The organism is Streptococcus sp. sy010 (assembly GCF_007859175.1).
Lineage (GTDB): Bacteria > Bacillota > Bacilli > Lactobacillales > Streptococcaceae > Streptococcus.
In genome coordinates this window covers 1-56,942 of the sequence record NZ_VOHO01000006.1, presented here as the reverse complement: position 1 = coordinate 56,942, position 56,942 = coordinate 1, and the positions used below count along the sequence as shown (strand labels likewise).

Annotated in this window: 65 protein-coding genes (1 of these 65 running past the window's edge); 63 read left to right on the top strand and 2 right to left on the bottom strand. The window is 39.4% G+C overall.

Features of this window, described 5'->3' with window-relative positions:
- The 14 genes from ruvA to FRX51_RS05640 all read left to right on the top strand — a co-directional run.
- Window positions 1-539 carry the 3' portion of a Holliday junction branch migration protein RuvA gene (gene ruvA, locus FRX51_RS05695; protein ID WP_146462109.1) on the top strand. It extends 46 nt beyond the left edge of the window, so only the last 539 of its 585 coding nucleotides appear in the window; its start codon lies off the left edge, out of view; the stop codon is at window positions 537-539.
- A 9-nt stretch (window positions 540-548) separates the two neighbouring features.
- Window positions 549-1,121, top strand: coding sequence for a DNA-3-methyladenine glycosylase I (locus tag FRX51_RS05690; protein WP_146496625.1), 573 nt, complete (start codon window positions 549-551; stop codon window positions 1,119-1,121).
- A 13-nt stretch (window positions 1,122-1,134) separates the two neighbouring features.
- The gene (locus FRX51_RS05685) at window positions 1,135-2,376 is read left to right on the top strand and encodes a competence/damage-inducible protein A (protein WP_146496623.1); all 1,242 of its coding nucleotides are present in this window, start codon (window positions 1,135-1,137) and stop codon (window positions 2,374-2,376) included.
- Between the two features lie 43 nt (window positions 2,377-2,419).
- Window positions 2,420-3,628 (top strand): recombinase RecA, encoded by a 1,209-nt coding sequence (gene recA, locus FRX51_RS05680; protein ID WP_146496621.1) that lies wholly within the window; start codon window positions 2,420-2,422, stop codon window positions 3,626-3,628.
- 84 nt (window positions 3,629-3,712) lie between these two features.
- Window positions 3,713-4,111 (top strand): transcriptional regulator Spx, encoded by a 399-nt coding sequence (gene spx / locus FRX51_RS05675; RefSeq protein ID WP_146462101.1) that lies wholly within the window; start codon window positions 3,713-3,715, stop codon window positions 4,109-4,111.
- A gap of 67 nt (window positions 4,112-4,178) precedes the next feature.
- On the top strand, window positions 4,179-4,736 hold the full coding sequence (locus FRX51_RS05670; RefSeq protein ID WP_146496619.1) for an SP0191 family lipoprotein: 558 nt from the start codon (window positions 4,179-4,181) through the stop codon (window positions 4,734-4,736).
- 99 nt (window positions 4,737-4,835) lie between these two features.
- Window positions 4,836-5,105 carry an IreB family regulatory phosphoprotein gene (locus FRX51_RS05665; protein ID WP_146462097.1) on the top strand — a complete coding sequence of 90 codons (270 nt, stop codon included), beginning with the start codon at window positions 4,836-4,838 and terminating at the stop codon, window positions 5,103-5,105.
- Window positions 5,102-5,521: a Holliday junction resolvase RuvX gene (gene ruvX, locus FRX51_RS05660; protein WP_146496617.1), complete on the top strand. Its 420-nt coding sequence runs from the start codon at window positions 5,102-5,104 to the stop codon at window positions 5,519-5,521. The genes FRX51_RS05665 and ruvX overlap by 4 nt, the downstream gene beginning before the upstream one ends.
- Window positions 5,522-5,532: 11 nt before the next feature.
- Entirely contained in the window at window positions 5,533-5,844 is a 312-nt protein-coding gene (locus FRX51_RS05655; protein WP_146496615.1) for a DUF1292 domain-containing protein, read from the top strand.
- A gap of 52 nt (window positions 5,845-5,896) precedes the next feature.
- Entirely contained in the window at window positions 5,897-6,019 is a 123-nt protein-coding gene (locus FRX51_RS05900) for a hypothetical protein (protein WP_261379754.1), read from the top strand.
- 42 nt (window positions 6,020-6,061) lie between these two features.
- Window positions 6,062-7,666, top strand: a complete 1,605-nt coding sequence (locus tag FRX51_RS05650; protein ID WP_146496613.1) for a DUF2079 domain-containing protein — start codon at window positions 6,062-6,064, stop codon at window positions 7,664-7,666.
- A 176-nt stretch (window positions 7,667-7,842) separates the two neighbouring features.
- Complete coding sequence (locus tag FRX51_RS05830) at window positions 7,843-7,989, top strand: hypothetical protein (RefSeq protein WP_186627140.1); 147 nt, start codon at window positions 7,843-7,845, stop codon at window positions 7,987-7,989.
- Window positions 7,990-7,998: 9 nt separating this feature from the next.
- The gene (locus tag FRX51_RS05645; RefSeq protein ID WP_146496611.1) at window positions 7,999-8,943 is read left to right on the top strand and encodes a Gfo/Idh/MocA family protein; all 945 of its coding nucleotides are present in this window, start codon (window positions 7,999-8,001) and stop codon (window positions 8,941-8,943) included.
- Window positions 8,944-8,957: 14 nt separating this feature from the next.
- A complete protein-coding gene (locus FRX51_RS05640; RefSeq protein ID WP_146496609.1) occupies window positions 8,958-9,461 on the top strand; it encodes a GNAT family N-acetyltransferase in 504 nt (167 codons plus the stop codon).
- Between the two features lie 15 nt (window positions 9,462-9,476).
- Here FRX51_RS05640 and yaaA read toward each other — a convergent pair whose 3' ends face one another.
- Entirely contained in the window at window positions 9,477-10,205 is a 729-nt protein-coding gene (gene yaaA / locus FRX51_RS05635; protein ID WP_146496608.1) for a peroxide stress protein YaaA, read from the bottom strand.
- Between the two features lie 120 nt (window positions 10,206-10,325).
- On the opposite strand from yaaA, the gene FRX51_RS05630 reads away from it, so the two are divergent.
- Together FRX51_RS05630 and FRX51_RS05625 are read left to right on the top strand one after the other, a co-directional pair.
- Window positions 10,326-14,723: a PolC-type DNA polymerase III gene (locus tag FRX51_RS05630; RefSeq protein ID WP_146496606.1), complete on the top strand. Its 4,398-nt coding sequence runs from the start codon at window positions 10,326-10,328 to the stop codon at window positions 14,721-14,723.
- 118 nt (window positions 14,724-14,841) lie between these two features.
- Entirely contained in the window at window positions 14,842-16,188 is a 1,347-nt protein-coding gene (locus FRX51_RS05625) for a glucose-6-phosphate isomerase (RefSeq protein ID WP_146496604.1), read from the top strand.
- Between the two features lie 32 nt (window positions 16,189-16,220).
- On the opposite strand, the gene tyrS is transcribed toward FRX51_RS05625, so the two are convergent.
- Window positions 16,221-17,477 carry a tyrosine--tRNA ligase gene (gene tyrS / locus FRX51_RS05620; RefSeq protein WP_146496602.1) on the bottom strand — a complete coding sequence of 419 codons (1,257 nt, stop codon included), beginning with the start codon at window positions 17,475-17,477 and terminating at the stop codon, window positions 16,221-16,223.
- A gap of 109 nt (window positions 17,478-17,586) precedes the next feature.
- Between tyrS and pbp1b the strand changes: the two genes are divergently transcribed.
- From pbp1b to FRX51_RS05385, 47 genes are all read left to right on the top strand, one after another.
- Window positions 17,587-19,890, top strand: coding sequence for a penicillin-binding protein PBP1B (gene pbp1b, locus FRX51_RS05615; protein WP_146496600.1), 2,304 nt, complete (start codon window positions 17,587-17,589; stop codon window positions 19,888-19,890).
- Window positions 19,891-20,170: 280 nt separating this feature from the next.
- Window positions 20,171-23,743 carry a DNA-directed RNA polymerase subunit beta gene (gene rpoB / locus FRX51_RS05610; protein ID WP_146496598.1) on the top strand — a complete coding sequence of 1,191 codons (3,573 nt, stop codon included), beginning with the start codon at window positions 20,171-20,173 and terminating at the stop codon, window positions 23,741-23,743.
- An 85-nt stretch (window positions 23,744-23,828) separates the two neighbouring features.
- Entirely contained in the window at window positions 23,829-27,458 is a 3,630-nt protein-coding gene (rpoC, locus tag FRX51_RS05605) for a DNA-directed RNA polymerase subunit beta' (protein WP_146496595.1), read from the top strand.
- A gap of 102 nt (window positions 27,459-27,560) precedes the next feature.
- Window positions 27,561-27,923 (top strand): DUF1033 family protein, encoded by a 363-nt coding sequence (locus FRX51_RS05600; protein WP_146462069.1) that lies wholly within the window; start codon window positions 27,561-27,563, stop codon window positions 27,921-27,923.
- A gap of 76 nt (window positions 27,924-27,999) precedes the next feature.
- Complete coding sequence (gene comGA, locus FRX51_RS05595; RefSeq protein WP_146496593.1) at window positions 28,000-28,953, top strand: competence type IV pilus ATPase ComGA; 954 nt, start codon at window positions 28,000-28,002, stop codon at window positions 28,951-28,953.
- On the top strand, window positions 28,865-29,914 hold the full coding sequence (gene comGB / locus FRX51_RS05590) for a competence type IV pilus assembly protein ComGB (RefSeq protein ID WP_146496591.1): 1,050 nt from the start codon (window positions 28,865-28,867) through the stop codon (window positions 29,912-29,914). Before comGA ends, comGB begins: the two co-directional genes overlap by 89 nt.
- 23 nt (window positions 29,915-29,937) lie before the next feature.
- Window positions 29,938-30,252 carry a competence type IV pilus major pilin ComGC gene (gene comGC, locus FRX51_RS05585; RefSeq protein WP_315897492.1) on the top strand — a complete coding sequence of 105 codons (315 nt, stop codon included), beginning with the start codon at window positions 29,938-29,940 and terminating at the stop codon, window positions 30,250-30,252.
- Entirely contained in the window at window positions 30,203-30,640 is a 438-nt protein-coding gene (gene comGD / locus FRX51_RS05580; protein ID WP_146496587.1) for a competence type IV pilus minor pilin ComGD, read from the top strand. Before comGC ends, comGD begins: the two co-directional genes overlap by 50 nt.
- Window positions 30,612-30,905: a competence type IV pilus minor pilin ComGE gene (gene comGE, locus FRX51_RS05575; RefSeq protein ID WP_146496585.1), complete on the top strand. Its 294-nt coding sequence runs from the start codon at window positions 30,612-30,614 to the stop codon at window positions 30,903-30,905. The genes comGD and comGE overlap by 29 nt, the downstream gene beginning before the upstream one ends.
- Entirely contained in the window at window positions 30,868-31,326 is a 459-nt protein-coding gene (gene comGF / locus FRX51_RS05570; protein WP_146496583.1) for a competence type IV pilus minor pilin ComGF, read from the top strand. Before comGE ends, comGF begins: the two co-directional genes overlap by 38 nt.
- Complete coding sequence (gene comGG / locus FRX51_RS05565; protein ID WP_146496581.1) at window positions 31,304-31,693, top strand: competence type IV pilus minor pilin ComGG; 390 nt, start codon at window positions 31,304-31,306, stop codon at window positions 31,691-31,693. Before comGF ends, comGG begins: the two co-directional genes overlap by 23 nt.
- Window positions 31,694-31,886: 193 nt before the next feature.
- Entirely contained in the window at window positions 31,887-33,668 is a 1,782-nt protein-coding gene (gene spxB, locus FRX51_RS05560) for a pyruvate oxidase (RefSeq protein WP_146496579.1), read from the top strand.
- A gap of 251 nt (window positions 33,669-33,919) precedes the next feature.
- On the top strand, window positions 33,920-34,228 hold the full coding sequence (rpsJ, locus tag FRX51_RS05555; RefSeq protein ID WP_146462057.1) for a 30S ribosomal protein S10: 309 nt from the start codon (window positions 33,920-33,922) through the stop codon (window positions 34,226-34,228).
- Between the two features lie 105 nt (window positions 34,229-34,333).
- Window positions 34,334-34,960, top strand: a complete 627-nt coding sequence (gene rplC, locus FRX51_RS05550) for a 50S ribosomal protein L3 (RefSeq protein WP_146462055.1) — start codon at window positions 34,334-34,336, stop codon at window positions 34,958-34,960.
- Window positions 34,961-34,985: 25 nt separating this feature from the next.
- On the top strand, window positions 34,986-35,609 hold the full coding sequence (gene rplD / locus FRX51_RS05545) for a 50S ribosomal protein L4 (protein ID WP_146462053.1): 624 nt from the start codon (window positions 34,986-34,988) through the stop codon (window positions 35,607-35,609).
- On the top strand, window positions 35,609-35,905 hold the full coding sequence (locus FRX51_RS05540; RefSeq protein WP_146462052.1) for a 50S ribosomal protein L23: 297 nt from the start codon (window positions 35,609-35,611) through the stop codon (window positions 35,903-35,905). Before rplD ends, FRX51_RS05540 begins: the two co-directional genes overlap by 1 nt.
- A 17-nt stretch (window positions 35,906-35,922) precedes the next feature.
- Window positions 35,923-36,756, top strand: coding sequence for a 50S ribosomal protein L2 (gene rplB / locus FRX51_RS05535; RefSeq protein WP_146462050.1), 834 nt, complete (start codon window positions 35,923-35,925; stop codon window positions 36,754-36,756).
- A gap of 113 nt (window positions 36,757-36,869) precedes the next feature.
- The gene (gene rpsS, locus FRX51_RS05530; protein ID WP_000533766.1) at window positions 36,870-37,151 is read left to right on the top strand and encodes a 30S ribosomal protein S19; all 282 of its coding nucleotides are present in this window, start codon (window positions 36,870-36,872) and stop codon (window positions 37,149-37,151) included.
- A gap of 15 nt (window positions 37,152-37,166) precedes the next feature.
- Window positions 37,167-37,511: a 50S ribosomal protein L22 gene (gene rplV / locus FRX51_RS05525; protein WP_146462048.1), complete on the top strand. Its 345-nt coding sequence runs from the start codon at window positions 37,167-37,169 to the stop codon at window positions 37,509-37,511.
- Between the two features lie 11 nt (window positions 37,512-37,522).
- Window positions 37,523-38,176 (top strand): 30S ribosomal protein S3, encoded by a 654-nt coding sequence (rpsC, locus tag FRX51_RS05520; RefSeq protein WP_146462047.1) that lies wholly within the window; start codon window positions 37,523-37,525, stop codon window positions 38,174-38,176.
- A 3-nt stretch (window positions 38,177-38,179) separates the two neighbouring features.
- Window positions 38,180-38,593 carry a 50S ribosomal protein L16 gene (gene rplP / locus FRX51_RS05515; RefSeq protein WP_146462045.1) on the top strand — a complete coding sequence of 138 codons (414 nt, stop codon included), beginning with the start codon at window positions 38,180-38,182 and terminating at the stop codon, window positions 38,591-38,593.
- Window positions 38,594-38,602: 9 nt separating this feature from the next.
- Window positions 38,603-38,809 (top strand): 50S ribosomal protein L29, encoded by a 207-nt coding sequence (gene rpmC, locus FRX51_RS05510; protein ID WP_146462043.1) that lies wholly within the window; start codon window positions 38,603-38,605, stop codon window positions 38,807-38,809.
- A 26-nt stretch (window positions 38,810-38,835) separates the two neighbouring features.
- Window positions 38,836-39,096 carry a 30S ribosomal protein S17 gene (gene rpsQ / locus FRX51_RS05505; protein WP_002885836.1) on the top strand — a complete coding sequence of 87 codons (261 nt, stop codon included), beginning with the start codon at window positions 38,836-38,838 and terminating at the stop codon, window positions 39,094-39,096.
- Window positions 39,097-39,120: 24 nt separating this feature from the next.
- Window positions 39,121-39,489: a 50S ribosomal protein L14 gene (gene rplN / locus FRX51_RS05500; protein ID WP_146462041.1), complete on the top strand. Its 369-nt coding sequence runs from the start codon at window positions 39,121-39,123 to the stop codon at window positions 39,487-39,489.
- A gap of 74 nt (window positions 39,490-39,563) precedes the next feature.
- The gene (gene rplX / locus FRX51_RS05495; RefSeq protein WP_146462039.1) at window positions 39,564-39,869 is read left to right on the top strand and encodes a 50S ribosomal protein L24; all 306 of its coding nucleotides are present in this window, start codon (window positions 39,564-39,566) and stop codon (window positions 39,867-39,869) included.
- A gap of 23 nt (window positions 39,870-39,892) precedes the next feature.
- Window positions 39,893-40,435, top strand: a complete 543-nt coding sequence (gene rplE / locus FRX51_RS05490) for a 50S ribosomal protein L5 (RefSeq protein WP_146462036.1) — start codon at window positions 39,893-39,895, stop codon at window positions 40,433-40,435.
- Between the two features lie 17 nt (window positions 40,436-40,452).
- A complete protein-coding gene (locus FRX51_RS05485) occupies window positions 40,453-40,638 on the top strand; it encodes a type Z 30S ribosomal protein S14 (protein ID WP_001085697.1) in 186 nt (61 codons plus the stop codon).
- A 71-nt stretch (window positions 40,639-40,709) separates the two neighbouring features.
- The gene (gene rpsH, locus FRX51_RS05480) at window positions 40,710-41,108 is read left to right on the top strand and encodes a 30S ribosomal protein S8 (protein ID WP_146496577.1); all 399 of its coding nucleotides are present in this window, start codon (window positions 40,710-40,712) and stop codon (window positions 41,106-41,108) included.
- A 65-nt stretch (window positions 41,109-41,173) separates the two neighbouring features.
- Window positions 41,174-41,710 carry a 50S ribosomal protein L6 gene (gene rplF / locus FRX51_RS05475; protein ID WP_146462033.1) on the top strand — a complete coding sequence of 179 codons (537 nt, stop codon included), beginning with the start codon at window positions 41,174-41,176 and terminating at the stop codon, window positions 41,708-41,710.
- 103 nt (window positions 41,711-41,813) lie between these two features.
- On the top strand, window positions 41,814-42,170 hold the full coding sequence (rplR, locus tag FRX51_RS05470) for a 50S ribosomal protein L18 (RefSeq protein ID WP_146462030.1): 357 nt from the start codon (window positions 41,814-41,816) through the stop codon (window positions 42,168-42,170).
- Window positions 42,171-42,188: 18 nt separating this feature from the next.
- The gene (gene rpsE / locus FRX51_RS05465; RefSeq protein ID WP_146462028.1) at window positions 42,189-42,683 is read left to right on the top strand and encodes a 30S ribosomal protein S5; all 495 of its coding nucleotides are present in this window, start codon (window positions 42,189-42,191) and stop codon (window positions 42,681-42,683) included.
- A gap of 14 nt (window positions 42,684-42,697) precedes the next feature.
- A complete protein-coding gene (rpmD, locus tag FRX51_RS05460) occupies window positions 42,698-42,880 on the top strand; it encodes a 50S ribosomal protein L30 (RefSeq protein WP_146462026.1) in 183 nt (60 codons plus the stop codon).
- 145 nt (window positions 42,881-43,025) lie between these two features.
- On the top strand, window positions 43,026-43,466 hold the full coding sequence (rplO, locus tag FRX51_RS05455; RefSeq protein WP_146496575.1) for a 50S ribosomal protein L15: 441 nt from the start codon (window positions 43,026-43,028) through the stop codon (window positions 43,464-43,466).
- Window positions 43,467-43,482: 16 nt separating this feature from the next.
- Complete coding sequence (gene secY, locus FRX51_RS05450; protein WP_146496573.1) at window positions 43,483-44,784, top strand: preprotein translocase subunit SecY; 1,302 nt, start codon at window positions 43,483-43,485, stop codon at window positions 44,782-44,784.
- A gap of 137 nt (window positions 44,785-44,921) precedes the next feature.
- A complete protein-coding gene (locus FRX51_RS05445) occupies window positions 44,922-45,578 on the top strand; it encodes an adenylate kinase (RefSeq protein ID WP_146496571.1) in 657 nt (218 codons plus the stop codon).
- A gap of 116 nt (window positions 45,579-45,694) precedes the next feature.
- Window positions 45,695-45,913, top strand: coding sequence for a translation initiation factor IF-1 (gene infA, locus FRX51_RS05440; protein WP_146496569.1), 219 nt, complete (start codon window positions 45,695-45,697; stop codon window positions 45,911-45,913).
- A gap of 24 nt (window positions 45,914-45,937) precedes the next feature.
- Entirely contained in the window at window positions 45,938-46,054 is a 117-nt protein-coding gene (gene rpmJ / locus FRX51_RS05435; RefSeq protein WP_146462016.1) for a 50S ribosomal protein L36, read from the top strand.
- A gap of 17 nt (window positions 46,055-46,071) precedes the next feature.
- Entirely contained in the window at window positions 46,072-46,437 is a 366-nt protein-coding gene (gene rpsM / locus FRX51_RS05430; protein ID WP_146462014.1) for a 30S ribosomal protein S13, read from the top strand.
- 17 nt (window positions 46,438-46,454) lie between these two features.
- A complete protein-coding gene (rpsK, locus tag FRX51_RS05425; RefSeq protein WP_002887520.1) occupies window positions 46,455-46,838 on the top strand; it encodes a 30S ribosomal protein S11 in 384 nt (127 codons plus the stop codon).
- Window positions 46,839-46,888: 50 nt separating this feature from the next.
- Window positions 46,889-47,830 carry a DNA-directed RNA polymerase subunit alpha gene (locus FRX51_RS05420; protein WP_146462012.1) on the top strand — a complete coding sequence of 314 codons (942 nt, stop codon included), beginning with the start codon at window positions 46,889-46,891 and terminating at the stop codon, window positions 47,828-47,830.
- A 14-nt stretch (window positions 47,831-47,844) separates the two neighbouring features.
- Window positions 47,845-48,231 carry a 50S ribosomal protein L17 gene (gene rplQ, locus FRX51_RS05415; protein ID WP_146462010.1) on the top strand — a complete coding sequence of 129 codons (387 nt, stop codon included), beginning with the start codon at window positions 47,845-47,847 and terminating at the stop codon, window positions 48,229-48,231.
- A gap of 222 nt (window positions 48,232-48,453) precedes the next feature.
- Window positions 48,454-49,722: a glutamate-cysteine ligase family protein gene (locus tag FRX51_RS05410; protein ID WP_146496568.1), complete on the top strand. Its 1,269-nt coding sequence runs from the start codon at window positions 48,454-48,456 to the stop codon at window positions 49,720-49,722.
- An 86-nt stretch (window positions 49,723-49,808) separates the two neighbouring features.
- Window positions 49,809-51,122, top strand: a complete 1,314-nt coding sequence (locus FRX51_RS05405) for an FAD-dependent oxidoreductase (RefSeq protein ID WP_146496566.1) — start codon at window positions 49,809-49,811, stop codon at window positions 51,120-51,122.
- On the top strand, window positions 51,122-52,561 hold the full coding sequence (locus tag FRX51_RS05400) for a helix-turn-helix domain-containing protein (protein ID WP_146496564.1): 1,440 nt from the start codon (window positions 51,122-51,124) through the stop codon (window positions 52,559-52,561). Before FRX51_RS05405 ends, FRX51_RS05400 begins: the two co-directional genes overlap by 1 nt.
- 112 nt (window positions 52,562-52,673) lie before the next feature.
- Window positions 52,674-54,173, top strand: coding sequence for a glycerol kinase GlpK (gene glpK / locus FRX51_RS05395; RefSeq protein ID WP_146496561.1), 1,500 nt, complete (start codon window positions 52,674-52,676; stop codon window positions 54,171-54,173).
- 9 nt (window positions 54,174-54,182) lie between these two features.
- Complete coding sequence (gene glpO, locus FRX51_RS05390; protein ID WP_146496559.1) at window positions 54,183-56,006, top strand: type 1 glycerol-3-phosphate oxidase; 1,824 nt, start codon at window positions 54,183-54,185, stop codon at window positions 56,004-56,006.
- 21 nt (window positions 56,007-56,027) lie between these two features.
- Window positions 56,028-56,729 (top strand): MIP/aquaporin family protein, encoded by a 702-nt coding sequence (locus FRX51_RS05385; protein WP_146496638.1) that lies wholly within the window; start codon window positions 56,028-56,030, stop codon window positions 56,727-56,729.
- Window positions 56,730-56,942: the final 213 nt, after the last annotated feature.

The following is a 56,942-nucleotide window of genomic DNA, read 5'->3' as shown; positions in this document are numbered from 1 at the left end:
ATGTTGTTGTTGAAACTGGAGGATTGGGTTACATGATTCATGCTGCCAATCCATATAGTTTTTCCGATCAAGTTAATCAAGAAGTGCAAATCTACCTTCATCAAATTGTCAGAGAGGATGCTCAGCTACTTTATGGTTTCAAAACGGAGGCAGAAAAAGAGATTTTTCTAAATTTAATCTCGGTTTCAGGTATTGGGCCAATGACAGCCTTGGCCATTATTGCTGTTGATGACAATGAAGGCTTGGTTCGAGCGATTGATGAAAATAATATCACTTATCTAACTAAATTTCCAAAGGTAGGCAAAAAAACAGCTCAGCAGATGATTTTAGATTTGGCTGGTAAGTTTGTTCCAGTTGAACCCAAGGTTCAAGAACAAACTAAGGTGGCAGGTAATCCTGCTCTTGATGAGGCTATGGAGGCCTTGCTTGCCCTAGGCTATAAGGCAAATGAATTGAAGAAAATCCGTGCCTTCTTTGATAATACCAATGACAGCACGGAAAATTACATTAAGTCAAGTTTGAAATTGTTGATGAAGTAGGAGATGGCGATGCAACGTTGCTCTTGGGTCCCAGTAGATAATGACCTTTATTGTCGTTATCATGACGAAGAATGGGGACGTCCCATTTATGATGACCAGTCCTTGTTTGAAATGCTCTGTTTAGAATCGTATCAATCTGGTCTATCTTGGTTGACCGTCTTGAAAAAACGACCAGCTTTTAGACAGGCTTTTCATGATTATGACATTAGTAGAGTAGCTGCCATGACTGAGGCTGATTTGGAAGAATTATTGACCAACCCAGCCATCATCCGTCATCGAATGAAACTAGCTGCAACCATCAACAATGCCAAAGCTCTGTTAATCTTGCAGCAAGAACGCTCTTTTAGTGATTACCTTTGGCAATTTGTTGGCGGTGAAAGCCAAGACAATCAAGTGACAGATTATCGTCAACTTGCCAATCAAACAGAAGTTTCAAAAGCTTTGGCAAAAGACTTAAAAAAGCGAGGATTCAAGTTTTTAGGACCAACAACGATTTACTCTTTTATGCAGGCAGTCGGTATGGTTAATGATCATGAAATCACTTGTTTTTGTCATAATCAAGTAAAATTAGCGAATAAATAGATGAGGTGACAAGATGAAGGCAGAAATTATTGCGGTTGGAACAGAGATTCTGACTGGTCAGATTGTGAATACCAACGCACAATTTTTAGCTGAAAAATTGGCAGAGCTAGGAATTGACGTCTATTTTCAAACAGCAGTTGGTGACAATACAGAGCGTTTATTGGCTGTTCTTGATATTGCTCGTCAACGCAGTGATTTAGTGATTTTATCTGGTGGTTTAGGCCCAACTGATGATGATTTGACCAAACAAACTTTGGCAAGATTTTTGCGACGTGATTTGGTAGTGGATTTGCAAGCTCAGGCTAAGTTAGATGATTTTTTTGCTCAGCGTCCAAGTCATTCTCGTACTCCAAACAATACTCGACAAGCCTTAATTTTGGAAGGTAGTCAGCCCTTAGCCAATCCCCGTGGTCTAGCTGTAGGTTCTTTATTGACCGTGGATAAAGTCACTTATATTCTCTTACCAGGGCCACCAAATGAACTGAAAGCCATGTTTAAGCAAGAGGTCATGCCTCGTTTGCGTTCTAGTAGTCGTCTTTATTCTCGAGTCATGCGTTTCTTTGGTATGGGTGAGAGCCGTCTAGTAACCATACTAGATGATTTGATTAAACACCAAACCGATCCGACCCTAGCTCCTTATGCCAAACTTGGTGAAGTCACCTTAAGATTATCGACCAAGGCCAGTAATCAAGACGAAGCTAATCAACGCTTAACGAGTCTGGAAAAAGAAATTCTTTCAAAAGAAGAGGTTGCAGCAGCCTTTTATGGTTATGGTGAAGAAAATTCCTTGGCCCAGGTGGTTGTGAGCTTATTGAAAGAGAAAAATAAGACGGTGACAGCAGCTGAAAGTTTAACAGCTGGGCTTTTGCAAGCTAATCTGGCTGAGTGTTCAGGGCTATCTCAGGTTTTCGAGGGAGGCTTGGTAACTTATAGCAGAGCTCAAAAGTCTAGTTTGTTAGGTATTCCATTGGAAGATTTGAAGCAACATGGAGTTGTGAGTGCCTTCACCGCTGAAAAAATGGCAGAGCAGGTTAGATTGAAAATGGGTGCAGATATTGGTCTGTCTTTAACAGGGGTAGCTGGGCCAGCTAGCTTAGAGAATCAGCCAGTTGGACGTGTTTTCATTGGTTTAGCAACTGCTGATTATACTAAGGTTATTCAATTAAATCTAGGTAAGCGAAATCGTGAAGAGATTCGTCAGTTAGCAGTTCTTCATGCCCTTGATCTAGTTCGCAGAACTTTATTAACCTCATAAAATTTGTTAAAATTGTAAAAGAAGAAAGCTAAAGGAGAAAATTGTGGCGAAGAAAAAAACGAAAAAATTAGAAGACATCACCAAAAAATTTGGTGAAGAACGTGAAAAAGCCTTAAATGACGCTCTGAAATTGATTGAAAAAGATCATGGTAAGGGGGCCATCATGCGTCTTGGAGAGCGAGCTGAACAGAAAGTTCAAGTCATGAGTTCAGGTAGTTTGGCTCTTGATATTGCTTTGGGAGCGGGTGGTTATCCAAAAGGGCGGATCGTTGAAATCTATGGGCCAGAAAGCTCAGGTAAGACGACGGTTGCTCTTCATGCTGTAGCAGAAGCTCAAAAAAATGGTGGCATTGCAGCCTTTATCGATGCTGAACACGCTCTTGACCCTGCTTATGCACAAGCCTTGGGTGTCAATATTGATGAACTGTTGCTATCACAGCCTGATTCGGGAGAACAAGGCTTGGAGATTGCAGGTAAATTGATTGAGTCTGGAGCAGTGGATTTGATTGTTGTCGATTCAGTAGCAGCACTTGTCCCACGAACTGAGATTGATGGTGAAATCGGAGATAGTACCGTTGGTTTACAGGCGAGAATGATGAGTCAAGCCATGCGTAAATTATCAGCGTCTATCAATAAAACGAAAACGATTGCTATTTTTATCAACCAATTGCGTGAAAAAATCGGTGTGATGTTTGGTAGCCCTGAAACAACGCCAGGTGGCCGTGCCCTTAAGTTCTACGCTTCAGTTCGTCTTGATGTGCGTGGTACGTCTAATAAGGTTGAAGGAACAGGTGAGCAAAAAGGTGTGATTCTTGGACGTGAAACCAAGATTAAAGTCGTTAAAAACAAGATTGCTCCGCCATTTAAAGAAGCCTTGGTTGAAATTATGTATGGCGAAGGTATCTCAAAATCTGGAGAATTGGTTAAGATTGCGACTGATTTAGAGATTATTAAAAAAGCTGGTGCTTGGTATTCTTATAATGATGAAAAAATCGGTCAAGGATCAGAAAATGCCAAGAAGTATTTATTGGACCATCCAGAAATTTTTGAAGAGATTGATGCCAAAGTTCGTGAACATTATGGCATGACAACGAATGCAGAAGAAGTAACCACCGAAAATGACGACTCTACTACAAAGACTAAGAAAAAATCAACTAAGTCTGAAACGGCTGAAGAAGTTAGTGATTCAAAAGATACACTTGACTTGGACGAATTAGTTCTGGATTTAGAAGATATTGAAATTGAAGAATAAAAATAGGCCTCAAGACCGACTTTCTGATTGACAGAATTGTGTTATAATAATAACGTACCTTGATATAGAAAGTGAGAGTTGGACATGATTAAGATTTACACCATTTCAAGTTGTACCAGTTGTAAAAAAGCTAAAACATGGCTCAATGCCCATCATCTGCCTTATAAAGAGCAGAATTTAGCTAAAGAATCCCTCACAAAAGAAGAAATTATGACCATTTTAATGAAAACAGAGAGCGGTGTTGAGAGTATTGTTTCCTCAAAAAATCGTTATGCTAAGGCTCTAAATTGTAATTTGGACGATTTGAGTGTTAGTCAGGTCATTGATATTATTCAAGCCAATCCGCGTATTTTGAAAAGTCCGATTTTGATTGATGAAAAACGACTACAAGTGGGTTATAAGGAAGACGATATTCGTGCTTTCCTGCCACGTTCAATCCGTAATGTAGAAAATGAAGAGGCTCGTTTGCGAGCAGCTCTGTAAACATAAAAGATGGGACAAGATTGTCTCATCTTTTCTTATATTGTAAAGTAAACTAAAGGAAGTAGAGATGAAAAAAATTTTTCTGTCCCTTTTGATGTTAACAAGTTTGTTTATGACATCTTGTTCACAGAAGGAGACTAATACTAAACCTGACTCAACTTCTTCACAAGCTGATGTGATTAAGGTTGACCAAGTTGTTACGGAAACTTATCAATATCAAGAAGATTTGGATGGTCAAGTAAAAACAATGACAGAAACGATTACCTATCAAGGTGAGCAGTTTCTTAGTCTGGATCTCTTGATCGAAGAGCCTTTGGATGAAGAAACCCAAGCTATTCTGGCTGAGCAGGACTTTGCTAACATTAAGGACGAGATCATTCGCCAAATCGAGAGTGACAGTAGTTTTTCCAAGTTGAAGTCCTTAAAGGGTGTAACAACTAACCTAGATTTGCGTGATGACTATGTTTTTGTGGTGCGTGTCGTTATTGATATGCAGGTGGTTGACTTTGATCAATTATTGCAAGTACCAGGACTACCAGAAACCTTTGCTGATTTTAAGGTTTTGAAACCTCAAGACTATATCATTAGTTTAATTGCTCAAGGAGCGACTCAACTAAAGGAATAGGTTGATGAATAAATCATGAAAATAAGTGATTGTCCTTGTGAAATAGTTGAAAATAAGATATAATTAAACGTAAGATTATTAGGAGAGAAGGTGGATTTTATGGGATTTACAGATGAAACAGTTCGCTTTAAGCTAGATGATGGCAACAAAAAGGAAATTGGCGAAACTTTAACTTCAGTTTACCATTCACTTGATGAAAAAGGCTATAACCCAATCAATCAGATTGTTGGTTATGTGCTAAGTGGGGATCCAGCCTATATTCCTCGTTATAATGATGCGCGTAATCAGATTCGTAAATATGAGCGAGATGAACTAGTGGAAGAGTTGGTTCGCTACTACCTCAAAGGAAATGGAATTGATAACCTATGAGAATTATGGGACTAGATGTTGGTTCTAAAACGGTTGGTATAGCCATTAGTGATCCACTTGGCTTTACAGCACAAGGTTTAGAAATCATCCCTATCAATGAAGATAAGGAAGAATTTGGTTTTGAACGGTTGGAAGAGTTGATTAAGACTTATCGAGTGGATAAGGTTGTGGTCGGCTTACCAAAGAACATGAACAATACCAGTGGTCCTCGAGTTGAGGCAAGTTTAGCTTATGGTCAACAAGTAGAAGAACGTTTTAAGCTGACGGTTGACTACCAAGATGAACGCTTGACAACTGTTCAAGCTGAACGCATGTTGGTTGAACAAGCCGATATCAGCCGCAACAAACGCAAGAAGGTTATTGATAAATTAGCTGCCCAGTTAATTTTGCAAAATTATTTAGATCGTATGTTTTAAGGAGAAAAGAGATGACAGAACAACACGAACACAATCATGATCATGAAGTGATTACCTTAGTTGATGAAGCTGGTAATGAAACGCTTTTTGAAATTCTTTTGACGATTGATGGTCAAGAAGAATTTGGTAAAAACTATGTTCTTTTGGTACCAGTTGGTGCAGAAGAAGATGATGCAGGTCAGGTTGAAATTCAAGCCTATTCATTTGTTGAAAATGAAGATGGTACAGAAGGTGACTTACAACCTATTCCAGAAGATGCAGAAGCTGAATGGAATATGATTGAAGAAGTTTTTAATAGCTTTTTAGATGAAGAACAAGACTAATTAAACTGGGCAATTGTCCAGTTTTTTTCATACAAATGACGAATAAATAAGTATGAAACAAGAATTAACCTTGGAAGAAAGAGAATTTTTACGGGTTTATCATCGTCAAGTTTACCATCGTTTTAGGGATCTGGTTCGTTATGTGAGACTTCTTGAAAAATTGACTAAACAGTGAAATCTGCTATACTGGAAGTAAGCGTAAATAAAGGAGTGACGAATGGAAAATAATGACAGAAGTCAAGATGTGACTGATTTTTCTCAGATAGATGTGACTAGACATTATAGTCGAACTGCGAAGTTAAACGAAGAGAAAACCATAGGTAAACCATCGCCTTACAAGGTGTCTATATTGGGTAAACACCGTTTTTACTTATTTATCTTTAGTTTATTAGTAGGGGCAATCAATGTTGGCTTACCAGTCTTGAACAGCTTAGCCAATCTTACGCAATCTCAGCACCTTTATACAGGCTTAATGTTGACCAAGGGCTTGTTGCCTTATGGTGATATTTTTGCGACAGGAGGCATCTTGTACTATGCCTTGGTGGCAGCTAGTTACGTTTTGGGTTCAAGTGCCTGGTTGACCCTACTTCAAATACTCGCCTTTTATGTGTCAGGAGCTTACTTTTATCGTTTGATTGCTTATTCGACACACAAGCAAGATTTAGCTTTAGTGGCTAGTTTGAGTTTTTACTTGCTTAATCTTAGTCTTGGTTTTGGTGGCTTGTATCCGTTACAGTTTGCCTTACCTTTTGTTTTGATTGGTCTCTGGTTCTTAACGAAATACTTTGATCAACGTATTCCTGATGAATCCTTTATTCTTTATGGTTTCATCGGTGCAATTAGTCTCTTACTTGAGCCACGAACCTTGATTTTCTGGCTATTATCAGCAGTATTTGTTTTTATTGTCAATATTAGGCGTAAGGAAAAAGCTAAGGGTTTTTATCAACTACTTTGTCTAATTTTTGGTAGTATTTTAGTGTTTTACAGTGGTGCTTATTTCTTAATCAATTTGCAAATTTTGAGTCCTTATTTTTCTCAGGCGATTATTTATAACCTGAGTGTTCTAGTTCGAGGTTCTGCAGACTTGTGGCAAAGTTTAGGTGCCCAGGTATTGATGGCTCTTTTTGGAGGGTTGTTATTGGGTGTACTTGGACTTTTGAAACAATCTAATGCAGAGGTGACAAAATCGTCAGCCTTAGTTCGATGGTTTGTTTTCTTAATGCTTATGGCATCATTACCTTATGCTTTAGGTTCACAAACCTTTGAACCGTATGTCTTGTTAGATAGTTTGATTTATGGTTTGTTGCTAACAGTGATTTGGTTTAATCAAGGTCAGGAAAGCGTAAAACAAGTACAATCTCATAGACGTGTTAAAGAAGGACAAGTTGATGGTCAGTTATTTAGTAAGTTATTGAAATCTCATTTGTATCTGCCTTTATTAGTCTTTGTTTTTGGGATTGCTTATCCAATTTGGCAGTCTTTTGATCAGCAAAAATTGTTTACAGAGCGCGTTCGCCTGGCTCAATACTTGAAAAAGACGGTCACAGAAGATGAGAAAATCTATGTTTGGGATAATCAGCCAAAGATTTATGCAGATAGCCAATTGACGCCAAGTTCTCAATTGATTTTGCCAGTAGGCTATGCGTCAAGTCCAATGAATAACAAAACCTTAGAAGATGAGTTGTTGCAAAATCAAGCTAATTATATTGTAGTTAATAAGCAGATGAAACTATCTGATGACTTGAAAAAAGATTTGCAAACGAATTATAAGGCTCTAAGTGTGGCTAAGGTGTCTAATTTTACAGTCTATCAATTAAAATAAAATCGATACCTTGTGTGAGTAGCACAGGGTATTTATGTTGATTCCCCAACAGCTAATTTTAAAAGGGTGTTTAACGGTTGTGAGTAAGCGGATGTTCTTTCTTTATGGTAGAATAGTAGCGTTAACAACTTCCTTTAGGCATTTTTACAGGTTGGTATATTTGAAAGGAGAACAAAATGGGAAAATATCAATTAGATTATAAGGGTCAAGCACAGGTGGAGAAGTTTCACGAGAAACATTCTAAGGTGAAAACTGATAAAAAGGCACGCGTGCAAGACTTGAAAGCAAGATTTTTGGATAAGGTAAAGCAGCAAGGTAAATAGGAGAATATGATGCAGGCAATTGGACTGGTTGGCTTGGGAGCAATCGCACAAAAGGCATATTTACCCTTTATGCGACAAATCAAAGATGTTCACTGGCATTTATTTACACGAAATCAAGATGTCTTAACAGAAGTGGCTAGCTGCTTTGGGCATCAAACCATCTATACGGATTTGGAATCTTTGGCAGCGGCCAATTTAGATGGTGTCTTTATTCATGCGACAACAAAGGCTCATGTGGAAATCGCCCAGATTTTTTTGAAAAAGGGGATTCCTGTTTATATGGATAAACCAGTCGCCGAAACTTATGATGAGGTACTTGGTTTATATCGTTTGGCAAAAGATCACCAAACCTTTTTGATGACAGGCTTTAATCGTCGTTTTGCTCCTAAGGTGTTGACTATGAAAGAGCAAGAGAAGAAAAAGCGGATTTTAGTGGAAAAAAACGACCTTAATCGTCCAGGAGATAAGCAGTTTAAGTTATTTGATTTTTTTATCCATCCCTTAGATATGGCTTTATTTTTGTGTGATGATCGCCCAAAATCTGCCTATTATCGCTATCATTTGGATCAAGGTCAATTAAGTCAAGTAAGTGTGACTTTAGAAACACAGACGGCAACGGTGGTTGCTAGCATGAATTTGCAATCAGGTAGCCGTAGGGAAGTTATGGAAGTACAAACTGCAGAAGCAACTTATCATTTGGAAAATTTAGATGAGTTGACGATTTATAAGGGCAATCAAGTCGTCAAAGATATGTTTGGTTCTTGGGAAACGACTCTTTATAAGCGAGGCTTTGAAAGTATCATTTTAGCATTTTTAGAAGCAGTTCAGACAGGAGAGAATCCAGTATCTCCTAAGAGTAGTTTGCTGAGTCATTACCTGTGTCATCAAATCAATCAGGCGACAAGCGAACAAGGGATGTTAGACGTGAAACTTATAGATATTATCAAAGAGTAAAAAGGAGGCTTGTTATGGAGTTAAGACGACCAACTCTAACGGATTGTCAAGCTGTTTTAGAAATGATGGCGGAATTTACTCAACAGAAGTCGGCATCAGATGGCGGTTTTTGGCCACAGGAAGACTTTGATTACTCAGATTGGTTACAATCCAATTTGGCTGCTGAACAAGGCTTGAATCTTGCAGAAGGTTTTGTACCTGCTATTCAGTTTGTTTCTTTTGACGAGACAGGTCAAGCTCTTGGCTTTTTACATCTACGATTGAGATTAAATGATGCCTTATTGGAACAAGGTGGGCATATTGGCTATTCTATCCGACCAAGCCAAAGGGGTCAAGGCTATGCTAAGGAGCAACTACGGTTGGGACTTAAAGAATGTGTTTCTAAAAATATTCATCGAGTGTTGTTGACTTGTGATGTAACTAATGAAGCCAGTCGCAGAACTATCTTGGCCTATGGTGGTGTCTTGGAAGATGTTAGACAAGGCACCGAACGTTATTGGATTGATTTGAAAGATTAAAGAAAAGAGATTAAGCTAGGGCTTAATCTCTTTTTTAACAAAAACGAGAGTTGATTGATCAGATAGTTGAGGCTGGTAAGTAAATTGATTAAAGGTTAGTTTTTTGATCTGTTCAAGTTCTTGTACTTGTTGTTGGATAATTTGATTGAGAAACTGCCCACGAGCCTTTTTTGAAATTGTCGAATGGGTTTTTAATTGACCGTTTTTTTCTTCATGGAAACGAATCTTAATCAGTTGTTGGGCTAATGTTTTAGAAAAGACGCTTTCAAATTCACTAGATAAAAGTGAGATAATGGGTTCTTGACCAATAAATTGATCATAGTCTTGTCGCCAGTAGGTTTTGAGTGATTGATTGTCAACTTTAAGGGGACAGTTAAAATCCAAGCGATGTGGTTGAATAGGATGAGTGGCATTGATTATACCGTAAAGAGCAGTTGTGATAAAAACCTGTTTCTGGATAAAATCAGCTCCATCTATCAAGGTTTTCTCGTCAATCTGGCGATACATCAACCCATTAAATAACTCAATGGCAGAATAAGAAAAGGCCTCTCCAGTTTGAATAGCTCTTAGTCTGTCTTGTTCTTTGAGGGCGGCTTCTGTTTTTATCTTGTAGAGTTTAGCTAAGCCGTCTAAGTCATAGTGTAAGAGTTGGTTAATGATTGCTTGACTTTTGATCGAAAGGGGTTGGTTATCTTTTGGTTGGCCTAGTTTCATTTCTTTAGCAGTGGGAATTAAGAATTTCATATCTCTATTTTAGGGTCTTATGGGATAAAGTCAAGTATTCGGTTTATAGCAGGCTTTTTGATTTCTGACGCAGGTGGTCTTTTTTGGTATAATAAACCTACTACCTACAAGGAGAAGTTTATGTCAGGCTTGTTTCAACAATTGATGGATCAGATTGAATTGCCCTTGGAGTTGAAAAACTCCCAGCCTTTTTTGTCTGCTGAGATTGGCGAGGTTAAGGTGCATGCCAAATCTCGTTGGTGGGAATTTGAGCTTAAATTTCCAGAAATTTTACCTGTGGCAAGTTATCGAACGTTGCGTATTGCTTTATCTGATGCCTTTGACAAGGCAGATATTAGGGCAAGTTTAACCATAGCTGTTCAAAATCCTGTTTTTTCTGATGGCCTACTTCAAGCCTATTATCAAGAGGCTTTTGAGCAAGAGCCTTGTAATGAGGATAGTTTTCGTGCTTCATTTGCTCAGTTATCAGTGACCTATGATGGAAAACAAGTTAGTATCCTAGGACCAGACTTTGTCAATAATGACCATTTTCGGAAAAACCATCTCCCCAAATTGAGTCAGATGTTTGTGCGTTTTGGTTTTGGTCAACTTAACTTTGACATTGTATCAGATAATCAAATGACGCAAGCCATCAAGGCAGATATTGAAGCGAATAAGCAAGAGGTGATGGAGAAGGCTAGTCAAGAAGCCGCTCAAATTAGGGCTTCTCTTGAAGCCAGTATGCCTCCTGTTGAAGAAAAATCAAATGGAACGAAGTTTGATTTTCAGCGTCAGACAAGTCAACGTCAAGCCAGTTTTGATAAGGCAGAAATAACACCGATGATTGAAGTTGAAACTGAAGAAAACCGTGTGGTTTTTGAGGGTTTGGTGTTTGATGTAGAAAAGAAAACCACTCGTTCAGGTCGTCATATCATCAATTTCAAGATGACAGATTATACATCGTCATTTGCCATGCAACGTTGGGCTAAGGATGAGGAAGAACTCAAAAAATTTGACATGGTTAGCAAGGGAAACTGGCTTCGAGTACGAGGTAATATTGAACACAATCCCTTCACCAAGTCATTGACCATGACAGTTCAAGATATGAAAGAAATTGTTCATCAAGAACGTCAAGATCTCATGCCAGACGGGCAAAAACGAGTGGAGTTTCATGCCCATACCAATATGTCAACCATGGACGCCTTACCAACGGTTGAAAAGTTGATTGACCAAGCTGCCAAGTGGGGTCATCCAGCCATTGCTATTACGGATCATGGAAATGTTCAAAGTTTCCCACATGGTTATCATTATGGTAAAAAAGTTGGGATTAAGGTTATCTTTGGTTTAGAGGCCAATATCGTTGAGGATCGTGTGCCGATTACTTATAACGAGAAGGATATTGAGTTAAAAGAAGCAACTTATGTCGTTTTTGACGTGGAAACGACAGGCTTGTCGGCTGTCAATAATCACTTGATTCAAATTGCAGCCTCTAAGATGTATAAGAATAACATCATCGAACAGTTTGATGAGTTTATTGACCCAGGTTATCCCTTGAGTCAGTTTACAACGGATTTGACAGGGATTACGGATAATCATTTGAAGGGGGCTAAGCCTCTGGAGCAGGTATTAAGAGAATTCCAAGCCTTTTGCGAAGGAACGGTTATGGTTGCCCATAATGCCACTTTTGACGTGGGCTTTATGAATGCTAATTATGAGCGTCATGGTTTACCGAAAATTTCGCAACCTGTTATTGATACGTTAGAATTTGCTCGAAACTTGTATCCAGACTTCAAGCGTCATGGTTTAGGGCCATTGACTAAGCGTTTCCAAGTTAGCCTAGAACATCATCATATGGCCAATTATGATGCGGAAGCGACAGGTCGTCTTCTCTTTATTTTTATCAATGATGTCATTGAAAAACACGGGATAACGCATCTGCATCAATTAAATACTGATCTGGTTGATGAAGAGTCATATAAGAAGGCGAGAACCAAGCATGTCACGATTTACGTTAAAAATCAAAAGGGATTAAAAAATCTCTTTAAGCTAGTTTCTCTATCAAATGTGAAATATTTTTCTGGGGTGGCAAGGATTCCACGGACTGTTTTGGATCAGTATCGTGAGGGCTTGATTTTGGGAACAGCTTGTTCTGATGGTGAAGTCTTTGACACGCTTCTTTCCCAGGGCTTAGAAGCAGCTCTTGAAGTGGCTGACTATTATGATTTTATCGAAGTTATGCCACCAGCCCTTTATCAACCTTTAGTGGCGCGTGAGATGATTAAGGATCAAGTCGGCATTGAGCAAATTATCAAAGATTTGATTGAAGTGGGACGTCGTTTGAATAAGCCTGTGTTGGCGACAGGAAATGTTCACTATCTTGAGCCAGAAGATGCCATTTACCGTGAGATTATTGTTCGTAGCTTAGGTCAAGGTGCCATGATTAACCGTCCGATTGGTCGGGGAGAAAATGCCCAACCCGCTCCACTTCCGGAAGCACATTTCCGTACGACCAATGAAATGCTGGATGACTTTGCTTTTTTAGGGCAAGAGTTGGCTTATGACTTGGTTGTGACGACTCCCAATAAGATTCTAGAGGTGTTTGAGGATGTTGAAGTGGTCAAAAAAGACCTTTATACGCCGTTTATCAAGGATGCTGAAGAGCAAGTGGCTCGCATGACTTATGAAAAAGCCTTTGAAATTTATGGTAATCCCTTACCAGATATTATTGATTTACGCATTGAAAAAGAATTGACGTCGATTTTGGGAAATGGTTTTGCCGTAATTTACCTAGCCTCGCAAATGTTGGTTCAACGTTCTAATGATCGTGGTTATTTGGTAGGAAGTCGTGGATCTGTTGGGTCGAGTTTTGTGGCAACCATGATTGGTATTACTGAGGTTAATCCTATGCCTCCGCATTACGTTTGTCCGCAGTGTCAGCAGTCGGAATTCATCACAGACGGTTCATATGGTTCAGGCTTTGATTTACCTAACAAAAACTGCCTAAAATGTGAGATTTTATATAAGAAAGATGGTCAAGATATTCCCTTTGAAACCTTCCTTGGCTTTGATGGGGATAAGGTACCAGATATTGATCTTAACTTTTCTGGTGAGGATCAGCCTAATGCTCACTTAGATGTTCGTGATATTTTTGGTGCAGAGAACGCCTTTCGTGCAGGGACAGTTGGTACAGTTGCTGACCGCACGGCTTATGGTTTTGTCAAGGGATACGAGCGAGATTATGGGAAATTCTACCGTGATGCCGAAGTTGATCGTTTGGCCATGGGGACAACCGGTGTCAAACGAACGACAGGTCAGCACCCAGGGGGAATTGTTGTTATTCCAAACTATATGGATGTGTATGACTTCACACCGGTTCAATACCCAGCAGATGATTTGTCAGCCAGTTGGCAGACGACCCATTTTAACTTCCATGACATTGATGAAAATGTCCTGAAGTTAGATGTACTAGGCCATGATGATCCAACCATGATTCGTAAATTGCAGGATTTGTCAGGTATTTCACCAATGGACATTCCAATGGATGACCCCGATGTCATGAAACTCTTTTCAGGAACAGATGTTATGGGAGTAAGTTCTGAACAGATTGGCACGTCAACAGGGATGCTAGGTATTCCTGAGTTTGGGACTAATTTTGTGCGTGGCATGGTTGATGAAACCCATCCAACTACTTTTTCTGAATTGTTGCAGCTGTCAGGATTGTCGCATGGAACAGATGTTTGGTTAGGGAATGCCCAAGATTTGATTAAGCGTGGCATTGCCAATCTATCGACGGTTATTGGTTGTCGGGACGACATCATGGTTTATCTCATGCACGCCGGTCTTGAGCCTAAAATGGCATTTAACATTATGGAGCGAGTGCGTAAGGGACTGTGGTTGAAAATTTCTGAAGAAGAAAGAAACGGCTATATTCAAGCCATGCGAGATAATCAAGTACCTGACTGGTATATCGAATCTTGTGGTAAGATTAAGTACATGTTTCCGAAAGCCCATGCGGCTGCCTATGTGATGATGGCCTTGCGTGTTGCCTATTTCAAGGTGCATTATCCAATTTATTATTACTGTGCTTATTTCTCAATCAGAGCCAAGGCCTTTGACCTTAAAACCATGAGTGGTGGGTTGACAGCTGTTAAGGCTAAGATGGTAGAAATTACCGAGAAACGCAAAAACAATCAAGAAACCAAGGTGGAAATGGATCTCTTTACGACCTTAGAAATTGTGAATGAGATGTTAGAACGTGGTTTTGTATTCGGTCAGCTAGATATTTATCGTAGCCACCCAACCGAGTTCTTGATTGAGGGAGATACTCTGATTCCACCACTGATTGCCATGGATGGATTGGGTGAGAGTGTGGCCAAGCAATTTGCTAAGGCTAGGGAAGAAGGTGAGTTCTTATCTAAGACGGAGCTACGCAAACGAGGAGGTCTGTCAACGACCCTGGTAGAAAAATTGGATGAGATGAACATCTTGGGCAATTTACCAGAAGACAATCAACTTAGCTTATTTGATGATTTTTTCTAAGTTTCTTGCCGCAATTACTCGATTTGTTAAAAATTTCGCTAATTGTGATAAAAACCATTGAAAAAAAAGAAAGAAAGCGTTATTATAATAAAGACTTTGAAATTATGGAGGCTTTTTAATGGCACATATTACATTTGATTATTCAAAAACCTTAGATTTTATCAGCCAACATGAGTTGGATTATTTACAAACCCAAATTAGTGCGGCTGACCAAGCTCTCCGTCAAGGAACTGGCCCAGGTGCTGAAATGACGGGTTGGTTGGATTTGCCAGAAAACTATGATAAGGAAGAATTTGCCCGTATTCAAGAAGCGGCTAAGGAAATTCAAGCGAACAGTGATGTCCTAGTTGTGATTGGGATTGGTGGTTCTTATCTTGGTGCTCGTGCAGCGATTGATTTTCTAAATCATTCGTTTGTTAATTTGCAAAGTAAAGAAGAGCGTCAAGCTCCACAAATTCTTTATGCAGGTAACTCAATTTCTTCAAACTATCTAGCAGATTTAGTGGATTATGTGGCTGATAAGGATTTCTCAATCAACGTGATTTCTAAATCAGGAACAACCACTGAGCCAGCTATTGCCTTTCGTGTCTTTAAGGAATTGTTGGTTAAAAAATATGGTAAGGAAGAAGCCAACAAACGCATTTATGCAACAACAGACCGTGCAAAAGGTGCAGTTAAGGTTGAAGCAGACGCTAATGGTTGGCAGACCTTTGTTGTGCCAGATAATGTTGGCGGACGCTTTAGTGTGTTGACAGCGGTAGGTTTATTACCAATCGCAGCGTCAGGAGCAGACATTACTGCCTTGATGGAGGGGGCTAATGCAGCTCGTTTGGCTTATGCTTCAGACCAATTAACTGAAAATGAAGCCTATCAATATGCAGCAGTTCGTACTGCCCTTTATCGTAAGGGTTATATCACTGAGATTTTTGCAGACTACGAGCCATCATTGCAGTATTTTGCTGAATGGTGGAAGCAGTTGGCAGGTGAGTCAGAAGGCAAGGATCAAAAAGGGATCTACCCAAGTTCAGCTCATTTCTCAACAGATTTGCATTCTTTAGGCCAATATATCCAAGAAGGTTATCGCAATCTCTTTGAAACGGTTGTTCGTGTCGATAAGCCACGCAAAAACATTGTGATTCCAAGTGAAGAGTTGGACTTGGATGGTCTAGGCTATCTGCAAGGTAAAGATGTGGATTTTGTTAATAAAAAAGCTACAGATGGTGTTTTGTTAGCCCATACAGATGGTGGTGTGCCTAATATGCACTTGACCCTACCAGCTCAAGATGAGTTCACTTTGGGTTATACGATCTATTTCTTTGAATTGGCGATTGCCATTTCAGGCTACCTTAATGGTGTCAATCCTTTTGACCAACCAGGTGTTGAAGCCTATAAGAAAAATATGTTTGCCCTTCTTGGTAAACCAGGTTTTGAAGACTTATCAAAAGAATTAAACGCAAGACTATAAAAAATAAGCTAGGTATGATACCTAGCTTATTTTTAGTAAGTCAAGACAAAGTAGTTTTTCTTACCACGACGGACAACGGTGAGTTGTGATTCAATCTTATCTTCTTCTGAGAGTTGATAAGTCACATCTTGAACACGTTCACCATTGATGTAAATGGCACCATTTTGAACGTCTTCACGAGCTTGACGTTTCGATGGTGAAATGCCAGCCGTTACTAAGATGTCAACAATGTTTAGATTGTCTTCTTCTTGTACAGTGTAGTTTTTAACATGGTTAAGACCTTGTTTGAGTTCCTTGGCTGATAGCGCTTTGATATTGCCGGCAAAGAGTTGCTCGGTAATATTAAGTGCTTGTTCGTAGGCTTCTTGACCGTGAACTAGAGTAACCACTTCTTTTGCTAGTACTTTTTGAGCCAAGCGTTCATGGCGTGCAGCGTTGAAGTCTGCTTCGATTTTAGCAATTTCTTCTAATGGAAGGAAGGTGAAGATTTTCAAGAAACGAATGGCATCATCATCCATGACATTGAGCCAAAATTGGTACATTTGGTAAGGAGAAGTTTTGTCAGCATTGAGCCAAATGGCATTGCCTTCAGATTTGCCGAATTTTTTACCAGTAGCGTCAGTAATCAATGGAACGGTAATAACATGGGCAGTTTTACTAGCCTTGCGACGAAGTAATTCTGTTCCGGCAGTCATGTTGCCCCATTGATCGCTTCCGCCGATTTGTAAGGTGACATCATGACGACGATTGAGTTCATAGAAATCATAACCTTGCATGATTTGATAAGCGAACTCGGTATAAGAAATCCCTGTTTCAATCCGTTTTTTCACAGATTCCTTGCTCATCATGTAGTTGACAGTGAAGTATTTACCAACATCACGCAAGAAATCAATAAAGCTGATTGATTCAAACCAATCATAGTTGTTAGTCATCACAGCCGCATTGTCTTTGTTTTCAAAATCTAAGAATTGTTCCATTTGAGCCCGAATCTTCGTAACCCACTCTTGAACGGTTTCCTTGGTTTGCAAGCTACGTTCATCATCCTTGAAAGACGGATCACCAATTAGACCGGTTGCCCCACCGACTAGGGGATAAGGTTTGTGACCAGCTAATTGGAGATGGCGGCAGACCAAGAGTGGCACAAGGTGTCCGAGATGCAAACTATCAGCCGTCGGGTCGCACCCTAGATAAAAACTAACGGTTTCTTCTGTTAATGCCTTGATCAAGGCTTCTTCATCCGTGGTTTGAAAAATAAGACCACGGGCTTTTAACTCGTCAAAAATATTCATATCAAGCTCCATTCATAAGTTTAATGCCCTATCATTATATCAAAAATGAGGAAATTTGCCATTATGCAACTTTTTCTTAATTTTGATATAATAATAATTGAGGTATATTATGTTGAAACGTCAGAAAAAAAAGAAGAGAGCAGTCAAAAGTAATCAACCGTGGAGCATTTTTGATTTTGGTGCCGTATTTTTACGCACGGTCAAACTCATGTCAGAATTTGCCTATATTTTGGTGATTTTACTAGGCATGATTGGCCTGGGTGCTGGCTTTGGTTATTTGGTGAGTCAGATTGAGTCCGTCAAGGTGCCAAGTAAGGAGAGTCTCATCAGCCAAGTGAGTGCCGTTAGTGCTATTTCAGAGATGCGTTATGGCAATGGAGAGTTAATCGCTCCTGTGGATAGTGATTTGTTACGTACTACGGTAGATAGTGCTGCCATTTCAGATAATGTTAAAAAAGCTATTATTGCAACCGAAGATGAAAATTTCCAAGAACATAATGGCGTTGTGCCCAAGGCTGTTTTTCGTGCAACCTTAGCATCTCTGTTAGGTTTTGGTGAAACGAGTGGTGGTTCAACCTTAACGCAGCAGCTTCTAAAGCAGCAAATTTTGGGAGATGACCCAACCTTTAAGCGTAAGTCCAAAGAGATTATTTATGCCTTGGCTTTAGAACGTTATTTGGATAAGGATAGCATCCTAACAGACTATCTCAATGTTTCGCCATTTGGTCGAAATAATAAGGGACAAAATATTGCAGGTATTGAAGAAGCGGCTCAGGGGATTTTTGGTGTTTCTGCTAGAGATTTGACTATTCCTCAAGCAGCTTACCTAGCAGGCCTTCCTCAAAGCCCAATCGTTTACTCGCCCTATACAGCAGATGGCCAGTTTAAGTCAGCCGAAGAATTAAGCTATGGTTTGACAAGGGCTAAGAATGTCCTTTATAACATGTATCGTACAGGGGTGCTATCCAAGGATGATTATGAAAATTATCTCACTTATGATGTTTCTCAAGACTTTAAGCAACCCGAAACGGTAACAGCAGACAGTCATGATTATCTTTATTATACGGTTTTTGATGAAGCACAAGCCATCATGTATGATTATCTGATTAAGCGTGATGAAGTTTCTGAAAGTGATTTGAAAAACGAAGAAACACGACAAGCCTATCAAGAATTGGCCATCCAAGAGTTGCGTCTAGGTGGTTACCAGATTACAACGACTCTCAACCAAGGTATTCATCAAGCCATGCAAAATGCAGCACTTCAATATGGCGGTCTTTTAGACGACGGAACGGGTCAAGTGCAAATGGGTAACGTCTTGATGGACAATGCTACAGGAGCAGTTTTAGGCTTTGTGGGTGGTCGAGATTATGCTAGCAACCAAAACAACCACGCCTTTGATACGGTTCGTTCACCAGGGTCTAGTATTAAGCCCATGCTTCCTTACGGCATCGCCATTGATCAAGGCTTGATGGGTAGTGCTAGTGTCTTGTCTAACTATCCAACAACTTTCTCTAGTGGGCAAAAAATTATGCACGGCGAAGAAGAAGGAACGGCTATGATGAATCTCCAAGACGCCCTCAATACCTCTTGGAATATCCCTGCTTTCTGGACGTATCAGCTACTACAAAATCAGGGCGTTGATTCAGAAAATTACATGACCAAGCTAGGCATTAACATTGCAGACTACAACATTGAAAGTCTGCCTCTAGGTGGAGGAATCGAAGTGTCAGTCGCTCAGATGACCAATATCTATCAAATGTTGGCAAATGGTGGTGCTTATCAAGAAAAACATGTAGTTGATAGCATTACAGCTAAAGATGGTACGGTCATTTACCAGTTTGATAATCAAGCTACGCAAGTTGTGTCAAAAGCAACAGCAAGTATCATGCAAGAATTGTTACGAGGGCCAATCAATTCAGGAATTACAACCAGCTTTAAGAATCGTTTACAGGCAATCAATCCTAATTTGGCTAATAATGTGGACTGGATTGGTAAGACAGGAACGACCAATGATTTTGCTGATGCTTGGTTGATGCTAGCAACACCGAAAGTATCTCTAGGTAACTGGGCAGGTCATGATGATAACCGTTCTTTACAGTCAATGACTGGTTATAATAACCATGCCAATTATGTAGCCAATCTAGTGAATGCAATCAGTCAGGTTGATCCAAGTCTTTTTGATGCAAGCAAGTTTAGTTTGGATGATAGTGTGATTAAAGCAACCGTTCTAAAAGCGACTGGCTTAAAACAAGGCCCTGTTCAATACAATGGTCGTGTTTATACCTATAATGGTGCCACAACAACAAGTTACTGGGCTCAAGGTGGGCCAGAAGCCATGACCTATAAGTTTGCTATCGGTGGAACAGATAGTGATTATCAAAAAGCTTGGAGTAGTTTAATTGGTGGCAATTAAACTTGTCAAACTAGGACAGATTTGATATAATAGTAGAAATTATTTGTCGTCTGTCTTAGTTGAAATCTTGTCCAACTAAGACTTACAGCAGTTAAATCAAACGACACTTGTCAGATTTAGCTGCTCTTTTTGTGCCTATTTTTAGTTTTCTTAGCAAGTGTAATCAATTCTTAAAGAAACTAAAAATTCTGACAAATACAGCCTATGGCGTGATTTTACTGTAAACAACACTGGGTGACAGCAGTTACCCCTAGATATTTCAATAAAAAGGAGCTAAATTTTGGCAGGACATGACGTTCAATACGGGAAACATCGTACCCGTCGTAGCTTTTCAAGAATCAAGGAAGTTCTTGATTTACCAAACTTAATTGAAATCCAAACTGACTCGTTTAAGGATTTCTTAGATAGTGGCTTAAAAGAAGTTTTTGAAGACGTACTTCCAATTACCAACTTTACCGACACCATGGAGTTGGAATTTGTTGGTTATGAGCTTAAGCAACCAAAATACACTTTGGAAGAAGCACGTTCCCATGATGCTCATTATTCAGCACCGATTTTTGTCACCTTCCGTTTGGTTAATAAAGAGACTGGCGAAATTAAAACACAAGAAGTTTTCTTTGGTGATTTCCCATTGATGACAGAGATGGGAACATTCATTATCAACGGTGCAGAGCGTATCATCGTTTCTCAGTTGGTGCGTTCGCCAGGTGTTTATTTCAATGATAAGGTTGATAAAAATGGTAAAGTCGGCTATGGTTCAACAGTGATTCCTAATCGTGGAGCATGGTTGGAGTTGGAAACAGATGCCAAAGATATTGCCTATACTCGTATTGACCGTACGCGTAAGATTCCATTTACGACCTTGGTTCGTGCCCTTGGTTTTTCTGGTGATGATGAGATTATGGATATCTTTGGTGATAGCGAATTGGTTCGTAACACCATTGAAAAAGACATTCATAAAAATCCAAGTGATTCTCGTACTGATGAAGCTCTTAAAGAAATTTACGAACGTTTGCGTCCAGGTGAACCTAAGACAGCAGAAAGTTCACGCAGTCTTTTGATTGCTCGTTTCTTTGATGCGCGTCGTTATGATTTGGCTTCTGTGGGTCGCTATAAACTCAACAAAAAACTTAATGTTAAAACACGCTTGCTCAACCAAACCATTGCTGAAAACTTGGTAGATGCTGAAACTGGTGAAATTTTGGTTGAAGCAGGTACCGTCATGACTCGTAGTGTGATTGATAGCATTGCGGAGCATTTGGACGGTGACTTGAACAAATTTATCTACACGCCAAATGATTTTGCTGTGTTGACAGAACCAGTTATCCTACAAAAATTCAAGGTTGTTGCACCAAAAGATCCAGATCGTGTGGTGACAATCGTCGGTAATGCAAATCCTGACGATAAAGTTCGTGCTTTGACAACAGCTGATATCTTGGCTGAAATGAGCTACTTCCTCAACCTCGCTGAAGGTCTTGGTAAAGTTGATGACATTGACCACTTAGGTAACCGTCGTATCCGTGCAGTTGGTGAGTTGTTGGCTAACCAATTCCGTGTTGGTTTGGCTCGTATGGAACGTAATGTTCGTGAGCGTATGTCTGTTCAAGACAATGAAGCCCTAACACCACAACAAATCATTAACATTCGTCCAGTTACTGCAGCAGTCAAAGAATTCTTTGGTTCATCTCAATTATCACAATTCATGGATCAGCACAACCCATTGTCAGAGTTATCTCACAAGCGTCGTTTGTCAGCCTTAGGGCCTGGTGGTTTGACGCGTGACCGTGCGGGTTATGAAGTTCGTGACGTGCATTACACTCACTATGGTCGTATGTGTCCGATTGAAACACCTGAGGGACCAAACATTGGTTTGATTAACAACTTGTCATCTTATGGTCATCTCAATAGATATGGTTTTATCCAAACACCATATCGTAAGGTTGACCGTGAAACAGGTGTCGTAACCAACGAAATCGTGTGGTTGACAGCTGATGAGGAGGATGAATACACTGTTGCTCAAGCTAATTCTAAATTGAATGAAGATGGCACATTTGCTGAAGAAATCGTCATGGGTCGTCATCAAGGTAATAACCAAGAGTTCCCTGCTAATATTGTTGACTATGTCGATGTATCGCCAAAACAGGTAGTTGCCGTTGCGACAGCATGTATTCCGTTCTTGGAAAATGACGACTCAAACCGTGCCCTTATGGGTGCCAACATGCAACGTCAGGCAGTTCCATTGATTGATCCACATGCTCCTTATGTTGGAACAGGTATGGAATATCAAGCCGCTCACGACTCGGGTGCAGCTGTGATTGCACAACATGATGGTCGAGTGACTTATTCTGATGCGGATAAGGTCGAAGTTCGTCGTGAAGATGGTAGTCTTGATGTTTATCATATTACGAAATTCCGTCGTTCAAACTCAGGAACTGCTTACAACCAACGTACCTTGGTTAAGGTGGGTGATTTGGTTGAAAAAGGTGACTTTATCGCAGATGGTCCATCTATGGAAAATGGTGAAATGGCACTTGGTCAAAACCCAATCGTTGCCTACATGACATGGGAAGGGTACAACTTCGAGGATGCGGTCATCATGAGTGAACGCTTGGTTAAAGAAGATGTTTATACGTCTGTTCATTTAGAAGAATATGAAAGTGAAACGCGTGATACCAAGTTAGGCCCTGAAGAAATTACTCGTGAAATTCCAAATGTTGGTGAAGATGCCCTGAAAGATTTGGATGAGATGGGAATTATCCGCATTGGTGCCGAAGTTAAAGAGGGTGACATCCTAGTTGGTAAGGTCACACCTAAGGGTGAAAAAGATCTTTCAGCTGAAGAGCGTTTGCTTCATGCCATTTTTGGTGACAAATCACGTGAAGTGCGTGATACCTCATTGCGTGTTCCACATGGTGGTGATGGGATTGTCCGTGACGTTAAAATCTTTACTCGTGCTAACGGAGATGAACTTCAATCAGGTGTCAACATGTTAGTTCGTGTTTACATCGCTCAAAAACGTAAGATTAAGGTCGGCGATAAGATGGCGGGACGCCACGGAAACAAGGGTGTCGTGTCACGTATTGTCCCAGTTGAAGACATGCCATATCTACCAGATGGCACACCAGTTGATATCATGTTGAATCCACTCGGTGTACCATCACGGATGAATATTGGTCAAGTTATGGAACTTCACTTGGGAATGGCAGCTCGTAACCTAGGTATTCATATTGCGACGCCAGTCTTTGATGGTGCAACTTCAGAAGACCTGTGGGCAACTGTTAAAGAAGCTGGTATGGATAGCGATGCCAAGACCATTCTTTATGACGGTCGTACTGGTGAACCATTTGAAAATCGTGTGTCTGTCGGTGTCATGTACATGATCAAACTTCACCACATGGTTGATGATAAACTTCATGCTCGTTCAACTGGACCATACTCATTGGTAACGCAACAACCACTTGGTGGTAAAGCACAATTTGGTGGTCAACGTTTCGGTGAGATGGAGGTTTGGGCGCTTGAAGCCTACGGTGCTTCAAATGTCTTGCAAGAAATCTTGACTTACAAGTCAGATGATGTGACGGGTCGTCTTAAAGCATACGAGGCTATTACTAAAGGTAAACCAATTCCAAAACCAGGTGTGCCGGAATCCTTCCGTGTCCTTGTAAAAGAACTGCAATCACTAGGTCTTGACATGCGTGTTCTAGATGAGGACAACTTAGAAGTTGAACTTCGTGACCTTGATGAAGGTGAAGATGATGATGTCATGCACGTTGAAGAATTGGAAAGAGCTCGTGAGCGTCAAGTTCGTGAATTAGCTCAAGCTGATCAACAAGAAGAAACTAATGAAGTATAGGATAAGTTAGTCTTATCTAGAAAAATAATCAAGGATGAGAAATTTCTCATTCTTGGTCTTTGATTTAAGAAGAAAGGTAAATCTAGTGGTTGATGTAAATCGTTTTAAAAGTATGCAGATTACTTTAGCTTCGCCAAACAAGGTCCGTTCGTGGTCTTACGGTGAGGTTAAAAAACCTGAGACCATTAACTATCGTACCCTAAAACCAGAACGTGAGGGACTCTTTGATGAGGTCATCTTTGGTCCAACAAAAGACTGGGAGTGTGCTTGTGGTAAGTACAAACGCATTCGCTATAAGGGGATTGTCTGTGACCGTTGTGGTGTCGAAGTGACTCGTGCCAAGGTTCGTCGTGAGCGTATGGGGCATATCGAATTAAAAGCCCCTGTTTCTCACATCTGGTATTTCAAGGGCATTCCAAGTCGTATGGGCTTGACGCTTGATATGAGCCCTCGTGCCCTAGAAGAAGTGATCTATTTTGCTGCTTATGTGGTTATTGATCCTATGGAAACACCGCTTGAGCCAAAATCTCTGTTAACTGAACGTGAGTACCGTGAAAAACTAATGGAATACGGTCATGGTTCTTTTGTGGCTAAGATGGGTGCTGAAGCCATTCAAGATTTGTTAAAACGTGTTGATTTAGAAGCTGAAATTGCGAGCTTGAAAGAAGAACTTCGTACAGCTTCAGGTCAAAAACGAATCAAAGCAATTCGTCGTTTGGACGTTTTGGATGCCTTCCATAAATCAGGTAATAAACCTGAATGGATGATTTTGAATATCTTGCCTGTCTTACCACCAGACCTACGTCCTATGGTGCAGTTAGATGGTGGTCGTTTTGCAGCTAGTGACTTGAACGATCTTTATCGTCGTGTTATCAATCGTAACAATCGTTTGGCTCGTCTTTTGGAGTTAAATGCTCCAGGCATTATCGTTCAAAATGAAAAACGGATGCTTCAAGAAGCTGTCGATGCTTTGATTGATAACGGTCGTCGTGGTCGTCCAATTACAGGTCCAGGTAGCCGTCCACTGAAATCTTTGAGCCATATGCTTAAAGGTAAACAAGGACGCTTCCGTCAAAACTTGCTTGGTAAACGTGTCGATTTCTCAGGTCGTTCGGTTATCGCTGTTGGTCCAACTCTAAAAATGTACCAATGTGGTGTTCCGCGTGAGATGGCTATTGAATTATTCAAGCCATTTGTGATGCGTGAGATTGTTGCGCGTGAGTATGCAGGTAACGTTAAGGCAGCCAAACGTATGGTTGAGCGTGGTGATGAGCGTATTTGGGACATTTTAGAAGAAGTGATTAAAGAACATCCAGTTCTTCTTAACCGTGCCCCTACCCTTCACCGTTTGGGAATTCAGGCTTTTGAACCAGTTCTAATTGATGGTCGAGCGTTGCGTTTGCACCCACTGGTTTGTGAGGCCTACAACGCCGACTTTGATGGTGACCAAATGGCGATTCATGTGCCATTGTCTGAAGAAGCACAAGCAGAAGCGCGCCTATTGATGTTGGCGGCTGAGCATATCCTTAACCCTAAAGATGGAAAACCAGTTGTTACACCGTCACAGGATATGGTTTTGGGTAACTACTATTTGACAATGGAAGATGCTAATCGTGAAGGTGAAGGCATGGTCTTTAAGGATCGTGATGAAGCAGTCATGGCTTATCGCAATGGTTATGTTCATCTTCATAGCCGTGTGGGTATCGCTGTTGACAGTATGCCAAATAAACCTTGGACTGATGAACAACGTCATAAGATTATGATTACGACGGTTGGTAAAATTCTCTTTAATGATATTATTCCAGATGAATTACCATATCTCCAAGAACCAACCAATGCCAACTTGACTGATAAAACACCGGACAAGTACTTCTTGACATCAGGAGCGGATATTAAATCAGCTATCGCAGAACTTGAGCTTAATTTGCCGTTCAAGAAGAAAAATCTTGGAAATATCATCGCAGAAACCTTCAAGCGTCTAAGAACAACGGAAACATCAGCTTTCCTTGACCGTTTGAAAGATTTGGGTTACTACCATTCAACCTTGGCAGGTTTGACAGTAGGTATTGCAGATATTCCCGTTATTGATAACAAGCAAGAAATTGTTGACATTGCTCACCATAAGGTAGAAGAAATTAACCAATCTTTCCGTTTAGGTTTGATGACAGAAGATGATCGCTACTTAGCCGTTACAGGAACTTGGCGTGATGCCAAAGAAGAGTTGGAAAAACGCTTGGTAGAAACGCAAGATCCGAAAAATCCAATCGTTATGATGATGGACTCAGGAGCCCGTGGTAACATCTCTAACTTTTCTCAATTAGCGGGGATGCGTGGTTTGATGGCTGCACCAAATGGACGTATCATGGAGTTGCCAATCCTATCTAACTTCCGTGAAGGTTTGTCTGTTTTGGAAATGTTCTTCTCAACCCATGGTGCTCGTAAAGGGATGACCGATACGGCCCTTAAGACAGCCGATTCAGGTTACTTGACACGTCGTTTGGTTGATGTGGCTCAAGATGTTATTATCCGTGAGGACGACTGTGGTACTGATCGTGGTTTGAGCATTACGTCAATTACTGATGGTAAAGAAGTCACTGAAACATTGGAAGAGCGTCTGCAAGGTCGTTATACTAAGAAGTCAGTTAAACATCCAGAAACAAACGAAGTCATTATTGGAGCTGATCAGTTAATCACTGAAGATATGGCAGCAACGATTGTTAATGCAGGTGTAGAAGAAGTGACTATTCGTTCAGTCTTTACATGTAAAACACGCTATGGTGTTTGCCGTCATTGTTATGGTATCAACTTGGCGACAGGTGATGCTGTTGAAGTTGGTGAAGCAGTTGGTACGATTGCCGCTCAATCTATCGGTGAGCCAGGTACTCAGTTGACCATGCGTACTTTCCATACCGGAGGGGTTGCCTCAAATACCGATATCACTCAAGGTTTACCTCGTATTCAAGAGATTTTTGAAGCTCGTAATCCAAAAGGTGAGGCAGTCATCACTGAGGTTAAAGGTGAAGTAATTGAGATTGAAGAAGATTCATCAACTCGCACCAAGAAAGTTTACGTTAAAGGTGACACTGGAATGGGTGAATATGTCGTGCCATTTACTGCCCGCATGAAAGTAGAAGTCGGTGATATGGTCCAACGTGGTTCGGCGTTAACAGAAGGTTCAATTCAGCCGAAACGTTTGTTAGAAGTTCGTGACATGTTGTCTGTTGAAACCTATCTATTGGCTGAGGTGCAAAAAGTTTACCGTAGCCAAGGGGTAGAAATCGGTGACAAACATATCGAGGTAATGGTTCGTCAAATGTTGCGTAAGGTTCGTATCATGGATCCAGGTGACACAGACCTACTTCCAGGTACTTTGATGGATATTTCTGACTTTACAGATGCCAATAAAGATATTGTAATTTCTGGTGGTATTCCAGCAACAAGTCGTCCTGTCTTGATGGGAATTACCAAGGCATCTCTTGAAACCAATTCCTTCCTATCAGCAGCATCCTTCCAAGAAACAACTCGTGTCTTGACTGATGCAGCTATCCGTGGTAAGAAAGATCATCTTCTTGGTCTTAAAGAAAATGTTATTATCGGTAAGATTATCCCAGCAGGTACTGGTATGGCTCGTTACCGTAACATTGAACCACAAGCCGTCAATGAAATGATTGAAAATGTTGATGCTGAAACAGAAGTTGAAGTGGTATCAGAATAAGCTAAAAACAACTAGGGGGACACCTAGTTGTTTTTTGATGAGCAAGTTAGTTTATTTATTGGAAAAGACAAGGTATAATGGGACAAATAAGAAAGGGGAAGTATGTATCAAGTTATAAAAATGTATGGTAATATGGAACCTTGGTGGTTTTTTGAGGACTGGAAAGAGAATATTGTTGCGGTTAAAGAATTTGAAAACTATTACCAAGCACTGAAATATTACAAGAAAGAATGGTTTAGTTTATTTCAAAAGAAGTCCTACTTTAATAGTAGAAATTCTATCATGTCAGCTTTTTGGGATCAGACAGATAATATTTGGTGTACGGATTGTAACGATTATTTGCAACAGTATCATTCAGTTGTCTTATTGAAAGATTGGAAGGAAATTCCTAAAGCTTGGAAACGCCCAGGTTATGAAATGGCTGGCAGAACCTCTCATTACAATGTCTATCTCAACAATAATTAAAAGATTGGTTTTGGCCAATCTTTTTTATTTGCTCAAATCACAGCTTCTTTACGAATAGATAGATAAGGAGGTCAAGATGGTACAAAAATTAGCACAAGAAATCATCCAGGAAGCAGTTAAGCAACAAGTGCAAGATCTTTATCTGTTACCCCAAAATACCAGTTATGAGCTTTATTTTAGAATAAAAGATCGGCTTTCTTTTCAAAGCAACTACCCAAAGGAGCAAACTCAAGCCTTAATCAGTCATTTTAAGTTTCTAGCAGGGATGAATGTGGGTGAACGCCGACGGATTCAACTGGGCTCTTGTGACTATGATTATGGAGGTCAACGCCTAGCTTCGTTGAGGTTATCCACAGTTGGTGATTATTGTGGGCGAGAAAGTTTGGTTATTCGTTTACTTTTTGATGGTCTGCGTCAGTTAGTTTATCATTTTGATGGCATAGCAGAGTTGTTGCCACAAATCAAAGAACGTGGCTTGTATCTTTTTTCAGGACCTGTTGGTTCAGGTAAGACTACCTTGATGTATCAGTTGGTAGCAGAGAAATTTCCAGATCAGCAAATTATCACGATTGAAGATCCTGTTGAAATTAAACAAGACCAGATGTTGCAACTGCAATTAAATGAGAGTATTGGCTTAACTTATGACAATTTAATTAAGTTATCCTTACGACATCGGCCGGATGTGTTGATTATTGGTGAAATTAGGGATAGTCAGACTGCTCGAGCAGTGGTTCGAGCGAGTTTAACAGGGGCTATCGTGTTTTCTACCGTTCATGCTAAAAGCATTGCTGGTGTTTATAGTCGCTTGTTAGAATTGGGTGTTTCTCGTGATGAATTGGAAAATGCCTTATGTGGCATTGCCTATCAGCGTTTGATTGGGGGAGGAGGTATTATTGATTTTGCGACTAAGGACTTTGAAACTCACGATTCTAGCCAATGGAATGAGAAAATTCAACAACTCTATCAGGCAGGTCTTATTTCTCAAACAGAAGCAGAGAGAGAAAAAATTATCGCTGAAGCAACAACGTAAGGTTATCCAACTTTTCCACAACCTGTTGATAAGTGGTTTTACATTAACGGAAATTGTTGATTTTTTAGGCCGTAGTCAGTTGTTGAAAGGTTATCACATTGAGCAAATGCGTCAGGGACTTCTAGCTGGAGGTAACCTTTCTAATATTATGGCTAATTTGGGGTTTTCAGATAATGTTGTGACTCAATTGTCCTTGGCTGATTATCATGGTGATGTTCAAGCTAGTATGTCAAAACTAGAGCATTATTTAGCCAATTTACTCTTGGTAAGAAAGAAGATTATAGAAGTAGCGACTTATCCCATTATTTTATTACTTTTTTTGACACTGATAATGTTAGGTTTGAAAGAATACTTGTTACCACAACTGGCAGAGAATTCAGATAATATTGCCATGACATTACTTAACAATTTTCCGACTATCTTTTTAAGTTTGATGTTATGTTTGATGGTTAGTGTTTTTTTACTTTGTTTTTACAGTAGAAAAATACCTAAAATAATGCTAGTTAGCAAAATTAGTCACTTACCTTTTATTGGCCTGTTAACAAAGTATTATTTAACGGCTTATTATGCGAGAGAATGGGGAAATCTGATTGGTCAAGGATTAGAGTTGGTTCAATTGGTCAACATCATGCAAGAACAAAAATCTCAGCTTTTTCGTGAAATTGGGAGAGATTTAGAAAAACGCTTAGTGGCAGGGGAGAGTTTTCATCAGATTGTGCTAAGTTATCCCTTCTTTTTAACAGAGTTGTCGCTCATGATTGAATATGGACAAGTGAAGTCTAAGTTGGGTACGGAATTAACAATTTATGCTGAAGAGATCTGGGAACGATTTTTCAGTAAACTATATCGTGCGACCCAGTTGATTCAACCGCTTGTCTTTATCTTGGTAGCTGTAGTGATTATTATGATTTATGCTGCCATGCTTTTACCAATGTATCAAAATATGGAGGTTAATTTTTAATGAAAGATAATGTGAATAAATTTGTGGATAAGTTATTGAAACTGAAAGCGAGAGGGTTCACTCTTGTGGAAATGTTAATCGTTCTGGTTATTATTAGTGTATTACTCTTACTTTTTGTCCCTAATCTTAGTCAGCAAAAAGATAAAATAAAAGACACTGGTAATGCAGCTGTTGTTAAGGTTGTCGAAAGCCAGGCAGAGCTTTATGAACTAACAGCCAGCGACCAAGCCAGCTTAGGAAAGTTGGTTGATACGGGTCACATTACTCAAAAGCAGGCGGAGTCTTATAATGATTATTATCGTAAAGCTGACCAAGGCACTCGTAAAGTGCCGAACTAGAGCCTTTACTTTGTTAGAAAGCTTGTGTGTCTTGTTGTTGACTAGTTTTTTGTTGGCTAGTTTGTCTGGTTCAGTTAAGGGAGTTTTTACTCGTGTGCAAGAAGAACTGTTTTTTCTATCTTTTGAGCAGTTATATCGACAGACTCAAAATTTATCAATTAGTCGACAGAAGGAAATGATGTTTTATATTGATAGAAATCAAATTAGTAATGAAGAAACTGTAATTAAACTACCAGATAGTGTACAGACTAATCAAACCTATCAATTAAAGCTTAATCAGTCAGGTGGTCATTCTTCCTTGTCCAAGATTGTTTTTACCAGTCAAAATAAGACCGTAGTTTATCAGTTTTACATAGGGAGTGGTAATTATAAAAAGACAGAACGTTAAAGCCTACATCTTATTGGAAGGTTTGATAGCCTTTGCTTTATTAGTGACCATTAGTTTACTGGTTTTAGATCAAATGACTATTCAAAGACAAATAGTCCAAGCTAATTTAAAACGTCAAGAGGCTCTGAATGTGGCTCAAATGGCTATTCAAACCAAGCAAGAGAAACTCAGTTTAAATGGAGTTGATATAAGCATTGAAAATAAAGATAAAAAGGTGGTTGTTTATAATGGCGAAGAAGAAATCTTACGTTTGGTACAAAACTAAGTTAAAAGGATTTACTCTTTTAGAATGTTTATTAGCCATCGTTATCATCACGACTAGCTTCTCCCTTTATCAAAATTTAGGAAAAGTTTTGGCTACGAATGTCGTTTATCTTTCACAAAATCAGCAAAGGGACTGGCTTTTGTTTAGTCAACAGTTAAGACAGGAATTGGCAGGTACTAAACTGTTAAAGGTTGAAAATAATAAACTCTATGTTAAGTTAGGCAAGCAGGAGTTAGCATTTGGTCAATCTCGTTCGGATGACTTTCGCAAAACCAACGCTAATGGGCAAGGTTACCAACCCATGCTTTATCAATTAAAAACGAGTCGTATGACTGAAGAAAATGGATTAGTCACGATTGAGTTGATTTTTCGTAGTGGCTTAAAAAGGACGTTTATCTATGCTTTTGAAAAAACAAGTTAAGGGTGGCGTGTTGTTGTATGCTCTCTTGTTGATGGCGATTTTTGCCCAGTTGTTACAATTCTATCTGAATCAGGCTTTGGCGAGTCAAAAACAGTACCAAGCCTTGTTAAATAATAGTAAGGCATATATTATGGCAGAACTGGCTAAAAATATTGATCAAGATAATGGCAATATACAATTTACAACAGGACAGGTCACTTATCAAACCCACCAAGAAAAAAAGACCGTTACTGTCACGCTAACCAACCAAGACGTTTACAATTATCAGTTTTTGAGACAAGCTAATCAGTCGAGTAAGGAAAAAACGACTATTGAGCAAAAAGAGGCGACAAAAAATGTTCAACCAAGTAGTGAAGCTTCAAATTAGTTACAACCTGTGGCTTATTTAATGCTTAGTGGAGTATAACTAATCATAATAGAAAAAGTTACTGTGTATTTTTAAGAGTTATTAGTGTATTTTTTTAATAAAATATGGTATGATATTCATGTAGGGTTCTACAAGCGTTTTCAAGTTTGAGAGAGCCGTAACACTTTTATTATTTTTAAAGAGGAGACTTTCTATGAGTCAAGGTAAAATCACTGCTTCTGCAGCTATGCTCAATGTCTTAAAGACTTGGGGTGTTGACACAATCTACGGTATTCCTTCAGGAACATTGAGTTCATTGATGGATGCTCTTGCTGAAGATAAAGATATCCGTTTCTTGCAAGTTCGTCATGAAGAAACTGGTTCTCTTGCAGCATTGATGCAAACTAAATTTGGTGGATCAATTGGTGTCTGCGTGGGTTCTGGTGGACCAGGTGCAACTCACTTGATTAACGGTATCTACGATGCAGCTATGGATGCCACTCCAATGCTTGCTATTCTTGGTTCACGTCCAGTTAATGAATTGAACATGGATGCTTTCCAAGAGTTGAACCAAAACCCAATGTACAATGGTGTTGCAGTTTACAACAAACGTGTTGCTTATGCTGAGCAATTACCAAAAATAATTGACGACGCTTGCCGTGCTGCGATCGCTAAAAAAGGTCCAGCAGTTGTTGAAATTCCTGTTAACTTTGGTTTCACAGAAATTGATGCAGATTCATACTATGGTTCAGGTACTTACGACCGCACATTTGTTGCTCCAGCTTTGAATGAAGTTGAAATCAACAAAGCAGTTGAAATCTTGAACAACGCTAAACGTCCAGTTATTTATTCTGGTTTCGGTGGTGTTGGTGCTGGTGAAGTTGTTACTGAACTATCTCGCAAAATTAAAGCACCAATCATTACAACTGGTAAAAACTTTGAAGCTTTCGAGTGGAACTATGAAGGTTTGACTGGTTCTGCTTACCGTGTTGGTTGGAAATCAGCTAACGAAGTAATCTTCGAAGCTGACACAGTTCTTTTCATGGGTTGTAACTTCCCATTCTCAGAAGTTTACAACACATTCAAGAATGTTGAAAAATTCATCCAAGTGGATATTGATCCTTACAAACTTGGTAAACGTCATGCACTTGATGCGTCTATCCTTGGTGATGTGAAAGAAGCAGCTCAAGCAATTCTTGACAAAGTTAACCCAGTTGAATCAACACCATGGTGGAGAGCTGTTGTTAAAAACAACCAAAACTGGCGTGATTACATGAACAAGCTTGAAGGTAAAACTGAAGGCGAATTGCAATTGTATCAAGTTTACAATGCAATCAACAAATACGCTGATGAAAATGCAATCTACTCAATTGATGTTGGTAACTCAACACAAACATCTACTCGTCACTTGCACATGACACCTAAGAACATGTGGCGTACTTCTCCATTGTTCGCAACAATGGGTATCGCTCTTCCTGGTGGTATTGCTGCTAAGAAAGACAATCCAGATCGTCAAGTATGGAACATCATGGGTGACGGTGCATTCGGTATGTGCTACCCAGACGTGATTACTAACGTTCAATACAACCTTCCAGTAATCAACGTTGTCTTCTCAAATGCTGAGTATGCCTTCATCAAGAACAAATATGAAGACACAAACAAACACTTGTTTGGTGTTGACTTCACAAACCCAGATTACAAGATGATTGCTGAAGCACAAGGTGCAGTAGGCTTTACAGTAAACCGTATTGAAGATATTGATGCTGTAGTTAAGGAAGCTGTTGAGTTGAACAAACAAGGTAAGACTGTTGTGATTGATGCTCGCATCACTCAACATCGCCCAATTCCAGTAGAAGCACCTGAAATGAAACTAGAACCAAAAGCATTCTCTGCTGAAGAGATTGCAGCCTTCAAAGAAAAATATGAGGCAGAAGAATTGGTACCATTCAGTGCTTACTTGGCTGAAGAAGGACTTGAGTCACGTAACTACAAATAAGCCTACATATTATGATATTTAAAGTCTGAGAGCTTTCTCAGGCTTTTTTTGTTTTAATAAATTTTGTTAAAAACCAAAGAAATCTCTTGCAATGCCATATAAAATGTGTTATTCTATATAAAGTGCTGTAAAAACAGCCTTAGCTTTGATGCAAGAGGTTGCGACACGCTCGGTTGCATTGCCACGCAACGCTGTCGGTTTTCTTGTGGAGCTAGCCTATTATCTTAAATAGACGAAAAAAGGAGACAAAGATGGCAAACAAAAAAATCCGTATCCGTTTGAAAGCTTACGAACACCGTACGCTTGATACAGCGGCAGCTAAAATTGTAGAAACAGCTACACGCACAGGTGCAACAGTTGCTGGACCAGTTCCACTTCCAACTGAACGTAGCCTTTATACAATTATCCGTGCGACTCACAAATATAAAGATTCTCGTGAGCAATTTGAAATGCGTACTCACAAACGTCTTATTGATATTGTGAATCCAACTCAAAAAACAGTTGACGCCCTAATGAAGCTTGACCTTCCAAGTGGTGTTAACGTAGAAATCAAACTTTAATTTTGATTGAGAGCATGAAAAACGCTCGTTAAAAACTTTTTTGAGCATAAAAAACGCTCATAAAAAACTTTTTGCAATAAAAATAAGTAAAGGAAATATTTTCTCATGACAAAAGGAATCTTAGGGAAAAAAGTGGGAATGACTCAAATCTTCACTGAAGCTGGTGAATTTATCCCTGTAACTGTCATTGAAGCAACTCCAAACGTGGTTCTTCAAGTGAAAACTGTTGAAACTGATGGCTACCAAGCTGTTCAAGTTGGTTTTGATGACAAACGTGAAGTATTGAGCAACAAACCTGCCAAAGGCCATGTCGCTAAAGCAGACACAGCTCCTAAGCGCTTCATTCGTGAATTCAAAAACATCGAAGGCTTGGAAGTTGGTCAAGAAATTACTGTAGAAACATTTGCAGCTGGAGATGTTGTTGACGTTACTGGAACATCTAAAGGTAAAGGTTTCCAAGGTGTTATCAAACGCCACGGTCAATCACGCGGGCCAATGGCTCACGGTTCTCGCTACCATCGTCGTCCAGGTTCTATGGGACCTGTCGCGCCTAACCGTGTCTTCAAAAACAAACGTTTAGCAGGACGTATGGGTGGTAACCGTGTGACTATCCAAAATCTTGAAGTTGTTCAAGTTGTTCCAGAAAAAAATGTTATTCTTATCAAAGGTAACGTGCCTGGTGCTAAGAAATCTCTTATCACTATCAAATCAGCAATTAAAGCTGGTAAATAATTAAGGAAAGGGGAAAACAGTTAAAATGGCAAACGTAAAACTATTTGACCAAACTGGTAAAGAAGTTAGCACAGTTGAACTTAATGATGCTATCTTCGGTATTGAACCAAACGAATCAGTGGTCTTTGATGTTGTAATTAGTCAACGTGCTAGCCTTCGTCAAGGTACACATGCCGTGAAAAATCGTGCAGCAGTATCAGGTGGTGGTCGCAAGCCATGGCGTCAAAAAGGAACTGGTCGTGCACGTCACGGTTCAATCCGTTCACCACAATGGCGTGGTGGTGGTGTTGTCTTTGGACCAACTCCACGTTCATACGGCTACAAACTTCCACAAAAAGTACGTCGTCTTGCATTGAAATCAGTTTACTCAGCAAAAGTTGCTGAAGATAAATTTGTAGCAGTTGAAGCACTTTCATTTGCAGCACCAAAAACTGCTGAATTTGCAACAGTTCTTTCAGCTCTTAGCATCGATTCAAAAGTACTTGTTATTCTTGAAGAAGGAAATGAATTTGCAGCACTTTCTGCACGTAACCTTCCAAATGTTAAAGTTGCAACAGCAACAACTGCAAGTGTTCTTGATATCGTAAACGCAGATAAACTTCTTGTTACTAAAGAAGCAATCTCTACTATCGAGGAGGTTCTTGCATAATGAACTTGTATGATGTAATTAAAAAACCTGTTATCACAGAAAAATCTATGATTGCTCTTGAATCAGGTAAATATACTTTTGAAGTAGATACACGTGCACATAAATTGTTGATCAAACAAGCAGTGGAAGCTGCATTTGAAGGCGTTAAGGTTGCAAGTGTTAACACAGTTACTGTAAAACCAAAACAAAAACGTGTTGGACGTTTTGTTGGTTTCACAAACAAAACTAAAAAAGCTATCATCACTCTTACAGCTGATTCAAAAGCAATCGAGTTGTTTGCAGCTGAAGCGGAATAATCTAAGGAGGAACTATCGTGGGTATTAAAGTATATAAACCAACGACAAATGGCCGTCGTAACATGACTTCTTTGGATTTTGCTGAAATCACTACAAGCACTCCAGAGAAATCATTGCTTGCTCCATTGAAAAGCAAAGCTGGTCGTAACAACAACGGTCGCATCACTGTTCGTCACCAAGGTGGTGGACACAAACGTCATTATCGTTTGATTGACTTCAAACGTAACAAAGATGGTGTTGAAGCAGTTGTTAAGACAATCGAGTATGATCCAAACCGTACAGCTAACATCGCTCTTGTACATTACACTGACGGTGTTAAAGCTTACATCATTGCACCAAAAGGTCTTGAAGTAGGTCAACGTATCGTTTCAGGTCCTGATGCGGATATCAAAGTCGGAAATGCACTTCCACTTGCAAATATCCCAGTTGGTACAGTGATTCACAACATTGAGTTGAAACCAGGTAAAGGTGCTGAGTTGGTTCGTGCTGCTGGTACATCTGCTCAAGTGTTGGGTCAAGAAGGTAAATACGTTCTTGTTCGCCTTCAATCAGGTGAAGTTCGTATGATTCTTGGTGCTTGCCGTGCGACTGTTGGTACAGTTGGTAACGAGCAACAATCACTTGTTAACATTGGTAAAGCGGGTCGTAACCGTTGGAAAGGCGTTCGTCCTACTGTCCGTGGTTCTGTAATGAACCCTAACGATCACCCACACGGTGGTGGTGAAGGTAAAGCACCAGTTGGTCGTAAGGCACCATCTACTCCATGGGGCAAACCTGCTCTTGGTCTTAAAACTCGTAACAAGAAAGCTAAATCAGACAAACTTATTGTTCGTCGTCGTAACGAGAAATAATTTTATAGGTGCTTAAAAACACCTAACATCCGCCAGCTCGGTAGGGTAGATAAGATGTTAGTCTTATTTATCCAAGCCGTTGTGGTACAGATTTTAAAGGAGAATACTAATTCATGGGACGCAGTCTTAAAAAAGGACCTTTCGTCGATGAGCATTTGATGAAAAAAGTTGAAGCTCAAGCTAATGACGAAAAGAAAAAAGTAATTAAAACTTGGTCACGTCGTTCAACGATTTTCCCAAGTTTCATTGGTTATACAATCGCAGTTTATGATGGACGTAAACATGTACCTGTTTACATTCAAGAGGACATGGTAGGTCACAAACTTGGTGAATTTGCACCAACTCGTACTTACAAAGGTCACGCAGCAGACGACAAGAAAACACGTCGTAAATAATAGGAGGAGGACACAATGGCAGAAATTACTTCAGCTAAAGCAATGGCTCGTACAGTCCGTGTTTCACCTCGTAAAACACGTCTTGTTCTTGATCTCATTCGTGGGAAACACGTTGCTGATGCAATCGCAATCTTGAAATTCACACCAAACAAAGCTGCACGCGTTATTGAGAAAACATTGAACTCAGCAATCGCAAATGCAGAAAACAACTTTGGCTTGGAAAAAGCTAACTTGGTAGTGTCTGAAACTTTCGCTAACGAAGGACCAACAATGAAACGTTTCCGTCCACGTGCTAAAGGTTCAGCTTCACCAATCAACAAACGCACAACACACATCACAGTAGTTGTGTCAGAAAAATAGGAGGTAAAATCGTGGGTCAAAAAGTACATCCAATTGGTATGCGTGTCGGAATCATCCGTGACTGGGATGCGAAATGGTATGCTGAAAAAGAATACGCGGATTACCTTCATGAGGATCTTGCAATCCGTAAATTCATCAACAAGGAATTGGCTGATGCGTCAGTTTCTACAATCGAAATCGAACGTGCAGTAAACAAAGTTATCGTATCACTTCACACTGCTAAACCAGGTATGGTTATCGGTAAAGGTGGTGCTAACGTTGATGCACTTCGTGCTAAGTTGAACAAAATGACTGGAAAACAAGTTCACATCAACATCGTTGAAATAAAATCTCCAGATTTGGATGCTCACCTTGTTGGTGAAAGCATTGCTCGTCAATTAGAGCAACGTGTTGCTTTCCGTCGTGCACAAAAACAAGCAATCCAACGTACAATGCGTGCAGGAGCTAAAGGAATCAAAACTCAAGTATCAGGTCGTTTGAATGGTGCAGATATTGCCCGTGCAGAAGGCTACTCTGAGGGAACTGTTCCTCTTCATACGCTTCGTGCAGATATTGATTACGCTTGGGAAGAGGCTGATACTACTTACGGTAAACTAGGTGTTAAAGTTTGGATTTACCGTGGAGAAGTTCTTCCAGCTCGTAAAGACACTAAAGGAGGCAAATAACAAATGTTAGTACCTAAACGTGTTAAACACCGTCGCGAATTCCGTGGAAAAATGCGCGGTGAAGCTAAAGGTGGTAAACAGGTTGACTTTGGAGAATTTGGTCTTCAAGCAACAACAAGCCACTGGATTACTAACCGCCAAATCGAAGCTGCCCGTATCGCTATGACGCGTTACATGAAACGTGGTGGTAAAGTTTGGATCAAGATCTTCCCACATAAATCATACACCGCTAAAGCTATCGGGGTACGTATGGGATCTGGTAAAGGGGCACCTGAAGGTTGGGTAGCACCAGTTAAACGTGGTAAAGTAATGTTTGAAGTTGCAGGGGTTTCTGAAGAAATCGCTCGTGAAGCACTTCGTCTTGCAAGCCACAAATTGCCAGTAAAATGCAAATTCGTAAAACGTGAAGCAGAATAAGGAGAAGACATGAAACTTAAAGAAATTAAAGATTTTGTTAAAGAGCTTCGTGGCTTGTCTCAAGAAGAGCTTGCTAAAAAAGAAAACGAACTCAAAAAAGAATTGTTTGACCTTCGTTTCCAAGCAGCAGCAGGCCAACTTGATAAAACTGCACGTTTGGACGAAGTTAAAAAACAAATTGCACGTGTTAAAACTGTGCAATCTGAAATGAAATAATAGATTGGGAAAGGAGTATTCTAATAATGGAACGTAATCAACGTAAAACCCTTGTTGGACGTGTTGTATCTGACAAAATGGATAAAACCATCACAGTTGTAGTAGAAACAAAACGTAACCACCCAGTCTATGGTAAACGTATCAACTACTCTAAAAAATACAAAGCACATGATGAAAACAATGTCGCTAAAGAAGGCGATATCGTACGTATCATGGAAACTCGCCCACTTTCAGCTACAAAACGCTTCCGTCTTGTAGAAGTTGTGGAAGAAGCTGTTATTATCTAATAAAACTAAAAGGAGACAATTGAGATGATTCAACAAGAAACTCGCTTAAAAGTTGCTGATAATAGCGGTGCTCGTGAAATCTTGACTATCAAAGTTCTTGGTGGTTCAGGACGTAAATTTGCTAACATCGGCGATGTTATCGTTGCTTCTGTAAAACAAGCAACACCAGGTGGAGCAGTTAAAAAAGGTGATGTTGTCAAAGCTGTTATTGTTCGTACAAAAACAGGTGCTCGTCGTCCAGACGGTTCATACATCAAATTTGATGACAATGCTGCGGTTATTATCCGTGAAGATAAAAACCCACGTGGTACTCGTATCTTTGGCCCAGTTGCACGTGAATTGCGTGACGGTGGTTACATGAAGATTGTATCACTTGCTCCAGAAGTACTTTAATCAAAAACAAACTCAGTCCCCTGTCTGTTAAGGCAGGGTGCCCTTAGGGCGTAAGAAAATATCAGGAGAAAATCATGTTTGTAAAAAAAGGCGACAAAGTTCGCGTAATTGCTGGTAAGGACAAAGGTGTTGAAGCTGTTGTTCTTAAAGCACTTCCAAAAGTAAATAAAGTTGTTGTCGAAGGTGTGGCTATGGTTAAGAAACATCAAAAACCAAATAGCGTAAACCCTCAAGGAGCTATTGTAGAGCAAGAAGCAGCAATCCACGCTTCAAACGTTCAAGTATTGGACAAAAACGGTGTTGCTGGTCGTGTAGGCTACAAGTTTGTTGACGGCAAAAAAGTTCGTTACAACAAAAAATCAGGCGAAGTGCTTGACTAATCACGAAGGAAAGGAGAAGTATAATGGCTAATCGCTTAAAAGAAAAATACACTAATGAAGTTGTCCCTGCTTTGACAGAGAAATTCAACTACACTTCTGTAATGGCTGTACCAAAAGTTGAGAAAATCGTTCTTAACATGGGTGTTGGTGATGCTGTATCAAATGCTAAAAACTTGGAAAAAGCTGCAGCTGAATTGGCACTTATCTCTGGTCAAAAACCATTGATTACTAAAGCTAAGAAATCAATCGCCGGCTTCCGTCTTCGTGAAGGTGTTGCCATCGGTGCTAAAGTTACCCTTCGTGGTGAGCGTATGTATGAATTCTTGGATAAATTGGTATCAGTTTCATTGCCACGTGTTCGTGACTTCCATGGGGTTCCAACAAAATCATTTGACGGACGTGGTAACTACACACTAGGTGTTAAAGAACAACTTATCTTCCCAGAAATCAACTTCGATGATGTTGATAAAGTTCGTGGTATGGATATTGTTATCGTTACTACTGCAAATACTGACGAAGAGTCACGCGAATTGCTTAAAGGCCTTGGTATGCCTTTTGCAAAATAACATAGGAGGTAAATATAATGGCTAAAAAATCTATGATTGCTAAGAACAAGCGTCCAGCTAAGTTCTCTACGCAAGCTTACACTCGTTGCGAGAAATGTGGCCGTCCACACTCAGTTTATCGCAAATTCAAACTTTGCCGTGTTTGCTTCCGTGAGTTAGCATACAAAGGTCAAATCCCAGGCGTTACTAAAGCGTCTTGGTAAGAATATGCCATCAGGCAAATATTAACTAGCAAGTGAACTATTCAAACTACTAGTATAGGAGAAAATAAATCATGGTTATGACAGACCCAATTGCAGATTTTTTAACACGCATTCGTAATGCTAATCAAGCAAAACATGAAGTGTTAGAAGTTCCTGCTTCAAATATTAAAAAAGGGATTGCTGAAATCCTTAAACGTGAAGGTTTTGTAAAAAACGTTGAAGTTGTTGAAGATGACAAACAAGGTGTTATTCGTGTATTCTTGAAATATGGACAAAACGGAGAACGTGTTATCACAAACTTGAAACGTGTTTCTAAACCAGGTCTTCGTGTTTACGCTAAACATGAAGAACTACCAAAAGTCCTTAACGGACTTGGTATTGCAATCGTTTCAACATCAGAAGGTCTTTTGACAGATAAAGAAGCTCGTCAAAAGAACGTTGGTGGAGAAGTTATTGCTTACGTTTGGTAATAAACGCTACCCCGTGAAAACTAGTCCATATTGGGCTTGATAATTTAACAGGAGAAAATAAAAATATGTCACGTATTGGTAATAAAGTGATTACATTGCCTGCTGGTGTTGAAATCAGCAACAATGACAATGTGGTTACTGTTAAAGGACCTAAAGGTGAGCTTACTCGTGAGTTCAACAAAAACATTGAAATTAAAATTGAAGGAACAGAAGTAACCCTTCATCGTCCAAATGATTCTAAAGAAATGAAAACAATCCATGGAACATCTCGTGCAAACTTGAACAACATGGTTGTGGGTGTTTCTGAAGGATTCAAAAAAGAACTTGAAATGCGTGGTGTCGGTTACCGTGCTCAACTTCAAGGTAACAAACTTGTCCTTTCAGTTGGTAAATCTCACCAAGATGAAGTAGTGGCACCAGAAGGTGTTACATTTGAAGTACCTTCTCCAACAACAATTAATGTTTTTGGAATCAACAAGGAAGTTGTTGGTCAAACAGCAGCTTATGTTCGTAGCCTTCGTTCACCAGAACCATACAAAGGTAAAGGTATTCGCTACGTTGGTGAATTCGTTCGCCGTAAAGAAGGTAAAACAGGTAAATAATCGTATAGGAGTTTTGTGGCAAGCTGTTTATCAGCTTGCAACAACTTACTATCGACAGCACAGCATTTGCCCTTGGGCAAAATATATTTAAGAGGTGAAAATTGTGATTTCGAAACCAGATAAAAACAAAATCCGCCACAAACGTCATAAACGCGTTCGCGGCAAACTTTCTGGAACTGCTGATCGCCCACGTTTGAACGTTTTCCGTTCTAATACAGGCATCTACGCTCAAGTAATTGATGACGTAGCGGGTGTAACGCTCGCAAGTGCATCAACTCTTGACAAAGAAGTTTCAAAAGGAACTAAAACTGAACAAGCCGTTGTTGTCGGCAAACTTGTTGCTGAACGTGCAGTAGCTAAAGGTATTTCTGAAGTGGTGTTTGACCGCGGTGGATATCTCTATCACGGACGTGTTAAAGCGTTGGCTGATGCAGCTCGTGAAAACGGATTGAAATTCTAATAGGGAGGACACTTAATAATGGCATTTAAAGATAATGCAGTTGAACTTGAAGAGCGCGTAGTTGGGATTAACCGCGTTACTAAGGTTGTTAAAGGTGGACGTCGTCTTCGTTTTGCAGCCCTTGTAGTTGTTGGTGATCGTAACGGTCGTGTTGGTTTCGGTACAGGTAAAGCTCAAGAAGTACCAGAAGCAATTCGCAAAGCAGTTGAAGACGCTAAGAAAAACTTAATCGAAGTTCCAATGGTTGGTACAACAATTCCTCACGAAGTACACTCAGAATTTGGTGGTGCTCGTGTCTTGATGAAACCAGCTGTTGAAGGGGCTGGAGTTGCCGCAGGTGGTGCTGTTCGTGCCGTTGTGGAATTAGCAGGTATTGCTGATATTACTTCAAAATCTCTTGGTTCAAACACACCAATCAACATTGTTCGTGCAACTGTTGAAGGTTTGAAACAATTGAAACGTGCAGAAGAAGTTGCTGCTCTTCGTGGCATTTCAGTTTCTGACTTGGCATAAGAAAGGAGATTCACATGGCTCAAATTAAAATTACTTTGACTAAGTCTCCAATCGGTCGTATCCCTGCACAACGTAAAACAGTTGTTGCTCTTGGACTTGGTAAATTGAATAGCTCAGTTGTTAAAGAAGACAACCCAGCAATTCGTGGTATGATTAACACAGTATCTCATTTGGTTACTGTTGAAGAAGTGAACTAAGCTAGTTTACGGATTAAATTAAGTTAATAAAGAGATGGGTTGGGCAGGGTCTCAACCTTATCTTGCAAAAAAATAAGCGAGTTGAGGTTTGGGGTTCCTTCCCCAAACAATCAGCGCTAGCAATGATATTTAAGGAGAAAATTAAATGAAACTTCATGAACTAAAACCTGCAGAAGGTTCTCGTAAAACTCGTAACCGTGTTGGTCGTGGAACATCATCAGGTAATGGTAAAACTTCTGGTCGTGGTCAAAAAGGTCAAAAAGCTCGTAGCGGCGGTGGCGTTCGTCTAGGTTTTGAAGGTGGACAAACACCGTTGTTCCGTCGTTTGCCAAAACGTGGATTCACTAACGTTAATGCAAAAGAGTATGCTTTGGTTAACCTTGATCAATTGAATGTCTTTGAAGATGGTACAGAAGTAACACCAGTTGTTCTTAAGGAAGCCGGAATTGTTCGTGCTGAAAAATCAGGTGTGAAAATTCTTGGAAATGGTGAGTTGACTAAGAAATTGACTGTCAAAGCAGCTAAATTCTCAAAATCTGCTGAAGCAGCGATCACTGCAAAAGGTGGTTCAGTAGAAGTCATCTAATTGAGGAGGACGACTAATGTTCTTTAAGTTACTCAAGGATGCTTTACGGATTAAAAATCTCCGTAAAAAAATTCTATTTACCATTTTTATTATTTTTGTATTTCGTTTAGGGACGCATATCACGGTTCCTGGCATCAATGCCCAAAGTTTAGCTCAGCTAAGTGATTTACCATTTTTGAACATGTTTAATTTAGTTAGTGGTAATGCCATGAAAAACTTTTCAGTATTTTCAATGGGAGTTAGTCCTTTCATTACCGCATCCATCGTTGTTCAGCTCTTACAAATGGACATTATGCCTAAATTTGTTGAGTGGGGTAAGCAAGGTGAAGTTGGTCGTCGTAAGTTGAATCAAGCGACTCGCTATATTGCCTTGGTACTTGCCTTTATTCAATCAGTAGGTATCACTGCAGGTTTTAACAGCTTGTCTGGAGCAGCTTTGGTCAAAAACCCGAATATACAAACCTATCTCTTGATTGGTTCAATTCTAACAGCAGGTAGTGTGATTGTTACTTGGTTAGGTGAGCAAATTACAGATAAGGGGTACGGTAATGGGGTGTCAATGATTATCTTCTCAGGTATTGTTTCATCTTTACCAGGTGCAATTAGTGCAATTTATGAAGATTATTTTGTCAATGTTCGCTCAAGTGATATTAAAAACTCGCTCATTTATGTAGGAATTTTAGTCTTGGCCGTTCTGTTGGTTGTTTTCTTTACAACCTTTATTCAACAAGCGGAGTATAAGATTCCGATTCAATACACTAAATTAGCTCAGGGAGCGTCTTCAAACTCTTACTTGCCTTTGAAAGTTAATCCAGCGGGAGTTATTCCGGTTATCTTTGCTAGTTCGATCACTAGCATTCCAAGTACAATTTTACCATTTCTTGGAGGAGCAGACCGACCGTGGTTAACGACTTTACAGAGCTTATTTGATTTTCGAACGCCTGTAGGGATGCTAGTCTATGCTGTTCTGATTATCCTGTTTTCATTCTTTTACACTTTTGTTCAGGTTAATCCAGAAAAAACAGCAGAAAACTTGCAAAAGAGTTCAGCTTATATTATAGGGGTTCGTCCAGGGCCTGAAACAGAAAAATATATGTCTGGTCTTTTGAAACGTTTAGCAACTATTGGTTCGATTTTCTTGGCCTTTATTGCCCTCAGTCCGATTGTGGCTCAACAAATTTTTGGTCTATCTTCGGGCTTGGCTTTAGGGGGAACCAGTCTGTTAATCCTAATCTCGACAGGAATTGATGGTATGAAACAACTTGAAGGTTATCTCTTGAAGCGTAAGTATGTAGGCTTTATGAATACATCAAAATAAAAATGTTAAACAAAATAGGATGGGAAACTATCTAAATAGGGATTGTTAGGAGGCTATCCACAATCCCTTCTATTTTGTTTTTTAATAAGTCTGTCAAATGTGGCAGCTTTATTTGAAAACAAAATAAGGAGAGTAACATGAATCTTTTAATCATGGGCTTACCAGGTGCTGGTAAAGGAACGCAAGCAGCTAAGATGGTTGAACAATTTAACCTAATCCATATTTCAACAGGTGATATGTTTCGTGCAGCTATGGCAAATCAAACAGAGATGGGGAAACTAGCCAAATCATATATTGATGCAGGTAATCTTGTTCCAGATGAAGTGACAAATGGTATTGTCAAAGAACGTTTAGCACAAGCAGATATTGCTGAAAATGGTTTCTTGTTGGATGGTTATCCACGAACAATTGAACAAGCTCAGGCCTTAGATAAAACCTTGTTAGAGTTGGGCTTGACGCTGGATGGTGTGATTAACATTGAGATTGATCCAAGTATTTTGGTAGATCGTCTAAGTGGTCGCTACATGTGTCGTGCTTGTGGTGCAACCTATCATAAGGTTTTCAACCCAACTAAAGTGGAAAATGTTTGTGATACTTGTGGAGCAAGTGAGTTCTACCAACGTGAAGATGACAAGCCAGAAACGGTTAAAAATCGCTTAGAAGTAAATATTGCTCAAGGTGAGCCAATTATTGCTCATTATCGTGAGCTTGGCTTGGTATCAGCTATTGAAGGCGACCAAGAAATTGCAAATGTTTTTGCTGATATTGAAAAAGCAGTTGATTCAATCAAGTAATTAGTGATTTTCACTTGCATATCTAAAAGAATCATGCTAAAATAGTCTAGTCTGACTATAATTGTTACCTCTCTATGGAGAGGGCATCAAATCGAAATTTAAAGGGGGACTTTTGTGTGGCAAAAGAAGATGTGATTGAAATTGAAGGTAAGGTTATTGAAACCATTCCTAACGCCATGTTTACCGTTGAATTGGAAAATGGGCATCAAATTTTAGCAACAGTATCAGGGAAAATCCGCAAGAATTATATTCGTATTTTAGTGGGTGATCGCGTGACTGTTGAGTTGAGTCCGTACGATTTGACGCGTGGACGCATCACATACCGCTTTAAATAACGAAATAATTGGAGGGATTAAAACATGAAGGTAAGACCATCGGTTAAACCAATTTGCGAATATTGCAAAGTTATTCGTCGTCACGGTCGTGTTATGGTAATTTGTCCAACAAATCCAAAACACAAACAACGTCAAGGATAAAATAGAAAGGAGAAGATATGGCTCGTATTGCTGGAGTTGATATTCCAAATGATAAACGCGTAGTGATTTCATTGACTTATGTTTATGGTATCGGACTTGCAACATCTAAAAAAATCTTGGCAGCAGCTGGAATTTCAGAAGATGTTCGTGTAAAAGATTTGACACCAGATCAAGAAGATGCAATCCGTCGTGAAGTGGATGCGATCAAGGTTGAAGGTGACCTTCGTCGTGAAGTAACTTTGAACATTAAACGTTTGATGGAAATCGGTTCATACCGTGGAATCCGTCACCGTCGTGGACTTCCTGTCCGTGGACAAAACACTAAAAACAACGCTCGCACTCGTAAAGGTAAAGCTGTTGCGATTGCAGGTAAGAAAAAATAAAATAGGAGGTAAAAAAATTGGCTAAACCAACACGTAAACGTCGTGTGAAAAAGAATATCGAGTCTGGTATTGCACATATTCACGCGACATTTAACAACACAATTGTTATGATTACAGATGTGCATGGTAATGCAGTTGCATGGTCTTCAGCTGGTGCACTTGGTTTCAAAGGTTCTCGTAAATCAACACCATTTGCAGCTCAAATGGCGTCGGAAGCAGCAGCTAAATCTGCACAAGAACATGGTTTGAAAACAGTTGAAGTAACTGTAAAAGGCCCTGGTTCAGGTCGTGAGTCAGCTATTCGTGCTCTTGCAGCGGCAGGTCTTGAAGTGACTGCTATCCGCGATGTGACTCCTGTGCCACATAATGGTGCTCGTCCTCCAAAACGTCGTCGTGTGTAATCATAATTAAACCTAATACACAAGATTCGTTTGTCGAGGGAGTATAGAAAATGATTGAGTTTGAAAAACCAATAATAACAAAAATTGATGAAAATAAAGATTATGGCAAGTTTGTCATCGAGCCCTTGGAACGTGGTTATGGTACAACTTTAGGTAATTCACTTCGTCGTGTGTTGTTGTCATCTTTACCAGGTGCAGCAATTACATCAATCAAAATTGATGGCGTTTTACATGAGTTTGATACAGTACCAGGTGTTCGTGAAGACGTGATGCAAATTATCCTTAATATTAAAGGACTTGCTGTAAAATCTTACGTCCAAGACGAAAAAGTGATTGAACTTGATGTTCAAGGCCCAGCAGAAGTAACTGCCGGTGATATCTTGACAGATAGTGATATTGAAATTGTTAATCCAGATCATTATCTTTTTACCATTGCAGAGGGAGCTAGTTTCAAAGCTAGTATGACTGTGGCAACTGACCGTGGTTATGTTCCTGCTGAGATGAATAAAAAAGAACATGCTCCGATTGGCACTTTGGCAGTAGATTCAATCTATACGCCAGTTAAGAAAGTTAATTATCAAGTTGAACCAGCTCGCGTTGGTAGCAATGATGGTTTTGATAAATTGACTATCGAAATTATGACAAATGGAACAATCATTCCGGAAGACGCCCTTGGTTTATCTGCTCGTGTTTTAATGGAGCATCTTAATCTCTTTACTAATCTGACTGAAGTAGCTATGAATGCTGATGTGATGAAAGAGACTGAAAAAACCAATGACGACAAGGTACTAGAACGTACAATTGAGGAACTTGATTTATCTGTTCGTTCATATAACTGTTTGAAACGTGCAGGAATCAATACTGTACTTGATTTAACAGAAAAATCTGAACCTGAAATGATGAAGGTTCGTAACTTAGGTCGTAAGAGTCTTGATGAAGTTAAGATTAAATTGACTGAACTAGGACTCAGCCTTAGAAACGATAAAAAATAATAGAGGAGGACAAAATGGCTTACCGTAAACTAGGACGCACTAGCTCACAACGTAAAGCAATGCTTCGCGATTTGACAACTGATCTTTTGATTAACGAATCAATCGTGACAACTGAAGCTCGTGCTAAAGAAATCCGTAAAACAGTTGAAAAAATGATTACTCTTGGTAAACGTGGTGATTTGCATGCTCGTCGTCAAGCAGCGGCTTTTGTACGTAACGAAATTGCAGCTGAAAACTATGATGAAGCAACAGATACTTACACATCTACAACTGCGCTTCAAAAACTTTTCTCAGAGATTGCTCCGCGTTATGCTGAACGCAATGGTGGATACACTCGTATTCTTAAAACAGAACCACGTCGTGGTGATGCTGCACCAATGGCAATCATTGAATTAGTATAATATCATCAATTTTGTTGAGTGTTATGATGTTGGAGACTTGTCTCTTAGTCTAGCTCTGGTCAACCGCTGAGCTTTTGCTCAGCGGGAACACTCATCATATAGAATTGAGCTTAACGCTTGTTTACGAAATATCTCTAATTTAGAAATATGTCGTAAGCAGGCGTTTTACTTTTTTCAAAAATTTGATATAATAGTGAGAAAATTATAAAAGAGGTAAAGTTGATGACTAGACCTGAAATAGAGCTTTTGAAAAAAGCCTACTTGGAGCATTTGAAAGATAATCCAAAACTTTATCTTGGAATTGAGTTAGAGTTTCCGATTGTTAATCTGAGTGGTCAAGCTACGGATATTCAAGTAACAAAAAAATTATTGGTTCATCTGGCAGATTGTTTGGGTTTTGACATTATTCAAAGAGATGTTAACGGCAACCCAATCCAGCTCTTAGATTCTGTTAGTCAGGATCAAATATTATTTGAGGTTTCTTACAATATTTTAGAAATTGCCTTTGGACGTTCAGAGACGATACAGCAGGTGGAAGAACGTTTCCAGCAATATATGAAGGTGATTCAAGGTTTTTTAAGAAAACATCATCATGCTTTACAGGGGCAAGGTATTCATCCAAGCTGGAAAATAAATGATAATCGTTCGGTTGACACACCACGTTATCAAATGCTAACACAATATTTAAGTATGTCTAGTTGTTATCCACAACAAAATTTTCATCCTTATAGAGATTATGGTGGCTTTATTTGTGGCAGTCAGGTCCAATTAGATGTTTCAAAGACTAATTATTTGCGAGTGCTAAATGCTTTTAATCAACTTGAAGCCGTCAAGGCCTACTTATTTGCTAATTCATCGTTTATTCATGATGGGTTGCAACTGTCACTGGCAAGAGATTATTTTTGGGAAGCGTCTATGCATGGTTTTTTCAAGGAAAATATCGGTCTTTATCCACAATCTTTTCAATCTGAACATGATTTTCTTAATTATCTCAGCCAATCAAGTTTATTCTATGTGATGCGTGAGGGAGAAATCTACTATTTTCCACCAATTCAAGTTAAAGATTACTTACATCAAAAATATATTGATGTCTTTGATTTGACAGGAAAAAAACATCAGATAAAACCGTTACCAGAGGATTTGGAGCATCATCGTAGTTATCACTATCAACTCCTAACTCGACGTGGCACAGTTGAGTTTCGCAGTGTTTGTTGTCAATCTTTTAATCGAACTTTTGCATCGGCCGCTTTTCATCTAGGTCTTTTGGTAAACTTAGATCAGTTGGAGCAGATTTTAGATGAACACCAAGAATCAATTTCACAGGTGAAAAGTTTACGAACCAAGGTAGCTAATAATAACTTGGATTCTCAAGAAGAATCCAACTTGAAAGCTTTTGCTCTGAGATTGCTGCAATGTGCTAGAGAAGGGTTAGTGATAAGAGGAAACCAAGAAGAATCGTATTTGACTACGTTAATAGATCCTTTAATATAATAAGTCCTGAGAGGGACTTGTTTTTTATTTCTTTATTTTTATATGACATTCTGATATAGTTAAAGTGAAAGAAGGTGGGAGAAACTATGGTTCAAATTGTGATAATTGGAGGTTCTTTTGCAGGAATTGCTGCAGCTTTAAAAGCAAAAGAACTATATCCTAAAGCAGAGGTTAGTGTGATTGAACGTCAAGAAAAACTGGCCTATATGCCCAATTCTTTTAGTTGGTCTTTGAAACATCAGATGGCTAGTGACAATCAAGAGTTTTTTAATAAGAAAGTTGTCGAAAATTCAGGAATCAAGTTGTACTTAGGACAGGAAGTTATCGATATTGATGCCAGTCGTCAAAGGTTACTATTGGATAATGGTTATTGTCTTGTTTATGATCGTCTTATTTTGGCTATGGGTTCTCGTCAAATGTCAGACTACATCAAGGGAAGTCATTTGCCGGGTGTTTTATCTTGTAAGACCTATCAAGAAAGTCAAGAAGCTAAGACTTTATTGGCTAAAGCAGAACGAATTGCAGTTATTGGAGCTGGTCAGATTGGTATTGAAACCAGTGAAACCTGTTTGAAGCTAGGTAAAAAGGTCTATCTTTTTGAGGCACAGGAGAGTTTAGATTTTAATTTTTTTGATGCCGATTTTTTAAGTCCCATGTTAAACGATATGAAGAAAGCAGGGTTAAATCTGTTTTGTCAAGAACGCGTGCATACGATTGAGCAAGTTGATTCTGGCTTGAGATTGGTAACGGATTGTCAATCGGTAACTGTTGACTTGATTTTATTATGTGCCGGTTTCCGTCCTAATAGTGCTTTAGTTAAGCAGTTACCCATTTTATCACCTGATCAAACCATTGAAGTCGATACCTATTTAAGAACAGCCATACCAGAAATTTTCGCAGTTGGTGATTTAATTCGAGTTCCTTTGTTGTCAGAAAATAATTTGGTCTATCGGCCTTTAATCAATACAGCTTTGAAAACAGGGAGTTTAGCAGCTTATAATTTGTGGGAATCTACTTATAGCTTGCCACTCTCTACTCAATTGGTCGCCCATAAACAGTATAGTTGGTATCGAACGGCCTTGGGCTTGACAGCAGAAGAGGCTATTTTTGAACAAGACATCGCTTGTATTGATTACCAAGCTTCCTTTTCTTCTCATGTGACTGATCAGATTTTTATTAGATTAGTTGTGGCAAAAGAAACAGGTCGTCTTTTGGGCGCACAAGCTCTTTCTAAACAAAATTGTTTAACCTTATTTCAACCTTTGGTATTGGCAATGGCAGAGCAAAAAACAGACGAAGATTTGGTCTTTCAAGATTTTCTGTTTAGTCTAGGACAGACTGAGCTATTTTATCATCTTCATCAAATTATGCTAAAAAGTTTAGTGGAACGGAGGAGCTAATGCAAATTGTTGACTTAATGGAAAAAGCAGATGCTGGTAGTTATCGTATGCTATGTCATTTGAGAAATTGTGCAGAACCAGTGACCCTCAAGGAGTTATCACAAGCAGTATCTTTATCAAAATCAACCATTCGTAAGTACATTGACAGTTTTCACGAGCAAGTTTTACTGGATACGCTAGCCATCCACATCACTTTAAAAGAAGATTATTGTCAACTTGAGTTACCAGTCAATTTAGAGTGGTCAGAGTTGTTGAACTCTTTTTTAACGCGTTCGATTAAATATCAAATCATCAATTATTTATTGGAACAGAATAGTTTTAGTATTCAAGAATTATGCCAGACCTTGTCAATTAGTGAGGCGACCCTGCATCGTCATTTGGCAGGCTTGAACGAGCTTTTAGCTGAATTTAATTTGAATATTTCTAACGGTCACTGGCAAGGTTCAGAACATCAGATTAGATATTTCTACTGGTTGCTATATTCACAAACTTGGTCGCTAAGTAAACAACAAATCATATCAAGCTCAGTTACCATCCAAAGAGAAGTCCAACTGATTGAACGTCTGTGTCAGTCTAGTTTGACTGCTGAAGCAAAGCAAGATTTAAGTTTGTGGTTTTATATTAGCCATAAACGTTGGCCAGGTGGTAAAAAAGATAGTCGTGTGTTAACAAATCTTCTGATTCCTTATCAGCAGAATACATTTTTTCAACGATTGGAAAAGGCTTGTCTGCGCTATTTTAGTCGCTATGCTGTAGAATTAGATCAAGTTGAAGCCTACTCTTTATTTGCCTTTCTTGTTTCCAAGGGAATACTTCCTCGCCATAACATGAATTTTTTACTAGGCTTTGGAGGACCCGTGGTTGACCAATTAACTAAATTGATTCACTGTCTAAGAAAGGAAGAAATTTGTGGTTGGCCCTTGCCAGATGTCGTTAATGATGTTTTAAGCCAACTGTTGCATCAAGCTTATTTTTTCAAGGGAAGTTTGTGGTTGTTTACCCAAGAGTATGATGTGAATCAGTCTTATTTTATTTCTCTGATTAAGCCAAGTCATCTCCAACTGGCGCAAGAATTTTTTCCAGATGATGAGGGACAAAGAGAAGAAATCTTGCGTTATCGTTGGCATTTCTTGGCCTTGCTAGCTTATTTAACCAAGCCAGTTCAAAAAGTTTATCGTTTAGGATTGGCCCTAACGGGTGATTCACTTATGCTTGACTTAGTTAAGTTGGTGCTGAAAGAAGAATTGGCTAGTTTTCCTTATCTGGATGTCTTGTCTTATGAAAAAGATCAGGTCTATGATGGTCTAGTAGTTAGTTCAACTTTTTGTGAATCTGTCCCCTATCCAATTTATCGTTTGCCTGCTACATTTCAGTCAGCAGATCGAGAAAAAATTGCTTATTGGTTGCAAGAAGAAGTGACAAAGAAAAGAAGTTTGTGAAAATCTATCAATATTTTTTAATGTCTTTAAAAAAGATGATAGCTTGCGCTTTTCTTTTTTTGATAAAATGAAAGCGTAAACAATAAATCGCATGAAACAAGGAGGGTTTCAGATGACTGAAGAAAAATACATTATGGCAATTGACCAAGGGACAACTAGTTCACGTGCTATTATCTTTAATAAAAAAGGTGAAAAGGTTAGTTCAAGTCAAAAAGAATTCACACAAATTTTCCCACAAGCCGGTTGGGTAGAACACAATGCTAATGAAATTTGGAATTCTGTTCAGTCTGTTATTGCAGGTGCTTTTATTGAAAGTGGTGTTAAACCATCACAGATTGAAGCGATTGGAATTACCAACCAGCGTGAAACGACAGTGGTTTGGGATAAGGCGACAGGTCTGCCAATTTATAATGCGATTGTTTGGCAATCTCGTCAAACAGCTCATCTAGCTGACCAGTTGAAAAAAGACGGCTATGAAGAACTATTTCATAAAAAAACAGGGTTGGTCATTGACGCCTACTTCTCAGCCACTAAGGTTCGCTGGATTTTAGACCATGTAGAAGGTGCTCAAGAACGTGCTGAAAAAGGTGAGTTACTTTTTGGTACGATTGATACTTGGTTGGTTTGGAAATTAACAGATGGCAAATCTCATGTGACGGATTATTCAAATGCAGCACGAACAATGCTGTATAACATCGAAGAACTTAAATGGGATGATGAGATTCTTGAAATTCTTAATATTCCTAAAGCTATGTTGCCTGAAGTGAAATCAAATTCAGAAATTTATGGTCACACAGCACCATTCCACTTCTATGGCGGTGAAGTGCCAATCTCAGGTATGGCAGGGGATCAACAAGCAGCCCTATTTGGTCAGCTTGCTTTTGAACCAGGTATGGTTAAAAATACCTATGGCACAGGTTCTTTCATTGTGATGAATACTGGCGAGAAAATGCAGATTTCTGAAAATAAACTGTTAACCACAATTGGTTATGGCATTAATGGCAAGGTTTATTATGCTTTAGAAGGTTCGATCTTTATTGCAGGAAGTGCAGTGCAATGGTTACGTGATGGTTTACGAATGGTGAGTGCTTCACCAGAGTCAGAAGGCTTGGCTCGTTCATCAAGCAGTGACGATGAAGTTTATGTCGTACCAGCCTTCACTGGATTGGGTGCTCCGTATTGGAACTCAGATGCACGCGGTTCAGTCTTTGGTCTAACTCGTGGAACAAGTAAGGAAGATTTTGTCAAAGCAACCTTGCAATCAATCGCTTATCAAGTTCGTGACGTTATTGATACTATGCGTGTGGACTCTGGTATTGACATTCAAGTTCTAAAAGTTGATGGTGGTGCAGCCATGAATAGTTTCTTGATGCAATTCCAGTCTGATATTTTAGGTATTGATATTGCGCGTGCTAAGAATTTGGAAACAACAGCTTTAGGTGCGGCATTCCTAGCAGGTTTGGCTGTTGGGTATTGGAAAGATATGGAAGAATTGAAAGCCCTTAATGAAACAGGCGAACTCTTTACGCCAAGTATGAATGATTCACGCAAAGAGCAACTGTATAATGGATGGAAAAAAGCAGTTAAAGCGACTCAAGTTTTTGCAGAATAGGAGAAGCCTATGGAATTTTCAAAAACAACACGTCAATTATCCCTAAAAAAAATGCAAGAGCGAACTCTAGACCTATTGATTATCGGTGGAGGGATTACAGGTGCTGGCTTAGCTTTGCAAGCAGCAGCTAGTGGTTTGGACACTGGGCTTTTGGAAATGCAAGATTTTGCTCAAGGAACAAGTAGTCGTTCAACTAAACTTGTTCACGGAGGTCTGCGTTACCTAAAACAATTTGATGTTGAAGTGGTGGCAGATACGGTTTCTGAACGAGCAGTGGTACAACGCATCGCCCCACATATTCCTAAACCGGATCCTATGCTTTTGCCAGTTTATGAAGAGGAAGGGTCAACATTTAGTTTGTTCCGTCTTAAAGTTGCCATGGATCTTTATGATTTATTAGCAAATGTGAATAATACTCCTCTTGCCAATAAGGTGCTTAGTCGCGAAGAAGTGTTAGAACGTGTGCCTCATTTGAAAAAAGAAGGTTTATTGGGAGGCGGTGTTTATCTCGATTATCGTAATAATGACGCTCGTCTAGTTATTGAAAATATCAAGCGGGCTAATCGAGATGGTGCTTTGATTGCTAATCATGTTAAGGTAGAAGATTTCCTTTACGATGGAGATAAGGTCGTTGGTGTCGTTGCACGAGATTTATTAACAAATGAAACTTTAGAAGTGAAAGCTCGTTTGGTAATCAATACGACCGGACCTTGGAGTGATGAAGTCCGTAATCTATCTAAACAAGAAAAAGTCTATAAGATTCGTCCAACTAAAGGTGTGCATTTAGTTGTCGATCAAAGTCGTTTACAAGTGCCACAACCAATTTATTTTGACAGTGGGCTTAATGATGGTCGGATGATTTTTGTTCTTCCAAGGGAAGATAAGACCTACTTCGGAACAACAGACACTGATTATAAAGGTGACTTAGCTCACCCACAAGTGAGTCAAGAAGATGTAGATTATCTACTTGAAATTGTCAATAATCGTTTCCCAGAATCTCAATTGACCATGGACGATATTGAAAGTGCTTGGGCAGGTTTGCGTCCACTTCTATCTGGTAACAGTGCGTCTGATTATAATGGTGGTAACAGTGGCAAAATGACCGATGAGAGTTTTGATCAGTTAATTGGAGCAGTTCAGGATTACCTAGCTCATGAAAAGACTAGAGAAGAAGTAGAAACAGTTGTCACTCGCTTGGAAGGTAGTTTATCAGAAAAAGCTCTTGACCCGTCAGCAGTTTCTCGTGGTTCAAGTTTGGAGCGTGATGCTAATGGTTTAATTACTCTCTCAGGTGGAAAAATCACGGACTATCGTAAGATGGCCAAAGGAGCAATGGAGTTGATTTTAGAATTGCTTGCCAATGAACACGGTCGTCAGTTTAACTTGATTAACTCAGAAACCTATCCTGTTTCAGGGGGAGAACTCAATTCCAATAATGTCGAAAAAGAGCTAGAAGCCTATGCACAGCTAGGTGTATTAAAGGGGCTTAGTCCAGAAGAAGCACGCTACCATGCTAATCTTTATGGATCAAATGCACCAAAAGTTTACGCTTTAGCTGAAACAGTGAAACAAGCAGATGGTCTAACCTTGTCAGAAACCTTGTCTTTGCATTATGCCATGCGTCATGAAATGGCACTTAGTCCAGTAGATTTCTTCTTACGTCGAACAAACTACATGCTCTTTATGCGTGAAAAGATGACATCATTAGTCGAACCAGTCTTGGAGGAAATGGCTCGTTACTATGACTGGAGTGTAGAAGAAAAAGAAGCAATGGCATCTGCATTAAATCAAGCTATTTCTGAAAATGATTTAGTTCATTTAAAAAATAAATAGAAACGGAGTGTATTGATGGGAATGGATGTATTTGGAGAATTTTTAGGAACAACCTTATTAGTTTTACTTGGTAATGGAGTTGTTGCAGGTGTCGTTCTACCAAAAACTAAAAATAATAATGCTGGTTGGATTGTTATTACAGCAGGTTGGGCATTTGCAGTTATGATTGCGGCTTATATCTCAGGGAATCTAGGGCCAGCTCATTTAAATCCGGCTGTTTCATTAGCATTTGCAGTTAAAGGTGATATCAGTTTTGGCACATTCTTCACCTATACTATTGTTCAAATGCTTGGCGCTATGCTAGGAACAACTCTAGTTTGGTTGATGCATAAACCTCATTACGAAGAAGCAAGTCAAGATCCAGCAGGTATGTTAGCAACTTTTGCTACAGGTCCAGCTATTAGAAGCACAGGTGCGAATCTTCTCAGTGAAATCTTAGGAACATTTGTTTTAGTATTAGCTATTCTAAGTTTTGGATTCTATGATATGGTCAATGGTTTAGGAACTATTTGTGTAGCGTTCACTATTTGGGGATTAGGTTTATCTTTAGGAGGAACCACTGGTTATGCTCTTAATCCAGCGCGTGATTTAGGTCCTCGTTTGATGCATGCAGTACTGCCACTTAAAGGAAAAGGTGATTCGGATTGGTCATATTCTTGGATTCCTGTAGTAGGTCCTCTTGTAGGGGCAGTATTAGCTGTACTTTTATATAATATGATGTAAACAAAAAAACTCCTAAAATTTAGGAGTTTTTTCTAATCATGTTATTAAAAATAACGTATTTTAATTTTTTTTTAATTTTTTTTGACAAAGTAGTTGACATGTGGTTTATAGTTTGATAGAATGTAATAGTTGTCGCCTGAGAGGTGACGTTAAGACCTTTGAGAACTGAATAAGACGAACCAAGTGCGGGTTATGAGAATAACCTGTTAATAA

What these genes read in the sequence shown, in the direction of transcription:
- FRX51_RS05690 (WP_146496625.1), top strand. Translation starts at nt 549, where the DNA reads ATGCAACGTTGCTCTTGGGTCCCAGTAGATAATGACCTTTATTGTCGT.
- FRX51_RS05685 (WP_146496623.1), top strand. Translation starts at nt 1,135, where the DNA reads ATGAAGGCAGAAATTATTGCGGTTGGAACAGAGATTCTGACTGGTCAG.
- spx (WP_146462101.1), top strand. Translation starts at nt 3,713, where the DNA reads ATGATTAAGATTTACACCATTTCAAGTTGTACCAGTTGTAAAAAAGCT.
- FRX51_RS05670 (WP_146496619.1), top strand. Translation starts at nt 4,179, where the DNA reads ATGAAAAAAATTTTTCTGTCCCTTTTGATGTTAACAAGTTTGTTTATG.
- FRX51_RS05665 (WP_146462097.1), top strand. Translation starts at nt 4,836, where the DNA reads ATGGGATTTACAGATGAAACAGTTCGCTTTAAGCTAGATGATGGCAAC.
- ruvX (WP_146496617.1), top strand. Translation starts at nt 5,102, where the DNA reads ATGAGAATTATGGGACTAGATGTTGGTTCTAAAACGGTTGGTATAGCC.
- FRX51_RS05655 (WP_146496615.1), top strand. Translation starts at nt 5,533, where the DNA reads ATGACAGAACAACACGAACACAATCATGATCATGAAGTGATTACCTTA.
- FRX51_RS05900 (WP_261379754.1), top strand. Translation starts at nt 5,897, where the DNA reads ATGAAACAAGAATTAACCTTGGAAGAAAGAGAATTTTTACGGGTTTAT.
- FRX51_RS05650 (WP_146496613.1), top strand. Translation starts at nt 6,062, where the DNA reads ATGGAAAATAATGACAGAAGTCAAGATGTGACTGATTTTTCTCAGATA.
- FRX51_RS05830 (WP_186627140.1), top strand. Translation starts at nt 7,843, where the DNA reads ATGGGAAAATATCAATTAGATTATAAGGGTCAAGCACAGGTGGAGAAG.
- FRX51_RS05645 (WP_146496611.1), top strand. Translation starts at nt 7,999, where the DNA reads ATGCAGGCAATTGGACTGGTTGGCTTGGGAGCAATCGCACAAAAGGCA.
- FRX51_RS05640 (WP_146496609.1), top strand. Translation starts at nt 8,958, where the DNA reads ATGGAGTTAAGACGACCAACTCTAACGGATTGTCAAGCTGTTTTAGAA.
- yaaA (WP_146496608.1), bottom strand. Translation starts at nt 10,205, where the DNA reads ATGAAATTCTTAATTCCCACTGCTAAAGAAATGAAACTAGGCCAACCA.
- FRX51_RS05630 (WP_146496606.1), top strand. Translation starts at nt 10,326, where the DNA reads ATGTCAGGCTTGTTTCAACAATTGATGGATCAGATTGAATTGCCCTTG.
- FRX51_RS05625 (WP_146496604.1), top strand. Translation starts at nt 14,842, where the DNA reads ATGGCACATATTACATTTGATTATTCAAAAACCTTAGATTTTATCAGC.
- tyrS (WP_146496602.1), bottom strand. Translation starts at nt 17,477, where the DNA reads ATGAATATTTTTGACGAGTTAAAAGCCCGTGGTCTTATTTTTCAAACC.
- pbp1b (WP_146496600.1), top strand. Translation starts at nt 17,587, where the DNA reads ATGTTGAAACGTCAGAAAAAAAAGAAGAGAGCAGTCAAAAGTAATCAA.
- FRX51_RS05600 (WP_146462069.1), top strand. Translation starts at nt 27,561, where the DNA reads ATGTATCAAGTTATAAAAATGTATGGTAATATGGAACCTTGGTGGTTT.
- comGA (WP_146496593.1), top strand. Translation starts at nt 28,000, where the DNA reads ATGGTACAAAAATTAGCACAAGAAATCATCCAGGAAGCAGTTAAGCAA.
- comGB (WP_146496591.1), top strand. Translation starts at nt 28,865, where the DNA reads ATGAGAAAATTCAACAACTCTATCAGGCAGGTCTTATTTCTCAAACAG.
- comGD (WP_146496587.1), top strand. Translation starts at nt 30,203, where the DNA reads ATGATTATTATCGTAAAGCTGACCAAGGCACTCGTAAAGTGCCGAACT.
- comGF (WP_146496583.1), top strand. Translation starts at nt 30,868, where the DNA reads ATGGCGAAGAAGAAATCTTACGTTTGGTACAAAACTAAGTTAAAAGGA.
- comGG (WP_146496581.1), top strand. Translation starts at nt 31,304, where the DNA reads ATGCTTTTGAAAAAACAAGTTAAGGGTGGCGTGTTGTTGTATGCTCTC.
- spxB (WP_146496579.1), top strand. Translation starts at nt 31,887, where the DNA reads ATGAGTCAAGGTAAAATCACTGCTTCTGCAGCTATGCTCAATGTCTTA.
- rpsJ (WP_146462057.1), top strand. Translation starts at nt 33,920, where the DNA reads ATGGCAAACAAAAAAATCCGTATCCGTTTGAAAGCTTACGAACACCGT.
- rplC (WP_146462055.1), top strand. Translation starts at nt 34,334, where the DNA reads ATGACAAAAGGAATCTTAGGGAAAAAAGTGGGAATGACTCAAATCTTC.
- rplD (WP_146462053.1), top strand. Translation starts at nt 34,986, where the DNA reads ATGGCAAACGTAAAACTATTTGACCAAACTGGTAAAGAAGTTAGCACA.
- FRX51_RS05540 (WP_146462052.1), top strand. Translation starts at nt 35,609, where the DNA reads ATGAACTTGTATGATGTAATTAAAAAACCTGTTATCACAGAAAAATCT.
- rpsS (WP_000533766.1), top strand. Translation starts at nt 36,870, where the DNA reads ATGGGACGCAGTCTTAAAAAAGGACCTTTCGTCGATGAGCATTTGATG.
- rplV (WP_146462048.1), top strand. Translation starts at nt 37,167, where the DNA reads ATGGCAGAAATTACTTCAGCTAAAGCAATGGCTCGTACAGTCCGTGTT.
- rplP (WP_146462045.1), top strand. Translation starts at nt 38,180, where the DNA reads ATGTTAGTACCTAAACGTGTTAAACACCGTCGCGAATTCCGTGGAAAA.
- rpmC (WP_146462043.1), top strand. Translation starts at nt 38,603, where the DNA reads ATGAAACTTAAAGAAATTAAAGATTTTGTTAAAGAGCTTCGTGGCTTG.
- rpsQ (WP_002885836.1), top strand. Translation starts at nt 38,836, where the DNA reads ATGGAACGTAATCAACGTAAAACCCTTGTTGGACGTGTTGTATCTGAC.
- rplN (WP_146462041.1), top strand. Translation starts at nt 39,121, where the DNA reads ATGATTCAACAAGAAACTCGCTTAAAAGTTGCTGATAATAGCGGTGCT.
- rplX (WP_146462039.1), top strand. Translation starts at nt 39,564, where the DNA reads ATGTTTGTAAAAAAAGGCGACAAAGTTCGCGTAATTGCTGGTAAGGAC.
- rplE (WP_146462036.1), top strand. Translation starts at nt 39,893, where the DNA reads ATGGCTAATCGCTTAAAAGAAAAATACACTAATGAAGTTGTCCCTGCT.
- FRX51_RS05485 (WP_001085697.1), top strand. Translation starts at nt 40,453, where the DNA reads ATGGCTAAAAAATCTATGATTGCTAAGAACAAGCGTCCAGCTAAGTTC.
- rpsH (WP_146496577.1), top strand. Translation starts at nt 40,710, where the DNA reads ATGGTTATGACAGACCCAATTGCAGATTTTTTAACACGCATTCGTAAT.
- rplF (WP_146462033.1), top strand. Translation starts at nt 41,174, where the DNA reads ATGTCACGTATTGGTAATAAAGTGATTACATTGCCTGCTGGTGTTGAA.
- rpsE (WP_146462028.1), top strand. Translation starts at nt 42,189, where the DNA reads ATGGCATTTAAAGATAATGCAGTTGAACTTGAAGAGCGCGTAGTTGGG.
- rpmD (WP_146462026.1), top strand. Translation starts at nt 42,698, where the DNA reads ATGGCTCAAATTAAAATTACTTTGACTAAGTCTCCAATCGGTCGTATC.
- rplO (WP_146496575.1), top strand. Translation starts at nt 43,026, where the DNA reads ATGAAACTTCATGAACTAAAACCTGCAGAAGGTTCTCGTAAAACTCGT.
- secY (WP_146496573.1), top strand. Translation starts at nt 43,483, where the DNA reads ATGTTCTTTAAGTTACTCAAGGATGCTTTACGGATTAAAAATCTCCGT.
- FRX51_RS05445 (WP_146496571.1), top strand. Translation starts at nt 44,922, where the DNA reads ATGAATCTTTTAATCATGGGCTTACCAGGTGCTGGTAAAGGAACGCAA.
- rpmJ (WP_146462016.1), top strand. Translation starts at nt 45,938, where the DNA reads ATGAAGGTAAGACCATCGGTTAAACCAATTTGCGAATATTGCAAAGTT.
- rpsM (WP_146462014.1), top strand. Translation starts at nt 46,072, where the DNA reads ATGGCTCGTATTGCTGGAGTTGATATTCCAAATGATAAACGCGTAGTG.
- FRX51_RS05420 (WP_146462012.1), top strand. Translation starts at nt 46,889, where the DNA reads ATGATTGAGTTTGAAAAACCAATAATAACAAAAATTGATGAAAATAAA.
- rplQ (WP_146462010.1), top strand. Translation starts at nt 47,845, where the DNA reads ATGGCTTACCGTAAACTAGGACGCACTAGCTCACAACGTAAAGCAATG.
- FRX51_RS05410 (WP_146496568.1), top strand. Translation starts at nt 48,454, where the DNA reads ATGACTAGACCTGAAATAGAGCTTTTGAAAAAAGCCTACTTGGAGCAT.
- FRX51_RS05405 (WP_146496566.1), top strand. Translation starts at nt 49,809, where the DNA reads ATGGTTCAAATTGTGATAATTGGAGGTTCTTTTGCAGGAATTGCTGCA.
- FRX51_RS05400 (WP_146496564.1), top strand. Translation starts at nt 51,122, where the DNA reads ATGCAAATTGTTGACTTAATGGAAAAAGCAGATGCTGGTAGTTATCGT.
- glpK (WP_146496561.1), top strand. Translation starts at nt 52,674, where the DNA reads ATGACTGAAGAAAAATACATTATGGCAATTGACCAAGGGACAACTAGT.
- glpO (WP_146496559.1), top strand. Translation starts at nt 54,183, where the DNA reads ATGGAATTTTCAAAAACAACACGTCAATTATCCCTAAAAAAAATGCAA.
- FRX51_RS05385 (WP_146496638.1), top strand. Translation starts at nt 56,028, where the DNA reads ATGGATGTATTTGGAGAATTTTTAGGAACAACCTTATTAGTTTTACTT.